Annotated in this window: 46 protein-coding genes and 1 pseudogene (1 of these 47 running past the window's edge); 31 read left to right on the top strand and 16 right to left on the bottom strand. The window is 68.9% G+C overall.

What is annotated here, in order from left to right:
- From J2850_RS25570 to J2850_RS25520, 11 genes are all read left to right on the top strand, one after another.
- On the top strand, positions 1-723 hold the 3' portion of the coding sequence (locus tag J2850_RS25570) for a LysR family transcriptional regulator (protein ID WP_209988307.1). It extends 306 nt beyond the left edge of the window; only the last 723 of its 1029 coding nucleotides appear in the window; its start codon lies beyond the left edge, outside the window; the stop codon is at positions 721-723.
- A gap of 256 nt (positions 724-979) precedes the next feature.
- Entirely contained in the window at positions 980-1843 is an 864-nt protein-coding gene (locus J2850_RS25565) for an alpha/beta hydrolase (protein WP_209988305.1), read from the top strand.
- Between the two features lie 37 nt (positions 1844-1880).
- Positions 1881-3068 carry an efflux RND transporter periplasmic adaptor subunit gene (locus J2850_RS25560; protein WP_209988302.1) on the top strand — a complete coding sequence of 396 codons (1188 nt, stop codon included), beginning with the start codon at positions 1881-1883 and terminating at the stop codon, positions 3066-3068.
- A gap of 37 nt (positions 3069-3105) precedes the next feature.
- Positions 3106-6294 carry an efflux RND transporter permease subunit gene (locus tag J2850_RS25555; protein WP_209988299.1) on the top strand — a complete coding sequence of 1063 codons (3189 nt, stop codon included), beginning with the start codon at positions 3106-3108 and terminating at the stop codon, positions 6292-6294.
- A 501-nt stretch (positions 6295-6795) separates the two neighbouring features.
- Positions 6796-8007 carry a glycosyltransferase family 1 protein gene (locus tag J2850_RS25550; RefSeq protein ID WP_209988296.1) on the top strand — a complete coding sequence of 404 codons (1212 nt, stop codon included), beginning with the start codon at positions 6796-6798 and terminating at the stop codon, positions 8005-8007.
- Positions 7995-9272 (top strand): UDP-galactopyranose mutase, encoded by a 1278-nt coding sequence (gene glf / locus J2850_RS25545; RefSeq protein ID WP_209988293.1) that lies wholly within the window; start codon positions 7995-7997, stop codon positions 9270-9272. The genes J2850_RS25550 and glf overlap by 13 nt, the downstream gene beginning before the upstream one ends.
- Before the next feature lie 41 nt (positions 9273-9313).
- Entirely contained in the window at positions 9314-10483 is a 1170-nt protein-coding gene (locus J2850_RS25540; RefSeq protein ID WP_209988286.1) for a family 1 glycosylhydrolase, read from the top strand.
- Positions 10480-12288 carry an ABC transporter ATP-binding protein gene (locus J2850_RS25535; protein WP_209988283.1) on the top strand — a complete coding sequence of 603 codons (1809 nt, stop codon included), beginning with the start codon at positions 10480-10482 and terminating at the stop codon, positions 12286-12288. Before J2850_RS25540 ends, J2850_RS25535 begins: the two co-directional genes overlap by 4 nt.
- Positions 12289-12515: 227 nt before the next feature.
- Positions 12516-16667: a PAS domain S-box protein gene (locus J2850_RS25530; protein WP_209988280.1), complete on the top strand. Its 4152-nt coding sequence runs from the start codon at positions 12516-12518 to the stop codon at positions 16665-16667.
- Positions 16660-17055, top strand: a complete 396-nt coding sequence (locus tag J2850_RS25525; protein ID WP_209988277.1) for a response regulator — start codon at positions 16660-16662, stop codon at positions 17053-17055. The genes J2850_RS25530 and J2850_RS25525 overlap by 8 nt, the downstream gene beginning before the upstream one ends.
- A gap of 61 nt (positions 17056-17116) precedes the next feature.
- Complete coding sequence (locus tag J2850_RS25520) at positions 17117-17626, top strand: DUF533 domain-containing protein (RefSeq protein ID WP_246513541.1); 510 nt, start codon at positions 17117-17119, stop codon at positions 17624-17626.
- Positions 17627-17791: 165 nt separating this feature from the next.
- Here J2850_RS25520 and J2850_RS25515 read toward each other — a convergent pair whose 3' ends face one another.
- Complete coding sequence (locus tag J2850_RS25515) at positions 17792-18577, bottom strand: IclR family transcriptional regulator (RefSeq protein WP_209988271.1); 786 nt, start codon at positions 18575-18577, stop codon at positions 17792-17794.
- A 262-nt stretch (positions 18578-18839) separates the two neighbouring features.
- On the opposite strand from J2850_RS25515, the gene J2850_RS25510 reads away from it, so the two are divergent.
- A complete protein-coding gene (locus tag J2850_RS25510; RefSeq protein WP_209988267.1) occupies positions 18840-20165 on the top strand; it encodes an MFS transporter in 1326 nt (441 codons plus the stop codon).
- Between the two features lie 105 nt (positions 20166-20270).
- Positions 20271-21719 (top strand): amidase, encoded by a 1449-nt coding sequence (locus tag J2850_RS25505; RefSeq protein ID WP_209988264.1) that lies wholly within the window; start codon positions 20271-20273, stop codon positions 21717-21719.
- Between the two features lie 206 nt (positions 21720-21925).
- Here the strand turns inward: J2850_RS25505 and J2850_RS25500 are convergent, their stop codons facing one another.
- Positions 21926-22897, bottom strand: coding sequence for an AraC family transcriptional regulator (locus tag J2850_RS25500; RefSeq protein ID WP_209988261.1), 972 nt, complete (start codon positions 22895-22897; stop codon positions 21926-21928).
- 100 nt (positions 22898-22997) lie between these two features.
- Here J2850_RS25500 and J2850_RS25495 point away from each other — a divergent pair, with 100 nt between their 5' ends.
- On the top strand, positions 22998-24266 hold the full coding sequence (locus J2850_RS25495; RefSeq protein ID WP_209988258.1) for an MFS transporter: 1269 nt from the start codon (positions 22998-23000) through the stop codon (positions 24264-24266).
- Between the two features lie 22 nt (positions 24267-24288).
- On the opposite strand, the gene J2850_RS25490 is transcribed toward J2850_RS25495, so the two are convergent.
- Positions 24289-24720, bottom strand: coding sequence for a CBS domain-containing protein (locus J2850_RS25490; RefSeq protein ID WP_307354530.1), 432 nt, complete (start codon positions 24718-24720; stop codon positions 24289-24291).
- 84 nt (positions 24721-24804) lie between these two features.
- Complete coding sequence (locus tag J2850_RS25485) at positions 24805-26574, bottom strand: SLC13 family permease (protein WP_209988256.1); 1770 nt, start codon at positions 26572-26574, stop codon at positions 24805-24807.
- Positions 26575-26882: 308 nt separating this feature from the next.
- Here J2850_RS25485 and J2850_RS25480 point away from each other — a divergent pair, with 308 nt between their 5' ends.
- Positions 26883-28319: an NAD(P)/FAD-dependent oxidoreductase gene (locus J2850_RS25480; protein ID WP_209988252.1), complete on the top strand. Its 1437-nt coding sequence runs from the start codon at positions 26883-26885 to the stop codon at positions 28317-28319.
- 61 nt (positions 28320-28380) lie between these two features.
- Here the strand turns inward: J2850_RS25480 and J2850_RS25475 are convergent, their stop codons facing one another.
- Both J2850_RS25475 and J2850_RS32130 read right to left on the bottom strand, forming a co-directional pair.
- Entirely contained in the window at positions 28381-29127 is a 747-nt protein-coding gene (locus tag J2850_RS25475; RefSeq protein WP_209988249.1) for a response regulator transcription factor, read from the bottom strand.
- The gene (locus J2850_RS32130) at positions 29127-29258 is read right to left on the bottom strand and encodes a hypothetical protein (protein WP_281415081.1); all 132 of its coding nucleotides are present in this window, start codon (positions 29256-29258) and stop codon (positions 29127-29129) included. Before J2850_RS32130 ends, J2850_RS25475 begins: the two co-directional genes overlap by 1 nt.
- Before the next feature lie 333 nt (positions 29259-29591).
- Between J2850_RS32130 and J2850_RS25470 the strand changes: the two genes are divergently transcribed.
- The 5 genes from J2850_RS25470 to J2850_RS25450 all read left to right on the top strand — a co-directional run bounded on the left by J2850_RS25470 (position 29592) and on the right by J2850_RS25450 (position 34941).
- Entirely contained in the window at positions 29592-30485 is an 894-nt protein-coding gene (locus tag J2850_RS25470; protein ID WP_209988246.1) for a helix-turn-helix domain-containing protein, read from the top strand.
- 529 nt (positions 30486-31014) lie between these two features.
- Positions 31015-31428, top strand: a complete 414-nt coding sequence (locus J2850_RS25465) for a hypothetical protein (RefSeq protein WP_209988243.1) — start codon at positions 31015-31017, stop codon at positions 31426-31428.
- A 140-nt stretch (positions 31429-31568) separates the two neighbouring features.
- Positions 31569-32072, top strand: a complete 504-nt coding sequence (locus J2850_RS25460) for a hypothetical protein (RefSeq protein WP_209988240.1) — start codon at positions 31569-31571, stop codon at positions 32070-32072.
- A 67-nt stretch (positions 32073-32139) separates the two neighbouring features.
- Complete coding sequence (locus tag J2850_RS25455; RefSeq protein ID WP_209988236.1) at positions 32140-33213, top strand: DUF3829 domain-containing protein; 1074 nt, start codon at positions 32140-32142, stop codon at positions 33211-33213.
- 72 nt (positions 33214-33285) lie between these two features.
- Complete coding sequence (locus J2850_RS25450; RefSeq protein WP_209988234.1) at positions 33286-34941, top strand: tetratricopeptide repeat protein; 1656 nt, start codon at positions 33286-33288, stop codon at positions 34939-34941.
- A 127-nt stretch (positions 34942-35068) separates the two neighbouring features.
- Here the strand turns inward: J2850_RS25450 and paoC are convergent, their stop codons facing one another.
- The 4 genes from paoC to J2850_RS25430 all read right to left on the bottom strand — a co-directional run bounded on the left by paoC (position 35069) and on the right by J2850_RS25430 (position 39918).
- Positions 35069-37282, bottom strand: a complete 2214-nt coding sequence (paoC, locus tag J2850_RS25445; RefSeq protein ID WP_209988231.1) for an aldehyde oxidoreductase molybdenum-binding subunit PaoC — start codon at positions 37280-37282, stop codon at positions 35069-35071.
- A 3-nt stretch (positions 37283-37285) separates the two neighbouring features.
- Positions 37286-38236, bottom strand: coding sequence for an FAD binding domain-containing protein (locus J2850_RS25440; protein ID WP_209988229.1), 951 nt, complete (start codon positions 38234-38236; stop codon positions 37286-37288).
- Positions 38233-38901, bottom strand: coding sequence for an aldehyde dehydrogenase iron-sulfur subunit PaoA (gene paoA / locus J2850_RS25435; protein WP_209988504.1), 669 nt, complete (start codon positions 38899-38901; stop codon positions 38233-38235). Before paoA ends, J2850_RS25440 begins: the two co-directional genes overlap by 4 nt.
- A 363-nt stretch (positions 38902-39264) precedes the next feature.
- Positions 39265-39918, bottom strand: coding sequence for a TetR/AcrR family transcriptional regulator (locus J2850_RS25430; RefSeq protein WP_209988227.1), 654 nt, complete (start codon positions 39916-39918; stop codon positions 39265-39267).
- A 137-nt stretch (positions 39919-40055) separates the two neighbouring features.
- Here J2850_RS25430 and J2850_RS25425 point away from each other — a divergent pair, with 137 nt between their 5' ends.
- Positions 40056-41675: an ABC-F family ATP-binding cassette domain-containing protein gene (locus tag J2850_RS25425; protein ID WP_209988225.1), complete on the top strand. Its 1620-nt coding sequence runs from the start codon at positions 40056-40058 to the stop codon at positions 41673-41675.
- Positions 41676-41758: 83 nt separating this feature from the next.
- Here J2850_RS25425 and J2850_RS25420 read toward each other — a convergent pair whose 3' ends face one another.
- Positions 41759-42655 carry a LysR substrate-binding domain-containing protein gene (locus J2850_RS25420; protein ID WP_209988224.1) on the bottom strand — a complete coding sequence of 299 codons (897 nt, stop codon included), beginning with the start codon at positions 42653-42655 and terminating at the stop codon, positions 41759-41761.
- 144 nt (positions 42656-42799) lie between these two features.
- On the opposite strand from J2850_RS25420, the gene J2850_RS25415 reads away from it, so the two are divergent.
- The 7 genes from J2850_RS25415 to J2850_RS25385 all read left to right on the top strand — a co-directional run bounded on the left by J2850_RS25415 (position 42800) and on the right by J2850_RS25385 (position 50482).
- Positions 42800-44020: an MFS transporter gene (locus J2850_RS25415; protein WP_307354529.1), complete on the top strand. Its 1221-nt coding sequence runs from the start codon at positions 42800-42802 to the stop codon at positions 44018-44020.
- A 162-nt stretch (positions 44021-44182) separates the two neighbouring features.
- Positions 44183-44944, top strand: coding sequence for an SDR family oxidoreductase (locus J2850_RS25410; RefSeq protein ID WP_209988219.1), 762 nt, complete (start codon positions 44183-44185; stop codon positions 44942-44944).
- A gap of 233 nt (positions 44945-45177) precedes the next feature.
- A complete protein-coding gene (locus J2850_RS25405) occupies positions 45178-46230 on the top strand; it encodes an ABC transporter substrate-binding protein (RefSeq protein WP_209988215.1) in 1053 nt (350 codons plus the stop codon).
- Positions 46231-46234: 4 nt separating this feature from the next.
- The gene (locus tag J2850_RS25400) at positions 46235-47095 is read left to right on the top strand and encodes an ABC transporter ATP-binding protein (protein ID WP_246513539.1); all 861 of its coding nucleotides are present in this window, start codon (positions 46235-46237) and stop codon (positions 47093-47095) included.
- Positions 47092-48027 carry an ABC transporter permease gene (locus tag J2850_RS25395; RefSeq protein WP_209988210.1) on the top strand — a complete coding sequence of 312 codons (936 nt, stop codon included), beginning with the start codon at positions 47092-47094 and terminating at the stop codon, positions 48025-48027. The genes J2850_RS25400 and J2850_RS25395 overlap by 4 nt, the downstream gene beginning before the upstream one ends.
- Positions 48027-49295 (top strand): threonine synthase, encoded by a 1269-nt coding sequence (locus J2850_RS25390; RefSeq protein WP_211114027.1) that lies wholly within the window; start codon positions 48027-48029, stop codon positions 49293-49295. Before J2850_RS25395 ends, J2850_RS25390 begins: the two co-directional genes overlap by 1 nt.
- Positions 49292-50482, top strand: a complete 1191-nt coding sequence (locus J2850_RS25385) for an Ldh family oxidoreductase (protein ID WP_209988207.1) — start codon at positions 49292-49294, stop codon at positions 50480-50482. The genes J2850_RS25390 and J2850_RS25385 overlap by 4 nt, the downstream gene beginning before the upstream one ends.
- 90 nt (positions 50483-50572) lie before the next feature.
- On the opposite strand, the gene J2850_RS25380 is transcribed toward J2850_RS25385, so the two are convergent.
- The gene (locus tag J2850_RS25380) at positions 50573-51019 is read right to left on the bottom strand and encodes a winged helix-turn-helix transcriptional regulator (RefSeq protein WP_246513537.1); all 447 of its coding nucleotides are present in this window, start codon (positions 51017-51019) and stop codon (positions 50573-50575) included.
- Between the two features lie 96 nt (positions 51020-51115).
- Here J2850_RS25380 and J2850_RS25375 point away from each other — a divergent pair, with 96 nt between their 5' ends.
- The 3 genes from J2850_RS25375 to J2850_RS25365 are packed head-to-tail and all read left to right on the top strand — an operon-like array spanning position 51116 to position 54171.
- Positions 51116-51841 carry an SDR family NAD(P)-dependent oxidoreductase gene (locus J2850_RS25375; RefSeq protein WP_209988204.1) on the top strand — a complete coding sequence of 242 codons (726 nt, stop codon included), beginning with the start codon at positions 51116-51118 and terminating at the stop codon, positions 51839-51841.
- 24 nt (positions 51842-51865) lie between these two features.
- On the top strand, positions 51866-53089 hold the full coding sequence (locus tag J2850_RS25370) for an alpha/beta hydrolase (RefSeq protein WP_209988201.1): 1224 nt from the start codon (positions 51866-51868) through the stop codon (positions 53087-53089).
- A gap of 59 nt (positions 53090-53148) precedes the next feature.
- Positions 53149-54171, top strand: a complete 1023-nt coding sequence (locus J2850_RS25365; protein ID WP_209988198.1) for an NADP-dependent oxidoreductase — start codon at positions 53149-53151, stop codon at positions 54169-54171.
- Between the two features lie 97 nt (positions 54172-54268).
- Here the strand turns inward: J2850_RS25365 and J2850_RS25360 are convergent, their stop codons facing one another.
- From J2850_RS25360 to J2850_RS25345, 4 genes and pseudogenes are all read right to left on the bottom strand, one after another.
- Positions 54269-55279, bottom strand: coding sequence for a C-terminal binding protein (locus J2850_RS25360; RefSeq protein ID WP_246513535.1), 1011 nt, complete (start codon positions 55277-55279; stop codon positions 54269-54271).
- A gap of 163 nt (positions 55280-55442) precedes the next feature.
- Positions 55443-57134, bottom strand: coding sequence for a methyl-accepting chemotaxis protein (locus J2850_RS25355; RefSeq protein WP_209988191.1), 1692 nt, complete (start codon positions 57132-57134; stop codon positions 55443-55445).
- Between the two features lie 60 nt (positions 57135-57194).
- Positions 57195-57410, bottom strand: a complete 216-nt coding sequence (locus tag J2850_RS25350; RefSeq protein WP_209988189.1) for a hypothetical protein — start codon at positions 57408-57410, stop codon at positions 57195-57197.
- A gap of 98 nt (positions 57411-57508) precedes the next feature.
- A pseudogene (locus tag J2850_RS25345) lies at positions 57509-57671 on the bottom strand (acetyl-CoA C-acetyltransferase); the annotation flags it as partial.

The following is a 57671-nucleotide window of genomic DNA, read 5'->3' as shown; positions in this document are numbered from 1 at the left end:
GGCCGGCTGGTGATCATCCCGGCGATCCACGAGTTCCACAACGCCTATCCCGACATCGAGCTGATGCTGGGCCTCAGCGACCGGCCGATCGACCTCATCCAGGAGGGGGTGGACTGCGTGCTGCGCGTCGGCGAGCTGCAGGATTCCAGCCTGATCGCCCGGCGCGTCGGCGCCTTCCGCCCGGTGACCTGCGCCAGTCCCGACTATCTCGCCGCCCATGGCATGCCGCGGAGCCTGGAGGAGCTGGAGCGTCACGTCGCCGTCAAGTATTTCACCCGCACCGGCAAGGTCCACGAACTGAGCTTCGAGCGCGACGGCGAGGAGGTCGAGGTCAAGATGGCCGGCACCGTGTCGGTCAACGACGCCGACGCCTACGTCACCTGCGGCGTCGAGGGGCTGGGCATCGTCCAGGCCGCCCGCTTCATGGCCCTTCCCCACCTGCGCAGCGGCGCCCTGGTGGAGATCCTGCCGGAATGGCGGCCGGCGCTGATGCCGATCTCCGCCCTCTATCCGCAGAACCGCCACCTGTCGCCGAAGGTGCGGGTGTTCGTCGACTGGATCGCCGAGCTTTTCGAGCGCTGCCCGCTGATGCAGGGCGAGGACGTGCCGCTCGACGCCTGCCGCGGCGAGGCCAAGCGGAGCGGGCGGATGGAGAAGGCGGTGCCGGTCGCGGTGGACTCCGTCGCCATGGACGCCGACGGCGCCTGCCTGTGCGTGGTTTGAGAGCACATCACGCGCTGACCTTGCCCCCTCCTAACCTCCCCCGCTTCGCGGGAGAGGGGGTAAGCGCTTGTTCGGAAGGGCGGCGGCAGTCCCTCTCCCGCGGAGCGGGGGAGGTTAGGAGGGGGCGAACACTCACCGTCCATTGTTCGTATCCGGCGAATTGTGTTGCCGTTGACGCGGTATTTATTCGTACGCCCCGAGACGCGACACTCTACCGCAGTGCAATGCGGGAGGGGTGCTGCGGCACCGGCAGGCGATGGGACGGGTCACGGGACGGTCTTCTCGGGCGAAGGGCGAGGATCTGGCGGCGGGCGCGCCCTGCCCGCTGGCGGTCGACGACCGCACCATCGCCGGCCACGCCCAGGACATCCGCCTGCGGCTGTACCGTCCGCTGATCGGGCTGGCGGTGCCGGCCCTGCTCTACCTGCACGGCGGCGGCTTCACCTCCGGCTCGCCGGAGGAGGCCGACGAGACGGCCTCGGCGATCGCCGCGGCGACGCCGGCGGTGGTGGTGTCGGTCGGCTATTCGCTGGCCCCCGCCCACCCCTTCCCCACCGCCGCCCATGATGCCTACCGCGCCGCGCTGTGGACCACCGGCGAGGCGCGCGGCCTGGGGATCGCCCGCGGCGGCCTGGGCGTCGCCGGCTACGACGCCGGCGGGCATGTCGCCACCTCGCTGACCTTCCTGGCCCGCGACCTCGGCGGCGTCGCCATCTCCGCCCAGGCCCTGCTCGGCCCGATGCTCGACCCCAGCCTGACGCGGGCGAGCCGCAACCCGGTCGGCGACGAGGTGTCGCGGCTGTTCGACCCCACCATGGCCGACTGCGCGCGCTGCTACCGCGCCTACCTGCCGGAGGCGGCGCAGCGGATGCACCCCTACGCGGCACCGCTGGAGTCCTGCCGGCTGGCCGGCCTGCCGCCGGCCTTGATCGTCACCGCCCAGAACGACCTGCTGCGCACCGAGGCCGAGCAGTACGCCGCCGGCCTGATCGCCGCCGGCGTGCCGACCGAGGTGACGCGCTTTCCCGCCATTTCCCACGACGCCCTGCCCGGCCACCGGCCGGCGCTGGCCGCCGTGACCAGCTTCTTCCGCCGCCGGCTGACGCCGGCGCGCGCCTGACCCCCATTCAATTCCTCCCGTACCGGAGACGCCTCCCATGTCGAAGTCCCGTTCCAAGTTCGCCCTTCTCCTCCTCGCCGCGGTGGCCGTCGCCGGCGGCGGCGCCGGGATCCTGGTCACCCAGGGCCATGCCGACGCCCCGCAGGCCGCGGCCGCCGCCCCGCCGCCGCCGGAGGTCGACGTGGCCCCGGTGGTGGTGCGCAAGATCACCGACTGGCAGTCCTATTCGGGACGCCTGGAGGCCGTCGACCGGGTGGAGATCCGGCCGCAGGTCGCCGGCGCCATCACCGCCGTGCATTTCCGCAACGGCGCGCTGGTGCGCCAGGGCGACGTGCTGTTCACCATTGATCCGCGCCCCTTCGAGGCCGAGGTCTCGCGCCAGGAGGCGCAGGTCGCCGCCGCCGAGGCGCGCGTCCGCTTCACCGCGTCCGACCTGGAGCGCGCCCGCCGGCTGGTGCGCGACGACACCATTTCGCGCCAGTCGCTGGAGAGCAAGGAGAACGACGCCCGCGCCGCGGCGGCCAACCTGAAGGCGGCCCAGGCCGCCCTGGAGATCGCCCGCATCGACCTGGAGCACAGCCAGGTGCGCGCCCCGGTTTCCGGCCGCGTCTCGCGCGCCGAGGTGACGCTGGGCAACGTGGTGGCGGCGGGCGCCGCATCGGCGCCGCTGACCACGCTGGTCTCGGTCTCCCCCATCTACGCCTCCTTCGACGTCGACGAGCAGACCTACCTGACCCACATCGCCGGGGTGAAGGACAACGCCGGCGTGCCGGTGGAGCTGGGCCTGGCCAACGAGGCGGCCTATTCGCGCACCGGCACGGTCGAGCATGTCGACAACCGGATGGACGCGCAGTCCGGCACCATCCGCGTGCGCGCCCGCTTCGACAACGCCGACGGGAAGCTGGTCCCCGGCCTCTACGCCCGCATCCGCGTCGGCGGCAGCGACCCGCACGAGGCGCTGATGGTCGAGGACCGCGCCATCAGCACCGACCAGGACAAGAAGTTCGTGCTGGTGGTCGGCGAGGACGGCACCGTCGGCTACCGCATCATCGTCCCCGGCCCCGCCCAGGGCGGGCTGCGGGTGGTGCGCAGCGGGCTGGAGCCCGGCGAGCGCATCGTCGTCAACGGACTGCAGCACGCCCGTCCGGGCAGCCGCGTCACCCCGCACGTCGTGGCGATGGGAGAGGCGCCGGGCGCCATCCGCACCGCCTCGACCGCACCCTGAACCGGCGCCCTGACCGAGTTCCGCCGGGAGAGCCGTCATGAACATCTCTAAATTCTTCATCGACCGCCCGATCTTCGCGGGCGTCCTGTCCGTGGCGCTGTTCCTGGCGGGCATGATCTCGCTGTTCCAGTTGCCGATCTCCGAATACCCGGAGGTGGTCCCCCCCTCCGTCGTCGTCCGGGCGCAATATCCGGGCGCCAACCCCAAGGTCATCGCCGAGACCGTCGCCGCTCCGCTGGAGGAGCAGATCAACGGCGTGGAAAACATGCTGTACATGCAGTCGCAGGCGAACAGCGACGGCAACATGGCGCTGACCGTCACCTTCCGGCTCGGCACCGACCCGGACAAGGCGCAGCAGCTCGTCCAGAACCGCGTCGCCCAGGCGCTGCCCCGCCTGCCGGAGGACGTGCAGCGGCTGGGCGTGACCACGGTCAAGTCCTCGCCGACGCTGACCATGGTCGTGCACCTGCTGTCGCCCAACGACCGCTACGACATGACCTACCTGCGCAACTACGCCATCCTCAACGTCAAGGACCGGCTGAGCCGCATCCAGGGCGTCGGCGAGGTGCAGGTGTGGGGCTCCGGCGACTATTCGATGCGCGTCTGGCTCGACCCCAACAAGGTGGCCGAGCGCGGCCTGACCGCCGCCGACGTGGTGTCGGCGATCCGCGAGCAGAACGTCCAGGTGGCGGCCGGCGTGATCGGCGCCTCGCCCAGCCTGCCCGACACGCCGCTGCAGCTCTCGATCAACGCCCAGGGCCGGCTGAAGACGGTCGACGAGTTCGGCCGCATCGTGCTGAAGATCGGCAAGGACGGCGGCGTCACCTACCTGCAGGACGTGGCGCGGGTGGAGCTGGCGGCGGCGCAGTACGGGTTGCGCTCGCTGCTGGACAACAAGCCGGCGGTGGCACTGGCGATCAACCAGGCGCCGGGCGCCAACGCGCTGAACATCGCCAACAACGTCCGCGCCACCATGGCCGAACTGCAGGCCGAGATGCCCGAGGGGGTCAACTACAGCATCGTCTACGACCCGACGCGCTTCGTGGAGTCGAGCATCGAGGCGGTGATCCACACGCTGCTGGAGGCGGTCGCCCTGGTGGTGCTGGTGGTGATCGTCTTCCTGCAGACCTGGCGCGCCTCCATCATCCCGCTGCTGGCGGTGCCGGTGTCGATCGTCGGCACCTTCTCGCTGATGTTCCTGCTGGGCTATTCGATCAACGCGCTGTCGCTGTTCGGCATGGTGCTGGCCATCGGCATCGTCGTCGACGACGCCATCGTCGTGGTCGAGAACGTCGAGCGCAACATCGAATCCGGCCTGTCGGCCAAGGAAGCCACCTACAAGGCGATGCGCGAGGTCAGCGGGCCGATCATCGCCATCGCGCTGACGCTGGTCGCGGTCTTCGTGCCGCTGGCGGCGATGACCGGCCTGTCGGGCGAGTTCTACAAGCAGTTCGCGATGACCATCGCGATCTCCACCGTCATCTCGGCCTTCAACTCGCTGACGCTGTCGCCGGCGCTGTCGGCGGTGCTGCTGCGCGGCCACGACCAGCCGCAGGACTGGCTGACCCGCGGCATGAACCGGGTGTTCGGCGGCTTCTTCCGCCTGTTCAACCGGGTGTTCCACCGCGCCTCCACCGGCTACGGCCGCGGCGTCGGCGGGGTGGTGCGGCACAAGGGCATGATGATGCTGGTCTATGTCCTGCTGCTGGGGGTGACGGTGCTGCTCGGCCGCGCGGTGCCGATGGGCTTCGTCCCGGCGCAGGACAAGGAATACCTCATCAGCTTCGCCCAGCTTCCCAACGGCGCCTCGCTCGACCGCACCGAGGCGGTGATCCGCGAGATGACCGACATCGCGCTGAAGCGGCCGGGCGTGCAGAGCGCCGTCGCCTTCCCCGGGCTGTCGGTCAACGGCTTCACCAACAGCTCCAGCGCCGGCATCGTCTTCGTCACCCTGAAGCCCTTCGAGGAGCGCAAGGACCCGTCGCTGTCGGCCGCCGCCATCGCCGCCGACCTGCAGGGGCGCTACGCCGCGATGAAGGAGGCCTTCGTCGCCATCTTCCCGCCGCCGCCGGTGATGGGGCTGGGTACGCTGGGCGGCTTCAAGATGCAGATCGAGGACCGCGGCGCGCTGGGCTACGAGGCGCTGAACGCCGCGGTCGGCGAGTTCGTGAAGAAGGCGATGCAGACGCCGGAGCTGGGGCCGACCTTCTCCAGCTACCAGATCAACGTGCCGCAGCTCGACGTCGACCTCGACCGGGTGAAGGCCAAGCAGCAGGGCGTGTCGGTCGGCGACGTGTTCGACACCATGCAGATCTATCTGGGATCGCTCTACGTCAACGACTTCAACAGCTTCGGCCGCGTCTACCAGGTGCGGGTGCAGGCCGACGCCCAGTTCCGCGCCGAATCGGCCGACATCGGCCTGCTGAAGACCCGCAACGACCGCGGCGACATGGTGCCGCTGTCCTCGCTGGTGCAGGTGAAGCAGAGCTACGGGCCGGAGATGGTGGTGCGCTACAACGGCTACACCGCCGCCGACATCAACGGCGGGCCGGCGCCGGGCTTCTCCTCCGGCCAGGCCGAGGCGGCGGCCGAGCGCATCGCGGCGGAGACGCTGCCGCGCGGGGTGCGCTTCGAGTGGACCGACCTGACCTACCAGCAGATCCTGGCCGGCAACTCCGCGCTGTGGGTGTTCCCGATCAGCATCCTGCTGGTGTTCCTGGTGCTGGCGGCGCAGTACGAGAGCCTGACCCTGCCGCTGGCCATCCTGATGATCGTGCCGATGAGCCTGATGTCGGCGCTGGCCGGCGTCTGGATCACCGGCGGCGACAACAACATCTTCACCCAGATCGGCTTCATGGTGCTGGTCGGCCTGTCGGCCAAGAACGCCATCCTGATCGTCGAGTTCGCCCGCGAGTTGGAGGAGCAGGGCCGCAGCGCCGTCCAGGCCGCCATCGAGGCCAGCCGCCTGCGGCTGCGGCCGATCCTGATGACCTCCATCGCCTTCATCATGGGCGTGGTGCCGCTGGTGACCTCCACCGGCGCCGGGGCGGAGATGCGGCACGCCATGGGTGTCGCGGTGTTCGCCGGCATGCTGGGCGTGACGCTGTTCGGCCTGCTGCTGACCCCGGTCTTCTACGTGCTGCTGCGCCGGATGGCCGGGGCGCGGATCACCGAGCCGGCGGCGAGGCCCAATGCCGGTTCGGCCGGAGTGGCGTATCACCACTGAGCGCCGGGCCATCGACGCAGGACGCAGGACGGCCCCCCTCCCACGCCGGGAGGGGGGCCGTCTTCTTTTCCGCCCGCCCGTGCGACGCACCGGCCGCTGCGGCCGACACCCGGGAACACAAGGCAACGTGCGCCGGCGGGGCTTTGTTCACGCTGTGCCTATCGGTACAGGACCGGCGGGCGCGCGCTGACCTTTGGGTCATCCCCACACCGGCCAGCGACCATCGTTCGGGCATTGTTCCGTTGGCATAAAGTCGCTTTTTCAGTGCAAGACCGCAAACCGTCAATGTTAGCGTCGAAATTGTACCGCCGAGGAGCGAAGTGTGCCCAGTATTCGATTACGCCATCATGGGCATTCGTCTTAGGAAATCTACGTCCTTTTTAACGAAATCGATCGGATGGGATGTTGTCTTTTAAGAACCTTCCGGCGATCACGTCGCTCATTACGGTATAACCCCGCTCTCCCCAACGACCCAGACCGCCTTCGGGCACAGGAGCAAGCATGCAGTATGCTGGCAAGGACGAGGTGTTCGCCCTGCAGGACGATCCGCCCGGCATCGAACCGGTTACCCGCTTGCGGCCGACGTCGGAGGACAGGGAAGAGAAGGCCGGCGGACCGGCGGGAGATTTCCTGTGCTTCTCACACCTGCGCTGGGGATTCGTCCACCAGCGCCCGCAGCACCTGATGGAACGCTTCTCCCGCCATCACCGCCTGTTCTACGTCGAGGAACCGGTGGAGGCGGACGTCTCCGAACCCGGGCTGGCGGTCTACGGCACCAGTTGCAGCATCAAGCTGCTGGTCCCCCAACTGCCGCGGGGCATGCGCGGTGCCGAGGCCGAGGCGGCGCAGACGGCGGTGCTCGATGAGGCATTCCGCGACCTCGGCATCCGCCGGCCGATCCTCTGGTACTACACGCCGATGAGCCCGCAGTTCGCCGACCGGCTCGACGCCGCGGTCGTCGTCTACGACTGCATGGACGAGCTGTCGGGATTCCGCGGCGCCCCGCCCGAACTGGTGGAGCGCGAGCGGGCGCTGATGGCGCGGGCCGACTTGGTCTTCACCGGCGGCTACAGCCTGTGGGAGGCCAAGCGCGGGCGGCACGCCAATGTCCACCCCTTCCCCAGCAGCGTCGACATCCCCCACTTCGCCACCGCCCGCCGGGTCGCGGAGGCGCCCGACCAGGCGTCCATCCCGCGCCCGCGCCTCGGCTTCTACGGCGTGATCGACGAGCGCTTCGACATCGGGCTGCTCGACGCCGTCGCCGCCCTGCGGCCCGACTGGCAGTTCGTCATGCTGGGCCCGGTGGTGAAGATCGATCCGGACAGCCTGCCGAAGCGGCCCAACATCCACTATCCCGGCATGCGCGGCTATGGCGAGCTGCCCGCCTGGCTGGCCGGCTGGGACGTGGCGCTGATGCCCTTCGCACTGAACGACTCCACCCGCTTCATCAGCCCGACCAAGACCCCGGAATACCTCGCCGCCGGCCGGCCGGTGGTTTCCACCCCCATCACCGACGTGATCCGCCACTACGGCGACAGCGGGGTGGTGCGCATCGCCGATACACCCGAAGCCTTCGTGGAGGCCTGCGAATGGGCGCTGGCGGTGGACAGGGGCTCGCCGGAGTGGCTGGCCGCCATCGACCGCACGCTCTCGGACATGTCCTGGGACAGCACCTGGAGCCGGATGAAGGGACTGATCGAATGCGTTCGCTGAACGACGAAGCCGGAAACGGCCCCGCCGTCGCCTCCCCCAGCCATGATGGGCGTGCCCCGGCCCATGGCGGCCGTGCCCGGTTCGATTACCTGATCGTCGGCGCCGGCTTCGCCGGCAGTGTCCTGGCCGAGCGGCTGGCCCGCGGCCTGGACAAGCGGGTGCTGCTGATCGACCGGCGGCCGCACATCGGCGGCAACGCCTACGACCATCTGAACGACGACGGGCTGCTGATCCACCGCTACGGCCCGCACATCTTCCACACCAACTCCCAACAGGTGGTCGACTACCTGTCGCGCTTCACCGGGTGGCGTCCCTACGAGCACCGCGTTCTGGCGCAGGCCGCCGGGCAACTGGTGCCGATCCCGATCAACCGCACCACGGTCAACCGGCTGTACGGCCTCGACCTCGACGAGGCGGGCGTGGCGACCTTCCTTAAATCGAAGGCCGAGCCGGTGGCGGAGGTCCGCACCTCGGAGGACGTGGTTGTGGGGGCGGTCGGGCGCGAGCTGTACGAGACGTTCTTCCGCGGCTACACCCGCAAGCAATGGGGGCTGGACCCGTCGGAGCTGGACAGGAGCGTCACCGCGCGGGTGCCGACGCGGACCAACGACGACGACCGCTATTTTGGCGACAAGTTCCAGATGATGCCGCTGCACGGCTATACGCGGATGTTCGAGGCCATGCTCGACCATCCCAACATCACCCTGGCGCTCGGCAGCGACCACCGGACGGTGGCGCGCGAGGTGCGCTACGACCGCCTGATCTTCACCGGCCCGGTGGACGAGTATTTCGACTTCCGCTTCGGGCGCCTGCCCTACCGGTCGCTGCGCTTCCGGCACGAGACGGTGGACCGGGAGTGGTTCCAGCCGGTGGGGGTAGTGAACTACCCGGCGGAGGAGGTGGCCCACACGCGCATCACCGAGTACAAGCACCTGACCGGTCAGAGCCATCCGCGCACGGCCCTGACCTACGAATACCCGTCGGCGGAGGGCGACCCCTATTACCCGGTGCCCAAGCCGGAGAACGCCGCGCTGTACCGCCAGTACCAGGCGCTGGCGGACGCCACGCCGGGCGTGCATTTCGTCGGCCGGCTGGCGACCTACCGCTACTACAACATGGACCAGGTGGTGGGGCAGGCCCTGGCGCTCTACGGCCGTCTCGCCGAGGCCGAGGCCAAAGGCGGGACCGGGGGCGGCACCCGCGCCGCGGCCGAACGCATCGCCGCCATCGGCGGACGGAGCGCGACCGAGCCGGTCGCGCTCTGACATCCGCCCCTCCCCGTCCCCGACACCGCGGTCCGCAGACGATGCACGTTCCCACCCTCTTCGCCAGCTTCCTCATGGGCGGCTTCGAATGCTCAAGCCACCGCCGCAGCGACGGCCGCCGGCTCGACCTGCTTCAGGCGACCGGTCACGATGCCCATGCGAAGACCGACTACCACACACTGCGCGGCTTCGGGCTGCGCAGCGTGCGCGACGGCCTGCGCTGGCACCGGATCGAGACGGCGCCCGGCCGCTACGACTGGTCCAGCTTCCTGCCGATGCTGCACGCCGCCCGTGACGAGGGCATGCAGCCGATCTGGGATCTCTGCCACTATGGCTGGCCCGACGGCATCGACATCTGGCGGCCGGAGTTCGTCGACCGCTTCGCCCGTTTCGCCGCGGCCGCGGCGGCATTGGTGCGTGACGAGACCGACGACGTTCCCTTCTACTGCCCGGTCAACGAGATCGCCTACTGGTCGTGGGCCGGCGGCGACATGGCGCAGTTCAATCCCGGTGCGCGCGGCCGCGGCTTCGAGTTGAAGCACCAGTTGGTGCGCGCCGCCATCGCCGGGATCGAGGCGGTGCGGGCGGTCGATCCGCGTGCCCGCTTCGTGCTGGTCGACCCGGTCATCCACACGGCCGCCCGTCCCGACCGGCCGCGCGACCGCCGCGAGGCTGACGCCTTCCGGATGGCGCAGTTCCAGTCCTGGGACATGATCCGCGGCGACCTGTGGCCGGGACTGGGCGGCCGGCCGGAGCTGCTGGACATCGTCGGCGTCAACTTCTACCCCGACAACCAGTGGTACATCGGCGGCGGCACCATCCCGCGCGGCCACCCGCAGTTCCGCCCCTTCCGCGAGATGCTGGCGGAGGTTCATGAGCGCTATGGCCGCCCGGTGCTGATCGCCGAGACCGGCGCCGAGGGCGAGGAGCGCGCGCCCTGGTTCGCCTATGTGGCGGAAGAGACGCGGGCGGCGATGGCCGCCGGCGCGGCGGTCGAGGGGATGTGCCTCTATCCGGTGCTGGAATATCCCGGCTGGGACAACGACCGGCACTGCCCGGTCGGACTGCTCGGCTTTCCCGATGCCCGGGGCGCCCGCCCGGAGAATGCGGCGATGGCGGCGGAACTTCGGCGCCAGCAGGCCATTTTCGACGGCATGACCTCCCCCGATCCCGCAGCCGTCACACAATGGATCGCCGGAGCCGCCGAATGAGCGGCGGCCCCGGAGATCCGTCCCTCTGGTCCTCCGACCCGCTGCCCGGCCGCCCGGCCGCCTTCCTGTGGGGCTATATCCGGCGCTGGCCCGCCCATTTCGGCGGGTTGCTGGCGCTGGTGGTCGGGGCGGCGGCCTGTGCCGTGGCGGTACAGTACGGGATGAAGCTACTGGTCGACGCGATGGCCGCCCCGGACACCGACCGCTCGTCGGTGTGGTCGCCGCTGCTGCTGTTCATCGTGCTGATCGGGGCGGAGAACGCGCTGTGGCGCTCGGCCGGGTGGCTCGCCTGCCGGACGGTGGTGGGGGTCGGGGTGGACATCCGGCTCGACCTGTTCCGCCACCTGACCGGGCACCCGGTCCATTACTTCGCCGAGCATTTCTCCGGCGCGCTGGGCAACCGCATCACCCAGACCGCCGGCGCGGTGGGGGCCCTGACCAACACCATCACCTGGAACATCCTGCCGCCCTGCATCGACTTCATCGGCGCCGTCATCGTGCTGTCCACCATCCAGTGGCAGATGGCGGCGGCGCTGGCGCTGTTCGTGCTGGTCGTGGCCGGGGTGATCGGCGGCGTCGGGGTGCGGGGCCGGCCGCGGCACCGCGCCTATTCCGACCAGGCGGCGCAGGCCGGCGGCGAGCTGGTGGACGTGGTGTCGAACATGTGGGCGGTGAAGGCCTTCTCCGCCCGCGCCATCGAGGCGGAACGGCTGGAAAGCAAGTTCGGCCGCGAGGCGAAGGCCCAGCGCGGGAGCTGGCTGTACCTGGAGAAGACCCGCATGCTGCACGACGCCTTCCTGTGGGTCATGGCGGGCGGCATGCTGAGCTGGGCGGTCTGGCAGTGGACGCAGGGCCGCATCACGCCCGGCGACGTGGTGGTTGTCACCACCCTGACCTTCCGCATCCTGCACGGCTCGCGCGACCTCGCCTTCGCGCTGGTCGGCACCACCCAGCAGTTCGGCATGATCGCCGAGACCCTGCGGGTCATCGGGCCGCGCCATGCCGTCGCAGACGCGCCGGACGCCCGCCCGCTGGTCCCACTGGGCGGCGCCATCGATTTCGAGGCCGTCTCCTTCGCGTATCCCGACGGGCGCCGGGTGTTCCGGGCCTTCAGCCTGCATGTCCCGGCCGGCCAGCGCGTCGGGGTGGTCGGGCCGTCGGGCGCCGGCAAGTCGACGCTGGTCGGACTGCTGCAACGGCTGGACGATCCCCAGGCCGGCCGGGTGCTGATCGACGGACAGGAGCTGACCGCGGTCACCCAGGACAGCCTGCGCGCCGCCATCGCCGTGGTGCCGCAGGAGATCGTGCTGTTCCACCGCTCGGTGCTGGAGAACATCCGCTACGGCCGGCCCGACGCGACCGACGAAGAGGTGATGGAGGCGGCGCACGCCGCCCGCTGCGACGACTTCATCCGCGCCCTGCCGGAGGGCTACGGCACGCTGGTCGGCGAGCGGGGCATCAAGCTGTCGGGCGGCCAGCGCCAGCGCATCGGCATCGCCCGCGCCATCCTGAAGGACGCCCCGATCATCGTGCTGGACGAGGCGACCTCCGCCCTGGACAGCCATTCCGAAGCCGAGGTGCAGCAGGCGCTGGAACGGCTGATCCATGGCCGCACCGTGCTGGCGGTGGCGCACAGGCTGTCGACCCTGGGCGGCTTCGACCGGATCGTGGTGATGGCGGACGGCCGCATCGTCGAGGACGGCCCGCCGTCGGAGCTGCACGCCCGCGGCGGCGCCTTCCACGCCCTGTGGCGGATGCAGGCGCACGGCCTGGGCGGCGGCCCGGCGGCCCGGCAGACCGGCTGAGAATCGAGCCGGCCGAGGGGGGAAACCGAAAGGCCGGCGGGCGGAGTGGCGGTGGGCGGAGTGGCGATGGACGGAGCGGCGGCGGGCGCGGTGTGAGAAGCGAGGGGTATCCGGCGGTACCCATCCCGCCATGGTGGACGATCGCCGTCGCCGGCTGTTGTCCTTCCGGCCGCTTCTTCGGCAGCGGCGCCGCCTCTCCCCACCGTTCCGGCCGCCGCGCAAGGGTCATGCCTCCCATTCCGCTCTCTTCCCCGCAGCAGACCCACCCCTCTCCGCCCCGCCGGCTGGCGGAGGACCTCGCCCGGCGGGAGCGCCAGCAGGACCTGCTGGCCCGCTTCGGCATGACGGCGCTGAAAAGCACCGACATCGCCGCCCTGCTGCAGGTGGCGACCGGCCTGTGCGCCGAAGGGCTCGGCACCGGCCTGTGCAAGGCGCTGGAATGGAGCCGGGGTCCCGACGGCGAAGACCGGCTGCTGGTCCGCGCCGGCGTCGGCTGGCAGCCGGGCGTGGTCGGGCGGCGCTTCGTCGAGGCGGACCTCGCCTCGCCCGCCGGCTATGCGCTGAAGACCGGGCAGCCGGTCATCTCCAACGACCTCGCCGACGAGAAGCGGTTCCACTGCCCGCGGCTGCTGGCCGAGCACGGCGTGAAGCGGGCGATCAACGTCATCATCCAGGGCGAGGGCACGCCCTTCGGGGTGCTGGAGGTCGACAGCCGGGAGGACGGGCGCTTCAACGCCGCGGACGCCGCTTTCCTGCAGGGCGTCGCCAACCTGCTGGGCGGGGCGATCGACCGGGCGCGCGTCGAGGCCGCCTACCACGAGCGCACCGAGCAGCAGACGCTGATGCTGGAGGGCATCCGCGACCACGCCATCCTGATGACCGACCCCGAGGGCCGCATCACCTCCTGGCCGGCCGGCGCCCAGGAGATCTTCCAGTGGGCGCCCGAGGAGATCCTGGGGCGGGACACCGGCATCCTGTTCACGCCGGAGGATCGGGACAAGGCGATCCCGCAGGCCGAGCGCAGCATCGCGCGCGAAACCGGCTTCGCGCGCAACGACGGCTGGCGCGTGCGCAAGGACGGGTCGCTCTTCTATGCCGAGGGCTCGGTCCGGCCGCTGCACGATGCGCGGGGCACGCTGCGCGGCTTCCTGAAGATCGCGCGCGACGCCACCGAGCGCCGCCGCGCCGAGGAGCAGCTCCGCGAGAGCGAGGCGCAGTTCCGCACGCTGGCCAACTCCATCCCGCAGCTCACCTGGATGGCCGATGCCGGCGGCGCGATCTACTGGTACAACCAGCGCTGGTACGACTTCACCGGCACCGAGCCGGGGGAGACCGAGGGCTGGAACTGGCGCATCGTCCATCACCCCGACCATGTCGAGCGCGCCACCGCCGGCTTCCTGCGGTCCATCCGCGAGGGCGAGCCGTGGGAGGACACCTTCCCGCTGCGCGGGCGCGACGGATCGTACCGCTGGTTCCTGTCGCGCGCCGTGCCGGTCCGCGACGGCGCCGGTCGCATCCTGCACTGGCTTGGCACCAACACCGACGTCACCGAGCAACGCAACGCCGAGGCGCGGGTGACGGAGGTGGAACGCCGGCTGCAACTCGCGCTCAGCGCCGCGCGCATCGGCGCCTGGTCCTGGAACCTCGACGACGACCGGATCGAGGCGGACGGCAGGCTGCGCGAGATCTTCGGCTTCGCGCCCGGGGAGCCGATCCGCGGCGCACAGGTGGTCGACCGGGTGCATGCGGGCGACCGGCTGCGCATCCAGGAGATCATCGAGACGGCGCGGCGGGAACGCGGCGAATACGACGCCGAGTTCCGCGTCGTCCTGCCGTCGGGCGAAACGCGCTGGGCGGTGGCCCGCGGCATCGTGACCGACGGCCGACCGGACCGTTGCCTGACGCTGATCGGCGTCACCTGGGACATCACCGACCGCAAGCGGGCGGAGGACCGGCTGCGGATCGGAGAGGAGCGCTTCCGCTCGTTGGTCGAGGCGACGGCGGCGATCGTCTGGAACACCTCGGAGAAGGGCCGCTTCGAGGTGCCGCAGCCGGGCTGGAGCGACTTCACCGGCCAGAGCTTCGAAGAGCTGAAGGGGGCCGGCTGGATCGCGGCGATCCATCCCGACGACCGTCCCCACACCGCCGAGGCGTGGCGCGCGGCCCGCGCCGGCCGCACCGTCTACAAGGCCGAGCACCGGCTGCGCCGGCATGACGGCGACTACCGCGACATGCTGGTGCGGGCGGTGCCGCTGCTGGACGGCGACGGCCAGGTGCAGGAATGGGTCGGCGTCCACACCGACATCACGACCCGCCGCCGCGCCGAGGAGGCGCTGCGCGAGACGGAGGAGCGCTACCGGCTGGCGGCGCGGGCCACCAACGACGCCATCTGGGACTGGAACCTCGCCGACGACCGCATCCACTGGAACGACGCCGTGCACACGCTGTTCGGCTATGGCGAGGAGATGTCGGAGACGACCGGGAGCTGGTGGATGGACCACATCCATCCCGACGACCAGGACCATGTGGTGAGCGGCATCCATGCCGTCATCGACGGCGGCGGCACGCGCTGGAACGACGAGTACCGCTTCCGCCGCGCCGACGGAAGCTATGCCAGCATCCTCGACCGCGGCTTCGTCCTGCGCAACGCCGCCGGGATGCCGCTGCGCATGATCGGGGCGATGCAGGACATCAGCCGGCGCAAGCGGGTGGAAGCGGAACTGGAGGCCGCGCGGTTCGCCGCCGAGGAGGCCAACCGCGCCAAGAGCCTGTTCATCGCCAACATGAGCCATGAGCTGCGCACGCCGCTGAGCGCCGTGATCGGCTACACCGAGATGCTGGAGGAGGAGCTGGCCGACCTCGGCGTCGACAGCATGCTGCCCGACCTGGAGAAGATCGAGGCCAACGCCCGCCACCTGCTGACCCTGATCAACGGGGTGCTCGACATCTCCAAGATCGAGGCCGGCAAGATGGAGGTGCATGGCGAGGACGCCGACGTCGCCCAACTGACCCGCGAGGTCGCCGCGACCGTCGAGGCGCTGGTCGCCAAGAAGGGGAACCGGCTGGCCGTGGAGATCGCCGGCGATCCCGGACGGATGCACAGCGACGTGGTGAAGGTGCGCCAGTGCCTGTTCAACCTGCTGAGCAACGCCGCCAAATTCACCCAGGGCGGCACCGTCACGCTGGCGGTGGAGCGCGAGCCGGCCGGCCCCCGCCGCGACGGCGACAGCGACAGCGGCGTGGCTGAGCGCGGTACGGGCGGCATGCTGGTCTTCCGCGTCGCCGACACCGGCATCGGCATGACCACAGAGCAGATCGACCGCCTGTTCGAGCGGTTCATGCAGGCCGACAGCTCGACCACCCGCCGTTTCGGCGGGACCGGGCTGGGGCTGGCGATCACCAAGGCCTTTGCCGAGATGCTGGGCGGCGGCATCTCCGTCGACACGGCGCCCGGCCGCGGGACCTGCTTCACCCTGCGGCTGCCGGCCGACCTGCGCCGGGGTCCGGTGCCCGGCCCGCAGGAGGGCCCGCAGGATGGCGAGCCCGGCCCGGTTGCCGGGGACCTGCCGCCGCGGACCGAGGCGCGCGAGACCGTCCTGATCATCGACGACGAACAGGCGATGCGCGAGCTGCTCGCCCGCTTCCTCCATCGCGAAGGATTCGGCGTCGCCCTGGCGGCCGACGGCGAGACCGGCCTGTCCATCGCCCGCCAGATCCGGCCGCGCGCCATCCTGCTGGACGTGATGATGCCGCGCACCGACGGCTGGTCCGTGCTGTCCATGCTGAAGGCGGAGCCGGAGCTGGCCGACATCCCGGTCATCATCATCTCCGCCCGCCGGGAAAAGGGGCTGGCCCTGTCGCTGGGGGCCACCGACTACTTCACCAAGCCGGTGGACTGGCAGCGGCTGCACCGGGTGCTGGGCACGCTCGGCGGGCCGGCACCCGGCACCGCCCTGGTGCTGCTGGACGCCGACGAGACGCGGTCGCTGCTGGGTGCCGAGCTGGGCCGGGACGGCTGGATGGTGCGGGAAGCCGAGACGGAGGCGCAGGCCTTCGCCCAGCTCGACAAGGCGACGCCGTCCGTCATCCTGATGGACCCGCTGATGTCGGGCATGGACGGCTTCGGCTTCCTGCGGGCGCTGGGCCGCACCCCGGCCTGGAGCCGCATCCCCGTCATCGTCGTCGCCTCGCAGGCGATCGGCCGGCACGAGACGGAGGAGCTGCGGGGCCGGGTGCGCGACATAATCCCGGTGACGGAGGACGGAGCGGACGGGATGATCGAGGAGTTGAGGGACGCGATCACGCGCCTGCGGTCGCAACCGGGCGGGCGGGACGCGCCGGCCGGCGGGCCGGAAGAAAAGGGAGGAACGAATGGCTAAGCTGCTGCTGGTCGAGGACCATGAGGAGATCTGGGATTTCCTGTCGCGCCGCCTGAAGCGGCGGGGCCACGACGTGGTCCTCGCCTTCGACGGACGCCAGGGCGTCGACATGGCGCGCGGCGAGCGGCCCGACGTCATCCTGCTCGACATGAACCTGCCGGTCATCGACGGCTGGACCGCCGCGCGCGAGCTGAAAAACGGTGCGGAAACCGCCGCGATCCCGATCATCGCGCTGACCGCCCATGCCATGTCCGGCGACCGCGAGAAGACCCTCCAGGCGGGATGCGACGACTACCACCCGAAGCCCATCGACTTCTCCCGCCTGCTGACCCAGATCGACGAGGCGATGCAGCGGCGATCGGAAGGGGCGGCCGTGCCCCCGCCCTGACCCGCCGGAGCGAGGACGGATCGAGGCGGGAAACATCATGACAATCGGGAAGGAACCCGCGATGGACGGGATGCAACGCCGGGATGACAGCCCGACGGGCTCGCGGTTCGGGCATCGGCCGGTGCTGCACGCGGTGCTGGGGCGGCAAATCCTGGACGCGCATCTGCGCAACCGCCACCAGTTGCTGGACGCCGGTCCGATCGAACTGCATACGGTCGAAGCCGCGGAAGCACGGCTGCTGATCCGCGCCATGGCCGCCGCGGCGCAGGCCGACGGCGGGCTCGACGAGAAGGAGCGGCAGCGGATCGCCAGCGTGATCCGGGCCAGCGCGCTGGACGAGGAGGAGCGAGGCCGCATGGAGGAACGGATCGGTGAGCCGCACTGCCTGGAGGAGCTGATCCGGCAGGTCGACACGCCGCGCCTGGCGTCGCGCGTCTACGCCGTCTCGCTCGCCGTGGTCGACAAGTCCGCGGCGGTCAACCAGGCCTACCTGCGCTACCTCGCCCTGCGCCTCGGTCTCCCCGCCGACCTCGTGGTCCGGCTGAACCGGCAGATGGGGCTGCGGCTGTAGGACGGCCCCCGGGCTTCCGTTCCGCCCCGTTTTCGTCGGGTCGAGCAACGCCGACTGAGCCGCAAGGCGCGGCTTCCGGTAGGGGGGCGGACGGTCAGCGGCGATGGGGATGGCCGCCGCTCCCCATCATCCGCCGATACCGCCTGCGGAATGGCGCAAGTCGCTTCAACAATCGGGGCGAAGTCGCGCGCCGATCTCGGAAGCCGCTGCAAGAACGAGAGAGACGGCGTGAGGGCGGCCATCCTCCATCTCGAACTGAGGTGTCAGAGTGGTGATGCTGACGCTTGCGACCACCGTTCCCTTCTGGTCGAAAACAGGGGCACCGAGCCCGGCCATCCCCAGAATGTAGTCGTCCACGGCAAATTCCCAACCGCGCTTGCGTATCTCGACGGCGGCGGTTTCCAATGCGGCTTTATCGGTCACCGTGAATTCGGTGTGGTGCTCCAGCGGTCCGAGCAACGCCTGGGTGCGCTGTTCGGGCGACAGATACGCCAGGAGAACCCGTGGCCCGCCGCTGCGGTTGAGTGAAACCTGCGAGCCGATCGCCGACCAGCGTGTATCGATGTGAAGATTAGGGCCCTTTACACGGTCGAGGCAGAGAGCCTTTCCGTTGAAAAAGATCCAAATAAACGACGTCGCCCCGGTCTGTTCGGCAAGCCGACCCAAGACGGGTGCGGCGACATCGCGCAAATCCCGCCCGAACTGCACTCCGGGGAAGAGCAGCAGAACGCCTGGACCGAGCGAATATGTCTTGGTCCCCTCGTCGAATTCGACGAAATCATCGGCTGCGAGCGTCTGCAGCAGGCGTCGGGTCGTGCCTTTGTCAAGATCCGTCAGCCGTGCGAGGTCCGTCAGCGACAAGCTGGGTGTGGCTGGCCCGAATGCGCGCAGGAGCGCCATCGCGCGCTCGACCGCCCGCACCTTCGGTAAAGACTTGTTGCCATTGGTCATCTCCGCTCTCCCTTGAGGAACATGCTTCGCTAATGTGTCATCTGATGACACTATAATTCACTGCTTGACACAAAAGCAAATTCTTTGTTTGTATTCATGCGCCGCATTGCTCACCCGCGATGATCGCCAACAAAAACAAACACGGCGAGGGCGGCTGAAGAAATCCTGCTTCCGGATCGGACCACGCTTGTCGGCGTGAAGCCGCCGGCTGGCTGGAACATGCGCCTTATGCTGCGAATACCACCAACCGCAGGAGGACGATTTGGACGATAGCATGTCCCGAAAAGGGCGCCTGAAGTCTCTGCGTGCCGTGGCTGTCGGCAATGCGCTCGAGTGGTTCGACTGGACGCTCTACGCAACATTCTCCGTCTATCTGGCACGGAACCTTTTCGAAAAATCCGACGCGCGTTCCGCTTTGCTTTCCACTCTTGCCGTATTTGCGGTGGGCTTCTTTGCTCGTCCTATTGGCGGACTGGTATTTGGTCGAATGGGCGATCGGGTCGGCCGCAAGACTATCATGGTGGTTACCATATCGCTTCTCGCGATCAGCAGCCTTGGGATTGCGCTTATCCCGAACTACCAGGACATCGGCCTGTCCGCGTCGATCGCGCTTCTGGTCTTCCGCACCTTGCAGGGCTTGGCCCATGGTGGGGAAACTGGCGTTTCATACACTTATGTTGCGGAAATCGCTCCCAGCAGACATCGCGGATTGTGGTCAAGCTCGGTGTTTGTAAGCGTGACCCTGGGGGTGATGGCGGCGACCGCGGTTGCCGCCGGCCTGACCTCGCTGCTCGGTCCGGAGGCGATGAACGATTACGGCTGGCGCATAGGCTTCGCGGTCGGTGGCCTGCTGGGCATCTATGCCCTCTTCATGCGCCGCTCCGTTGAGGAATCGCACGTCTTTGAACAACAGAATGAACAGCGCTGCTCACGGAAACTATCTCGACCCGAGATGTTTCGCATCGCTCGTAATCTCATCATGCTGAACTGCACTACGAATGTCGCCTATTACACATGGGTAACCTTCGGTCCGTCGACTGCGATCGCACGGGGTATGGATGCGGGCGACGCTTATCGGGCAAGTTTGCTTGCCATGGCCTTTTGCCTGGCTTGGCTGCCGATCTGTGGAATCATCTCGGATCGGATAGGCCGTAAACCCGTGATGATCATCTGGGGCGTACTGGTCGTCATCTTGACTTACCCCATCGCCAATATACTGACGACCGAGCCACATACGCTCTTCTGGGCACAGATCATGGGGTTGGGTGCCTGGGGCTTCATCGCCTCCATTTTCCCGGCGGTGTTGTCGGAGCAGGTTCCAACGCAGGCACGCGCACAAGGTGTCGGGTTCATTTCTTCAGTGTCCGTGGCCATATTCGGCGGGACCGCGCCGTATCTGAATACGTATCTTGCAGATATCGGCCATGAGTATCTCTATCACTACTATCTGATTGCCTTGGGCCTGGTCGCAATCGCCGCAGGACTTCTGATCCGGGAGACTGCGGGCGTGGATCTCGCGGATATCACCCCGCCCGGCGCCGCCCCGCAGAGGGAAATCATCAAGGCCGACGCGACCATTTCTCCGTAACGCCCCTGCCGCCCATGGACAATGGACTTGCATCGACGGTGATGCATCGCGCTGCCGACCCAAGGGCCGCAATCACTCCACACAACAAGTCACGAGAAATGAAGCATGGAAAACACCTCAGATCTCATCAATGCCGGATTTGACGAGACCGACCTCTGTCGTTTGGACGTCACGACGCTGGCCCGCGCCTACCGGAAGCGTGACCTGTCTCCTGTCGAGGTCGCACAAGCAACACTTGATTGTGCCGATAGAATCCAAGGCCCGTTCAACGCCTTCACCCACATCGACCGCGCCGGCGCACTCAGCGCCGCGAGAGAGTCGGAAAAGCGTTGGAGGAACGGGGAAAACCTCTCCACGATCGATGGAATCCCGACGACGATCAAAGATATTGTCGACGTCGACGGATGGACGGTCCGGTATGGCAGCCTGACCATGCCCGATACGCCTGCGACGCAGGACGCCCCTTCGGTTTCCAGGCTACGCCGGGCCGGTGCCGTGTTCATCGCGCAGACGACGACCCCCGAATATGGTGGAAAAGCCGTCACCCATAGCCCGGCATTCGGCATAACACGCAACCCCTGGGATCCCACCCGGACCCCCGGCGGTTCTTCCGGGGGCGCCGCCGTCGCAGCCGCTTGTGGCGCCGGCGTCCTACACCTCGGCACCGACGGCGGCGGCTCCATCCGTATTCCTGCGTCCTTCACCGGAGTGGTCGGTCACAAACCGACCTATGGCCGGGTTGCCGCCAATCCTCCGAGCTCCTTCGGTACGGTGGCGCATATCGGGCCGATGACACGCAGTGTTGACGACGCCGCGATCATGCTCGACGTCATGTCAGGGCGGGATTTGCGGGATTGGACACAGCCGCCACTGCCCTTCCCTCCCGTCACCGCCGCCGAGATTCAATGGCATGGAAAACGGATAGGCTATTGGAAGACGCCCTGCGTGGGAACAGTCGATGAATGCGTGGCGGATTCGATAGAAGCTGTTCTGAAGGATTTGGAAGAAGCAGGGGCTCACGTAACCGAGGTTCGACTCCCCTACCAGGATGATCTTCTCGATATCTACAATCGTCATTGGTGCGTAGGCGCCGCCAATCGTGTCTCATCCATCGAGCCTTCCCACCACAACGAACTCGACCCAAACTTTCTTCGAACAGCCCGCATCGGAGACAGGTATAGTGCCGTTCAACGAATGGATGCCGAAGTGAAGCGGAGCCGGTATGGCGCAGCGATGGACGAGTTGCTATCGCAGTTCGACTACATCATGTCACCGACCGTTCCGATCCTGCCGTTCGAAGCCGGCGCGGATATTCCAGCGGCAAGCGATGCTGAAAGCTGGATTGAATGGTGTTCGTTCAGTTTCCCGATCAACCTGAGCCAACAACCCGCATGTTCCGTGCCTTGCGGCTTCAGCGAAAACGGATTGCCGATCGGCTTGCAAATTGTTGGCGCGCGTGGAGCCGATTCCTCGGTGCTGAGCGCTGCGTTGAGTTACGAGGCTATGTACCCCGAACGGTTTTTGGGGCGGCGGGGCCGTTGGCCGCAATTTTAAACAGAAACGCATTTTGAAGCATCTTCTCCAAAGATAACCTTCCCCTTTTCCAGGCATCGTCGCCTGGATCGGCAGATTGGAGCGTCTGCCTGAGCGTGCGAACAGATGGCGTGCGAACAGATGGTTGGCGCTCTGATCTGTGGCCTCCCTGCTTTGAAACCGCCGAACCGTCCTGATCGTTACCGACCCTGACGCCAGGGCAGGATTCAAACGGGCTTCTGCCCGGCCGATGCTCGGCGGCTGGCACCGGGCGGAGCTCCGGTGATTCTTTTGAAAGCGCGGCTGAAAGCGGCCTGAGATGAATATCCGAGACGGTCCGACACGATTTCAATGGGCATCCTGTCTTGCGTCAGCCATCGGCGGGCCAAGTGCATTCTCACTTCCGTGGCATAGCGCAACGGTGAGACACCAATGGTTGCCTGAAAGCGTTCGGCAAAAACCGAGCGGGAGATGTTGCACTCCTTCGCCAGATCCTCCACCGTCCATTCGCGGCCAGGGTCCCGGTGCAATGCCAGGATCGCGCGCGCCAGTCGCGGGTCGCGCAATGCCGCCAGAAGACCAACCGCATCATCGTATCCGCCTTCAATCCAGCCGCGGATCATCATCGCGGCCACCACTTCGGCGAGACGTGCCATGATGCCGGCGAAACCAATGCGCCCCGAGCATATTTCCCCTTTCATCGCCGCGATGATCGGCGGCAACCCGGGGTAGCGGCCGCCCGCCGTATCCGCCAGCAGGACATGTGGCATCAACGGACCAAGTCCCTGCATCCCGCCAAGATCAAATTCCATGCACCCGTAAAAAAGAACGGCGCTGGGAACGCTGCCGGTGCTGGGGCAGGTATCGACCCCGAAGACCGGTTCTCCGAGCGGAGCCGCAACAAGGCTGTCGATGTCTGCCAGCGGAACGTCGCCATGGGACACCAATGCATGCTCACGCCCCTGAGGCAGGAGCACGGCATTGCCTGCCGACAGGTGATGCGATTCACCGCCGGTGCTGAGCACCGCCGACCCCACCGCAAGGTAGTGGAAATAGACGTGGCCGGGCCGGTTCCCGAAGCTTATGCCGAACTCGGGGCCGGTCTGCAGGCGACGATACTGGACCCCCCGCAACCTCATGCCAGTCAGCAGCTCGCTGATGAGGTCGGTTGACTGAGCGCCTTGGTCTGGGAGGGCCATTCCGGAGTTTCGATCAAAGAAACAGGATGTCGGATCATAGACCGTCCGGAGATGCACGTCTAGTTTCGTGGCAACGATGGTTGAGAAAGGTAATTGCCCCATGACTGGCTGCGCCTGCGATACCGTGCCCGATGAAATCCCCGACACTCTGGCACAAGAAGACCCCACCTCCCCGGCATGGTTGGCGATCTTCTCGCTCACCATGGGTGTGTTCGGGTTGTTGACGGCAGAATATCTGCCGGCCAGCTTGCTGACACCGATGGCTGTGGACCTCGGGGTTTCGGAGGCCTTGGCGGGACAGGCCGTAACCGTGACGGCGGTTGTCGCGCTGTTCTCCGGTTTGCTTGTCCCGGTCCTCACCCGGCATATGGATCGGCGCAGGGTGCTCCTCGGCTTTTCCATACTGACGATCGCGTCGAATCTGCTGGTCGCGATTTCGTCCAGCCTTGCCATCCTCCTGGTGATGCGGGTCTTTCTGGGCATCGCGCTTGGAGGCTTCTGGAGCATGGCGGCGGCCGTCGCGATGCGCCTTGTGCCCTCTGCGCTGTTGCCCAGGGCTCTTTCGATCATCTTCAGCGGCATCGCCGCGGGGACGGTGGTGGCGGTGCCGCTGGGGAGCTACCTCGGCGGGCTGTTCGGCTGGCGCAGTGCATTCCTTGCCGCCGCCGTGATCGGGTCGGTGACGCTGGCTTTTCAGTTGGCCGCCCTTCCGCGGCTGGCGCCGCGTAAAAGCACGACCCGGCTGAGGACGGTGCTGGACGTCGCCCTACGCCCCGGCATCGCGATGGGCATGGTCGGCTGCGTGCTGGCGCATACCGGACACTATGCATTGTTCACCTACATCCGGCCATTCCTGGAAAATGCCGCCGGCGTGCAAGCGGAAGGGCTGGCGATGATCCTGCTGGGTTTCGGCGTCGCGAACTTCGCGGGGACATTGCTGGGAGGGTGGCTGATGGAGCGTAGCCTGCGGGGTACGCTGATCATCATGCCCACCCTCGTCGGTATCGCCGGGCTGACGCTTGTGCTGCCGGCGCCGTCGGGAGGGGCGCTTGCCTTGCTCGTGGCCTTCTGGGGGCTTGCGTTCGGCGGCATTCCGGTTGCTTGGTCGACTTGGGTCGCACGGTCGGTTCCCGATCAGGCCGAAAGCGCCGGCGGAATGGTGGTCGCGTCGGTGCAGGGCGCCATTGCCGCCGGGGCCGCCGCGGGCGGCGTCATGTACGGCATGAGCGGAATCTCCGGCGTCTTCATCGGAGGAAGCGCCGTCATGCTCCTCGCGGCCCTCTTGATCGCAACCCGCGTCAGGGCGGACTTCCCTCACTCGACCACGACAATCCGTGCCGCAGCGCGCTTATCGCGTGAGGAAGCCTGAAAGCCTCTTCTGCCGGCACGGCCTAACCGTCCTGCGCGCCGCCGCTGAGTTCGCCCAGCGCCGTGCGGATGGTGCCGGTGTCCAGAAGCAGGCGGCGCGATACGTCGGTCAGGGTCACCCAGCCGACCACCCGGTCCGCCGCGTCCAGCACCGGCAGGCGGCGCACGTGGTAGGCGCCCATGATGTCCATCGCCGTCGCCAGCGTGTCGGTGTCGCGGCAGGTGAACACCGAACTGGACATGACGTCGCGCACCCGTACCCGCGTGTTGTCGCCGCCGGCCGCCACCACGCGGAACAGGATGTCGCGATCGGTGAGGATCCCCAGCAGATCCTCGGGCGCGCCGACCGGCAGGGCACCGACGTCCAGCTCGCCCATCAGCGTGGCGGCTTCTTGAATGGTGGCGTCCGGCTGGATGAACTCCAGCGCCTTGGCCATGATCTCGGAAACCAGCACGGTCGTGACCTCGCTCTTCTCGGCATGTGCAACGGGGGGGCGGCGGGGCTTGTTCCGGCCCCCACTCCGGTTTCGGATCGCCGGTCAGGCGCCGGCCAGCGGCCAGACCATGACGATCAGCCAGGTGCCCAGCAGCAGGATCAGCAGCGACAGCGGCACCCCCAACCGCGGATAATCGCCGAACCGGTAGCCCCCCGGCCCCATGACCAGGGTGTTGCACTGGTGGCCGATTGGCGTCAGGAAGTCGCTGCCGGCGCCGACGGCGACCGCCATCAGGAAGGGATCGGGGCTGAGCCCGAGCTGCTGGGCCACGCCGGCGCCGATTGGGGCCATGACCAGCACCGTCGCGGCGTTGTTGAGGAAGGGAGTGACCGCCATGGCGGCGGCCATGATCAGCGCCACGCAGGCCACCGCCGGCAGGCCGCGCGCGGCGTCGGCGAGGAGCGTCGAGATCACCCCGGTCGCGCCGGTGCTCTCCAGCGTGCCGCTGACCGGGATCAGCGCGGCGAGCAGGATGATGATCGGCCATTCCACCGCATGGTAGGCGTCCTCGACGCTGAGCACGCCGGTGACCACCATCGCGGTGGCCGCCGCCAGGAAGGTGACGGCCAGCGGCGCGAGGTGGAAGCCGACGACGATCATCGTGACGACGACGATGCCCACCGGGACCCACATCGGGCGGCGCCGGCCGAGCTGCAGGCGCCGCTCGGCCAGCGGGATGAGGTTGGCGTCGGCCAGGGCGTCGGGATAGCGGTCGGCCGGAACCTGGAGGAGGAGCAGGTCGCCCTTCCTGAACACGACATGGTGCAGGCGCTGGGCGATCCGCTCGGCGGTCCGGCTGACCGCCAGGAGGCTGACGCCGAAGCGCCCGCGCAGGTCGAGGCGGCTGGCGGAGTGCCCGGCCAGCGGCGAGTCCGGCGTCACCACCGCCTCCACCGCCAGCAGCTCGCCATCGGCGTCCTCCAGGATGCCCAGCGGTTCCAGCGCGGCGCCCTGGACGATCCGCTGCAGGGCCGGCGCATCGCCCTCCAGCACCAGGATGTCATCCGCCAGCAGCGTCCAGTGCAGGTCCGGCACGTAGCGGCGGAAGCGCTCGCGGATGATGCCGATCACCTGGGCCTCGCCCTCGGCCAGCGCCTCGACGTCGCGGACGGTACGTCCGACGAAGGGCGAACCGGCCGGCAGCCTCATCTCGCTGGCGTAGTTCTCGACGGCGAAGGTGTCCTCCGCCGAACGGGCGCCGCTGCGGTGCTGGGGCAGCAGGCGCCAGCCGAAGACCAAGAAGGCTAGGCCGGCCAGCGTGATCCCCAGCCCGACCGGCAGGTAGTCGAACATGGAGAAGGGCTGGCCGACGATCTCGGCGCGCACCCTGGACACGATGATGTTCGGCGAGGTGCCGACCAGCGTCATCAGCCCGCCCATCAGCGAGGCGAAGGCCAGCGGCATCAGGACACGGTGCGCGCCGGTCCGGTGCCGGCGGGCGAGCTGCATGGTGATCGGCAGGAAGATGGCCAGCGCCCCGATGTTCTTCATCAGCGCCGACATGAAGGCGACCGCCCCGCCCAGGAAGGCGATCTGCCGGCCCGGTCGGTCGAGCTTGGCCGCCACCGGGCGCACCAGCGCGTCGATAACGCCCGAGCGGGCGATGCCCGCGCTGACGACGAGGGCGGAGGCGATGATCACCACGATGTCGTCGGCGAAGCCGGAGAACGCCTTGTCCGCCGGGATCAGCCCAAGAAACACGCCCGCCAGGAGGGCCAGCAGCGCGACCACGTCGAAGCGCAGCCTGTTCCAGACCAGCATCGCGACCACGATGCCGACCAACCCGAAGGCCATGGACTGCTGCACGGTCATCGATCACCCGTATGTTGAGTTGCCCGGTGGTAACCGCGCCCGCCGGCCGACGTTCCCGCCGGCCCCGGCCGGAGGCGCCGCTTTCCGGCAATGCCGCCATCGGCGTTCCGGCACCGCCTCTTGCGCGTTATGGCCAGTGCGCACATCTCGCATCCGGTCGGATGAGGTGCTGTGCGGATGGCCGGCGGGGGCGCCCAGCCCGCGGCGAGGGCGTCGCCGGCGGGAGCCTGAGCCAGCGAGGGAGTCAGCATCCGGGCCGGCGACAGGGCCGGCGACTGACAACGGCAACGATCGGGAGACCTTTCAGCATGGAGCAACAGCCCCTGACCAGCCCGCCGGCCGCCCGGCGGCGCCCGCATGTCGTGATCATCGGCGCCGGCTTCGGCGGGCTCGCCTGCGCGGAGGCGCTGGGCGGCACCGATGTCCAGGTGACGCTGATCGACCGGCGGAACTACCACCTGTTCGTACCGCTGCTCTACCAGGTGGCGACGGCGGCGCTGTCGCCCGCCGACATCGCCCAGCCGATCCGGAGGATCCTCAGCCGTCACGCCAACATCGCCGTGGTGCTGGGCGAGGTGGTGGGCATCGACGTCGAGCGGCGCATGGTGCGGCTGGAGCCGGACGGCCTCGACCGGCCGAGCACCCTGCCCTACGACCGCCTCGTCGTCGCCACCGGTTCGTCCTACAGCTATTTCGGCCATGACGAGTGGGCGGCGTTCGCCCCCGGCGTCAAGACCATCGAGGACGCCCAGCAGATCCGGGCGCGCCTGCTCGGCTGTTTCGAACGGGCGGAACTGTCGGAAAGCCCGGAAGAACAGGCCATGCTGATGACCATCGTCGTGGTCGGCGGCGGTCCCACCGGCGTCGAGTTGGCCGGAGCCGTCGCCGAACTGACCCGCTTCGCTCTGGCCCGCGACTTCCGCCGCATCGATCCGCGCTCCGCCCGCATCCTGCTGGTGGAGGCCGGGCCACGGCTTCTCGCCAGTTTCCCAGAGGACCTGTCACGCTATGCGACGGATGCGCTGGGCAGGCTCGGGGTGACGGTGATGACCGGACAGGCGGTCGAGAGGATCGAGCCGGACGCCGTCACCATCGGCGGGCGCGTCATACCCGCGGGCACCATCGTGTGGGGGGCGGGCGTCGCGGCCTCGCCGGCCGGCCGCTGGCTCGGCGTCGAAACCGATCGGGCAGGCCGCATCCGCGTCGATGCCGACCTCTCCGTCCCCGGGCTGGACGGCGTCTACGCGCTGGGCGACACCGCGCTGGCGGCCGGCGACGACGGCAAGCCGCTGCCGGGGCTGGCACAGGTCGCCAAGCAGCAGGGCCAGCATCTGGGCCGGGCGCTGGCCCAGGCGCTGGCCGCGAGCATCGGGAGTGACGCGCCGATGCCGGCCTTCCGCTTCCGGAACCGCGGCAACACCGCCATCGTCGGCCGCAGCGCTGCCGTCTTCGATTTCGGAACGCGGCGGCTCAAGGGCTGGTTCGCCTGGGTCCTCTGGGCCTTCGTCCATGTCTACCTGCTGGTCGGCTTCGAGAAGCGGCTGCTGGTCAGCATGCAGTGGCTGTGGCGCTACCTGACCTACGAGCGCGGCGCCCGCCTGATCATCGGCGACGGCGCGGTACCGGCGGCGAGCCCGGCGGGCAACGCGACCGTTTCAAAGGGTGCTTCGGCCGGCTCCGCGGAAGCGGGCGTGGTCCCCGGCCGCGGGGCGGAGGAAACGGCGACCGCCTGGCGCCGCGCCTGATCGACCGGCTTGTGACGGCGAACGCCGGCAATGCCCGGTGCGGGTCGGGCGGCGGCCCGCATCACCTGACGGATATGCCCGGCCGGCCGGGCATGCCCAACGGTCCCGGTTGCCCGGCGATGGTGTCCGGGTCGGCCGAACGTTCCGATCGCGGATGCATTTGGAGCGGCGCCTCGGCGATCAGCCGGTCGACGACCCGAACCAGCTCGACGACGGAGTTTACCTCCATCTTGCGCATCGCCTGCCCGCGGTGGAGCTTGACCGTCGCCTCGCTGAGGCCGAGGGCGCCGGCAATCTGCTTGTTGCGCTGGCCGGCCACGACCAGCAGCGTCACCTCGCGCTCCCGCGCTGTCAGGGTCTCGAAGCGCGCCCGTTCGCCGGTCAGCCCCTGTTCGAGGCCGCGGCGCAGCCGATGCTGTTCGATGGCGCCGTGGATGGCGTCCAGCAGCTTCTGGTGATGGATGGGCTTGGTCAGGAACTCGAACGCGCCCGCCTTCATGGCACTGACCGACATCGGAACGTCGGCGTGCCCGCTGATGAAGATGATCGGCAGGCTGTTCTTGGATTTCACAAGTTCCGCATGGTAATCGAGGCCGCTGCGCCCCGGCAGCCGGACGTCCAGCACCATGCAGCCGACCTCGACCGTGGGGCGGACGTCGAGATAATGCTGGACGGATTCGAAGGTCCTGACCTCAAGCCCGACGGATTCCACCAGGCCCTCCAGGGCCTCACGGACGGATTCGTCGTCGTCGATGACCACGACGGTCGCCGCCTCCTGGAGTTTCTGGTCCTGGGCCTTCGGTTCCATCAGGCGCCCCCGCCTTCAAACGGCATGGCGTCCGGAAAGACGCCGCGGCTGTCGATGATCGTACCGTCCGCAGTGACCGGGCCGTGCCCGGCAACGGTTAACGCATCGGCTAAATATTGGTTCACGGTCATCAATAGAGCATTCGACTTGGATGAAAAGCGTCTCTTTTGTCAATCGCATGGCAAACACGCCAAGAGCACAACCGGAAAAGAACGGGAAATCTCCACTTTCTACTTTCGTGGAAAGTCACCGGATTCCGTTTCGGACCCAGGAATCTCCATCGTTTGTTTATTTTAGATTCTATTTTTACGGCTTCATCAATCACGCCCGGAATTCGTCAAATCATCTTGGTCATTATAATGGGAATGCCTCACGCCTGTCTTTTCCTCCTTTGCTAAATGCTTGCCGTCGCCACCCGCTTTGCCCTAGCGTGGGGTGCGGCTTTCAGTAGCGGCAGGCAGAGCATGCAGGGACACGGCGCAGAGAAGTTCAAGGACGCGAGCCTGATAGCGACGTCGGCGCAAAGGCCGTGGTCGGCGCTGTCCGCCGAGCTGCGAAGCCACAATGCCGGCGAGATCTCGGCCTTCGTGCCGCAGAATGCCGAGATCACCATGATCGTCCAGGGACCGAAGCCGGCGATTTCCAGCCGGGCGTCGGGGGGCGTGAAGCAGATCGTGCCGGCGCTGCCGCAGACGACGTGGCTGTGCCCGGCCGGCATCTGCGAGGAGGCGACCAGACTCTCCGACGACATTCCCGAGGTCCTGCACGTCTACATCCCGCAGCACACCTTCTTCCGGATGAGGGATTTCGACGGGTTCAGCTTCCGGGCCAACGACCTGCGCTACCAGGCCAAGGTCGAGAACCCCGACGTGCTCGGGATGATGGCGGCGATCATCGACGAACTGCGGTCCGAGAGCTTCGCCGGCGGCTTGCGAATGGACGCGCTGGCCTGCGCCCTCGTCGGGACGCTGGCGCGCGAGCACGCCGAAACGCAGGAAAGCGCGCGTTCGATGCCCCAGGTGCGCGGCGGGCTCGACCGCAACCGGCTGGGGCGGGTGATCGAGTACATCAACGCCAACCTCGACCGCGACATCACCGTCGCCGAACTCGCGCGCGTGGCGAATTTCAGCCTCTACCATTTCGCCAGGGCCTTCCACATTTCGGTCGGCCGGTCGCCGCACGCCTATCTGGCCGAGCGGCGGCTCGACATGGCCAAGCAACTGCTCGCCTACGGCACGATGGCACTCGCCGACGTCGCCGATGCCTGCTGCTTTTCCAGCCAAGCCAACTTCTCGAAAGCGTTCCAGAAGGCGACAGGCTTCTCGCCGGGCAAATACCGGCGCTTCGCGCTGTCCTGACGCCATCCGCCAGGGGGGCCGGCCCCACCCCCGCATCCATTGCGATTTTGCGCGCGGCGATCCGGTGAGCCACGGGGCGCGACCAAAGGGCGCACCGCACACTGCATCGCATGGAAATCGTTGGGATAGGGCGCCGTCTCAACATGGGTAACGGCAAATCATCCGACCTCTACTTTTCGCAGACTGGAAAGCGCACGCAAAGCGGGATAAGCCGGGGATCGAGTTCGCCATCAACCCCACCTCCGGCCCAGGCATTCCACCGTCCATGCGTAACCCACCCGACAACGGTCCCTTACCGTGTTTCGCAGCCCGGCTGCGGGCGTCCGTTGCCCTTGATGGACGGTCGGGATGGATGGTCGGAAGGACGGCGGCTTTGCCCTTCAGACGCTCGGGGCATGGCGCGGCGGGACAAGAGGGGCTCGCGGCCATGGCCGGAACGGCCGGCTCTCCCTGCGACGATGACCTCGAAGCCCACCGGACGCCATTCCGGCGCTGCCGGTCGAAATTCACAAATCCAAGGAGGTCTTCGATGAAGGCTGCTTCCACGCCGTCGAGAGGCGCGGTCCGTGCCATTCTCCTGGCCGTCACCGCCTTTGCGGCGCTTTCGCTCCAGCCCGGCGCCGCACGCGCCCAGACGCCCGACCCGGACGCCTTCTACCAGATGATGAGCAACCAGCTCGGCATCCTCAAATATTGCAAGGGCAAGGGCTTCCCGTCCGAAAAGGCGGTTGCGACCTATGAAAAATACATGGCCGCGATGCCGGCGCCGAAGGATGCCGGCAAGGCGGCGCTCTACCTCCGGAAGGGCCAGGAGGGCGTGATCTACAACGGCGAGGCGAGCCAGATACGCCTGGAGCAGATGGCGGAGGGCACCAGCCAGACGCCGGAGGAATTCTGCAAGTCCTACGACGAGAACGCCAAGGCCTTCGAGGGCACTCCGTAACGCGGCCCCGCCCACGCGATCCCGGTAACGCGATCACCGTAACGCGATCCCGCACCGCAATCCCGCATCGCCCGATCCCGTCCCGCCGCCGGGCGTCCGCCATGCCGCGCGCCCGGCGGCAGGACGGCAAAGGAGTTTCCATGTCGACCTCCCGTTCCATTCTCCTCCTCGCCTCGCTCCTCGTCCTGCCGGCAATCGGCGTCCATGCGGAAGGCCAGGGCGGCCTCGCCGAACGGCGCGCCATCGCCGCCTATTCCAAGGATGTCTGGCCGCCGCTCGAAAAATCCATCCAGGACGCCGCGGGCTTTGCGGTCCCCGTTACGCTGGACCTGAAGAGCCTGGCGTTGCCCGGCTATGCGGACAGCTACGCGAACGACGATTACCTGCGCAAGCCGATCATCGACCCCCTGATCAAGGCGCTTTCCAACGTCGGTTCCGACGCGATGGGCCGGGAGGCGCTCAAGGACAAGCTGAAGTCGATCACCATTTCCTACGACGAGGCGACGGCACCGGCGTCGAACTACCGCGAGGGCGTCACCTTCACGGACGGTGCGCTCAAGCTGAACTGGAGACCCTACGCGAATGTCGACGACTTCGATCCGCGCGTGAAGGCGATCACCGACGTGCTCGAGAAAGGTCTCTGATCCACACTCCCCGCCCTCCGACCCGCCGGCCCGACCCGCCGGCGGCATCGTCCCGGAAAGAGACCCCATGCCCATCCTGAAGAAAGCCGGCTCCGTCCTCCTCGGCCTCGTCCTGCTGACCGTCATCTTCCTGGCGAAGGACGGCGACGTCCAATCGCTGCTGCGCGACCTCGGCCTTTCCGGGAACGGTCAAGCCAACACGGCGTCCGGCCCGGCGCAAGGCGGCCCTGCCCAAAGCGGTTCGGCCCAAAACGGTTCGGCGCCGTCGGCCACGGCGACGAACGCGCTGGCCGCCAAGCTCACGGCGTACATCACCTGCCTGAACCGCGTCGATGTCGCCATGCACAACAATTACGAGCCATACAGCCGTTCCTTTCCGGCGGCCTTCAACGGCGGCACGATCTATCACCGCAGCTTCAAAATCGCGCCCTACGAGGTGGACAACAGCTTCACGAAGGACTGTGCGGCGGGCCTGGTCACGGCCAGCAAGACCGCACCGGCGAACTCCGAACTGGACGGCGCCGGCCTGCGCTACGCCGAGGCCCTGACGTCGCTGGTTCCGCTGCTGAACGAAACCGACGACTATCTGAACCAGCAGAATTACCGCGACGACGGCTGGCGCCGGATGCGCGAGGAGCTGCATCCGAAAATCACCGCCTCCTTCGCAACCTTCTTCGATGCCTCCGACCGGATGCGCGCGGCCGTCGAGTCTGCAAACCTCATGGTCGCCGAACAGCGGCTGAACGACATCGAGAAGCAGGACGGCCGCGCCTACCGCTGGCATGAACTGAACGTGATGCATCGCGCCCGCCTCAGCCTCGACAGGACCGAACGGGCGGTTCAGAACGGCAAGGTCGAGACGGCGGAGATCGAGGCGGCCGAGCAGAGCTTCGGACAGGCGCTCGATGGCGCCCGCGCCTACATTGCGGCCAATCCGACGGTCACCACGAGGCTCGGCAACAAGCCGGTGCTGTTCTACATCGAGTCGCGGGCCGTCGATTTCCTGACGGCGCTCAAGACGCTGCGGCGCGACACGGCCGGCGGCGACACCCGCAAGCTCGGGCCGGATATGAAGCGGATCACCGAATCGTTCAACGGCCTGGTGGACGATTACAACCTGCGGGTCAAGAACGGCAATTGACGGCCGTCCGCATTCCCCCCGGCAGCCAGGCGGAAACAGGCGAGACAGGCGGACAGGGAGCCATTGGCGGACATGGAGCGATTGATCGAAGCCGGCTATGAAGCCCTCGCCAACGGGGATCTGGCCCGCCTGCACCGGCTCTGGGACGCCACCTGCGTCTGGAGCATGCTGCCCGACGACACCGTCGCCGACATCGCCGACCGCTGCCGCAAGGCGATCGAGGCGGGGGAGCAGGGCGAAGCGCCGCACCTTGTGCTCGGCGCGATCCTTCTCGATTGCAGCGCCGTGCTTCGTGCCGACCGCGCGGCGGCTCTGCGGGAGGCGTCCGGGCTGGGACGCCGGGCGATCACGCTGGAGCCGTCGAATGCCAAGGCCCATCGGCTGGTCGGCAGCGCCCATTTCTGGCTGGACGAGCGCGACACTGCCGCCGAGTTCTACCGGCGCTCGAACGCGCTGAGGCCGCAGATCGATCTGCAGGTGCGGCTGTTCGAGATGGAGCATGAACAGCCGGCCGCGCAGGCGGCGCATTTCAGGTCCGATCCGTCAGACGATGAGCCGGCGCATTATTACGGCGCCGGCGTCACGGTCGGGAAATGGCGGCTGCCGGACGGCACGCAGAGCGAAACGGTGCATGCCCTGATGCGGGGGCTGTATGAACGGAGCATCGTCCTGTTCCAGGAGCGGATCGGGCGTGCCGGCGATGCCCCCGTCGATGTGCACAGCTTCGCCATGTGCTGCAACAATCTCGGCATCGAGTACAATCGCGCCTCCCGCGTCGAGGACGCGGCGCGCATCCTGGAAACGGGGCTGCAATACAGCCGCTTTCGGGAGTTGTACGAGAACCTGCGCTGGTCCTATCGCGCGCTCGGGCGAACGGAGGAGGCCACCGAAACGTCGCTGACATTGCTGGAAGACTTCGAACTGGAGCCCTCGCTGTTTCTCGACTGCGCCCAGACCGCATGCAGCCATCTCAACCGCATCGGCCGTAGCGAGGACGTGCTGGACCTCGTCGAAGCCGCCGACGAGGCCTATGGGGAGATGGGCGACGACGAGCGGATGGAGGCGGACAACCTCCGCTACTTCCTGACCTTGCAGGCGCACAAGGTTTCGGCTCTTTCGGCACAGGCCCGGCTGGCACGAAGCGACATCGACATGGCACTGGTCGATCGGGCGATCTCCCTCCATCCGGACGAGCTGGAATTCGCGCTGATCCGGGCGCGGTTTCTGACGGATCTGGCGGAATTCCGGTCATCCGGCGACGCCTATGGCGAGCTGATCGCCCGCGCCCATGAGAAGGACGATCGGGACATCCTGCGCAAGGCTCTGAAAGCACGGGGCTACCTGCGCCTGTATCATCTGGACCAGCCGGACCGTGCGCTGGAGGATTACCAAGCGCTGCGGGCGCTGACGCCAGAGGATTTCTATGTCCATTACTATCTCGCCGACTGCCATTTCCGCTTGAAGCAGCCGCACGAAACGCTGGAGGCGTGCGAGCGCGCGTTGCAGCACCTGACCGACGGCATCGCGACAAACGACCGCCTCTCCTTCGGCCAGCTCCTCATGATGCAGGCCGACACGCTGTTCGACCTCGGGGACTACGAAGCCTCCCTGCCCGTCTACGAGCGCTGCCTTTCTCTCATCGACCGGCCCGGCATTCGCGGAAACTACGAACTGGCGAAGGGGCTGGCCAGGAAGCGGAAGGGATTCTTTTCAAGGCTGTTCCGGTAAGGGGCGCCGTAGCCTCCCCTTCGGTATTGCCTTTCGTCCAAGCAGGTTTTCCCAACTCGGCCCACGCATGGGCGGGCTCGGTGGGGAGCGGGGGTCCGGTCGACATCGCCTCCCCCGCTCCCGCAGCTCAGGTGACCGGCGGCATGCCGTCGAGCAGCTTGTCGAGCGTGACCGGGTAGTCCCGCACCCGCAAGCCGGTGGCGTTGTAGACGGCGTTGGCGATGGCGGCACCGACGCCGCAGAGGCCGAGCTCGCCGACGCCCTTGGCCTTCATCGGCGAGGACATCGGGTCGGTCTCATCCAGGAAGATCACCTCCTGGTGCGGGATGTCGGCATGCACGGGCACCTCGTAGCCGGCAAGGTCGTGGTTGACGAAGAAGCCGGTGCGGGTATCGACCGCCAGTTCCTCCATCAGCGCCGCGCCGACGCCCATGGTCATGGCGCCGATCACCTGGCTGCGCGCCGACAGCGGGTTCAGGATGCGGCCGGCGGCGCAGACCGCCAGCATCCGCCGCACGCGGACCTCGGCCGTGGCGGCATCGACGCCGACCTCGACGAAATGGGCGCCGAAGGTCGATTGCTGCGCCCGCTTGGCGATGTCGCCATACTCGATGCCGTCCTCTGCCGACAACCCGGCCTCGCCCGCCGCCTGGGCCAGCGGGACGCTGCGGTTGCCCGAGCGCACTTGGCCGTCGGCGAACTGCACGCCGGCAAGGTCGGGGGCAGAGTTGAAGCCGAGCTTCTGCGCCACCGCCTCGCGCAGCTTGACGCAGGCGGCATAGACGCCGGCGGTGGAGTTGTTGGCGCCCCATTGGCCGCCCGATCCGGCCGAGGCCGGATAGCCGGAATCGCCCAGCCGCACCACGACCTTGTCCAGCCCGACGCCCATCATCTCCGCCGCGGTCTGGGCGATGATGGTGTAGCTCCCGGTGCCGATGTCGGTCATGTCGGTCTCGACCGTCACCACGCCGCGGTTGTCGAGCCGGACCCGCGCCGCCGACTTGGTCAGCAGGTTGTTGCGGAAGGCGGCCGCCATGCCGATGCCGACCAGCCAGCGGCCGTCGCGGACCCGCGCCGGCTCGGCATTGCGCTTGCTCCAGCCGAAGCGCTCGGCCCCGGTGCGCAGGCACTGGACGAGCTGGCGCTGCGAGAAGGGGCGCTCGGGGTTCTCCGGGTCGACCTGGGTGTCGTTGAGGATGCGGAACTCCACCGGGTCGACCTTCAGGCGTTCCGCCATCTCGTCCATGGCGATCTCAAGCGCCATCAGGCCCGGCGCCTCGCCGGGCGCCCGCATGGCGTTGCCTTCCGGCAGGTCGAGATGGGCCAGCCGCAGCCCGGTCAGCCGGTTGGCGCCGGCATAGAGCAGGCGGGTCTGGTCGACCGCGGTTTCCGGCTTGCCGTCCTCCAGGTTGCCGGACCAGCTCTCATGCGCGATGGCGGTGATCCGGCCGTCCTGGCCGGCGCCGATGCGGATGCGCTGGATCGTCGCCGGCCGGTGCGTGGTGTTGTTGGCCATCATCGGCCGGGGAAGCGCCACCTTGACCGGCCGCCCGGCCTCGCGGGCGCCGAGCGCCGCCAGCAGGGTGTCGGCGCGCAGGAACAGCTTGCCGCCGAAGCCGCCGCCGATGAAGGGGGAAATCACGCGGACCTTCTCGCGCGGCATCTCCAGCGTCTTGGCCAGGTCGGCGGCGGCCCAGGCGATCATCTGGTTGGAGGTCCACACCGTCAGCCGGTCGCCCTGCCAGGCGGCGATGGTGGCGTGCGGCTCCATCATCATGTGGCTCTGGTCGGGCGTGGTGTAGGTCTCGTCCAGCTTGACCGGCGCCGCGTCGAAGGCGGCGGCGAAATCGCCGACGGTCTTGTCCTCCTTCTTCTGCTCGGGATCGTCGCCCATCGTCTCCCTGGCATGCGCCAGGTCGAAGGCGCCCTCGGCGCGCTCGTACTCGACATGGATGCGCTGGGCGGCGGCTCGGGCCTGCTCGAAGCTCTCGGCGACGACCAGGGCGACGGCCTGGTGGTAATGGTCGATCTCCGGCCCGCCGAGCAGCGGGGCGGCGTTGCGGTCGCCCTTGCCGAGCTTCCCGGCGTTGCCATGGGTGACGACGGCCAGCACGCCGGGCGCCGCCTTCGCCTCCTCCACCGCGATGGAGGCGATGCGGCCCTTGGCGATGGTGGAGGCGACCACATAGCCGTAGGCCTGGTTCGGCACCACGTCGTGCCGTTCGTAGGCGTAGGGTGCGGTGCCGGTGGTCTTCAGCGGCCCGTCGATGCGGCTGGTCGGCTTGCCGACCACCTTGAGCTGGTCGATCGGGTTGGTCGCGGCGGGGGTATCGAATTTCATGGCTCAGCCTTTCGCTTCGGCCAGGACCGAGCCGAGCGTGCGCTCGACCAGCGGCAGCTTGAAGGCGTTCTCGGGCGTCGGCGCGGCGCCGGCGAGCAATCGGGTCGTGACGGCCCTCGCGCCCTTGGGCAGCTCCGCGTCGGCCTCGGCGACGCGCCACGGCTTGTGCGCCACGCCGCCCAGCGCCACCCGCCCGCTGCCGTCGGGCTGCACGACCGCACCCACCGCGACCAGCGCGAAGGCGTAGGAGGCACGGTCGCGGACCTTGCGGTAGATGTGGGTGCCGCCGAGCGGCTGCGGCAGCGTCACCGCGGTGATCAGCTCGCCCGGCTCCAGGCTGGTCTCGATGTGCGGGGTGTCGCCGGGCAGGCGGTGGAAGTCGGCGATCGGGATGGCGCGGGTGGCGCCGTCGGGCCGCACGGTCTCCACCGTGGCGTCCAAGGCCAGCATCGCCACCGCCATGTCGCTGGGATGGGTGGCGATGCAGGACTCGCTGCCGCCGATCACCGCGAGCTGGCGGCTGAAGCCGCCGATGGCGGCGCAGCCGCTGCCGGGCTGGCGCTTGTTGCAGGGCTGCGCGGTGTCGTAGAAATAGGGGCAGCGGGTGCGCTGCAGCAGGTTGCCGGCGGTCGTCGCCTTGTTGCGCAACTGGCCCGAGGCGCCTGCCAGCAGCGCCCGCGACAGCAGCCCGTAGTCGCGCCGGACCCGCTCGTCGGCGGCGAGGTCGGTGTTGCGCACCAGCGCGCCGATCCGCAGCCCCCCGTCCGGCGTCGCCTCCATGCGGTCGAGCGACAGGCCGTTGACGTCGATCAGGTGGGCGGGCGTCTCGATCTCCAGCTTCATCAGGTCGAGCAGGTTGGTGCCGCCGGCGATGAATTTGGCGCCCGGGTTGCGCGCCGCCGCCGCCGCCGCCTCGGCCGGGCTGCCGGCACGCTCGTAGGTGAAGGGCCTCATGCCTGCCTCCCGGCAACCTCGGTGATCGCATCCACGATGTTGGAGTAGGCGCCGCAGCGGCAGATGTTGCCGCTCATGCGCTCGCGCAGCTCGTCGGCCGTGAACTGGGGCCGCGCCGTCAGATCGGCGCTCACATGGCTGGGGATGCCGGCCTCGATCTCCTTCAGCACGGCGACGGCCGAGCAGATCTGGCCCGGCGTGCAATAGCCGCACTGGTAGCCGTCATGCTTGACGAAGGCGGCCTGCATCGGGTGCATGGACTTGGGGTTGCCCAGCCCCTCGATGGTGGTGATGCTGTCGCCCTGGTGCATGACGGCCAGCGACAGGCAGGAGTTGATCCGCCGCCCGTCCACCAGCACGGTGCAGGCGCCGCATTGGCCATGGTCGCAGCCCTTCTTGGGGCCGGTCAGATGGACATGCTCGCGCAGGGCGTCGAGCAGCGTGGTCCGGGTGTCCAGCGTCAGGTCATGGGAGGTGCCGTTCACCGTGAAGGACACGGCCGAGGTCACCGGGGCAAGGTCCGGCTGCGGGACCGATTGCGGTGCAGCCGCTCCGACGACCGCCTCGGCAGGCATCGGAAAGGCACCTGCCGTCAACGCGACCGTGGCTGCCGTTCCCATCAGCAGCCCGCGGCGCGTCATCTCGAGGTCGCCGGGATTGATCATCACGCGCTTCCCTCCTGTTCGTCATGACAGCGTTCATCGTCCGGGCGTCCGCAGACGCCGGCGCATCTCCCACAAGCTAAGTCGATCGTCGCGCGCGATCAGCCCTCGCACGGTGATGGGGGCTATTCCCCCAGCCAATGAAACGAGTCCGGCATCAGGCCGTTATACGAGGTTGGGTTTGGTGCGGAGGCGGCGGACGGCCGGTGCGGGGGCAATGGTCTCGTTCCGACGCGACGCCGCGGATCCTGAGCCTCACCCCGGCCCCGCGGTCCGACCGCACCCGTCTTTCAGCTTCGCGGACGCATCCGATGGAGTTGCCACCGGGATCGACGCTCAGGCGGCGCGCGCGGGAGCGCGGCGGGCTCAGCCGTGCCCGCCGAAGGCGGTGGTGAACACGGCCCAACGCTCCGCAAACAGCCGGTCGGGAGACGGCGCATCGTCGTCGAGACGGAGGCGGTTGTTGGCGCCTTCCAGCAGGTCCACCAGGATCGCGCAGACCGCCGCCGGGTCGCCGGGCCGCAGGCCGCCCGCCGCCTGCGCGGACGCGACGGCCGCGACCAGCGGCTCCAGCGCGCCCTGCGACCAGGCCGCCAGCCGGGCGCGGAGCGTCGGCGAGACGGCCGCCTCGGCGCTGACGGACAGGTAGAAGGCGGCGTAGTCGCGCGATGATCCGATCTCGACATAGCGGAGCGCGGCGCGGCGGACTGCGTCGAGCGCTTCCGCCCCGCCATGGCCGCCGCCGCCGGCCGCCGTCGACAGGGCGTGGCGGAACCGGTCGATGTCGCGCGCGACGACGGCGTCAAGAAGCGCTGCCCGGTTTGGATAGCGGCGGTAGAGGGTGTGCTTGGAAACGCCGAGGCCGAGCACGATCTCCTCCATGCTGCTGTTGGCGATGCCCCTGCGGCAGAAGACGGACCGCGCCTCGTCCAGGATGCGCGCATCGATGGCGGCAGCCTGCTCCCTGGTCGGCCGTCCGCCGGGCTTGCGCGCGTTGGCTTCCCTGTCCAGCCCCGTCACCTTCGCCCCCTGGATTCCCGGTCAGCCACGATACCGCACGGCACGGCGAAGACAGCACAGTTGCGGTGCACTTGCCATCCATTCGATTTAACGGCACGATGTCGTGCTGATTTTCCCTGTCCCGCGAGGGTTGCCGCATGGCGTCCATCACCCTGACCGGCCTCTCCTGGTCGACGCCCGACGGCCGCAGCGTGCTGAACGGCCTAGACCTCGCCTTCGGCCGGGAGCGCGCCGGCCTCGTCGGGCGGAACGGCACCGGCAAGACGACGCTGCTGAAGCTCATCGCCGGGGAGCTTCAGCCGGCCACCGGCGGCGTCACGGTCAGCGGCTCGCTCGGCCTGTTGAAACAGACGGTCCGACCCGGCGCGCATGAAACGGTGGCCGGCCTGTTCGGTGCGGCCGCGGCGCTCGACCTCCTGCGGCGCGCCGAGGCCGGCGCGGCGAGCGCCGAGGATCTGGCCGAGGCCGACTGGACGCTGGCGGACCGCATCACCGCCGTGCTGGCGCGCCTCGGTGTCGACGCCGGCCCCGACACCCGGCTGACCGAGCTTTCCGGCGGCCAGCGGACGCGGGCCAGCCTCGCGGCGGCGGTGTTCGCCGCACCGGATTTCCTGCTGCTGGACGAGCCGACCAACAACCTCGACCGCTCCGGCCGCGAGGCGGTGATCGCGCTGCTCGAAAGCTGGCGGGCCGGCGCGATCGTGGTCAGCCACGACCGCGAGCTTCTCGACCGGATGGACGCCATCGTCGAGCTGACCTCGCTGGGTGCGACGCGTTACGGCGGCAACTGGACACGCTACCGCGAACGCAAGGCGACGGAGCTGGAGGCGGCGCAACAGGATCTGGCCCATGCCGGCAAGCAGGCGGCGGAGATCCGGCGCAAGGTGCATCTCGCGGCCGAGCGGAAGGATCGCCGCGACGCCGCCGGGACGCGCCGGGCGTCACGGGGCGACATGCCCCGCATCCTGCTGGGCGCACGAAAGAGCGGCGCCGAGGCCAGCCGGGGTGCCGGCGCCAAGCTCGCCGACCGCCAGCGCGCCGAGGCGGAGGCGGCGCTGGCGTCGGCACGGGCGCGCGTCGAGATCCTGCAGGAGCTGTCGGTGGCGCTGCCGCCCACCGGGCTTCCGGCGAACAGGACGGTTCTCCGGCTCGACGGCGTCACCGCCGGCCATGACCGCAGCCGGCCGGTGATCCGCGACCTGTCCTTCACCATCGAGGGGCCGGAGCGGGTCGCCGTCGTCGGCCCCAACGGATCGGGCAAGACGACGCTGGTGACGCTGGTCGCGGGCCGCCTCGCTCCCCTCCGCGGAACGGTGACCGTCGCGGTGGAGTGCGCCCTGCTGGACCAGCGGATGGAAATCGTCGATCCCGCGGCGTCGATCCTCGACAACTTCATGCGCCTCAATCCCGGCGCGACCGACAACGCCTGCCGGGCGGCGCTCGCCCGCTTCCTGTTCCGGGCGGACGCGGCGCTGCAGCGTGTGGGGACGCTGAGCGGCGGGCAGATGCTGCGCGCCGGCCTCGCCTGCACGCTGGGCGGGCCGCGGCCACCGGCGCTGCTGCTCCTCGATGAACCGACCAACCATCTGGACATCGAATCGATCGAGGCGGTCGAGGCCGGGCTGAGGGCCTATGACGGCGCGCTTCTGCTGGTCAGCCACGATGAGGCGTTCCTGGCCGCCGTCGGGGTCGACCGGCGGCTATACCTCGGTCCGCCGGAGGGGCAGCCGGTGGAACCGGCGGGATCATCGCGCTGACATCGCGCTGACGTGGCCCCGCCACGGATCGGCGGCGCCCCCGCCTGCCGCAGCCGGGAGGGGCCGGGGCTCCGCCCGATGGCTCACCGCGGTTCGCGCCCCTCGGCAGCAAGCCAATCGACGAAGCCGGCAGCCAGGTTTCCGGCATCGACCTGCCGGGGAATGATCGCAACGTAGCCGGTCCTCGGGACCCGGATCGCCGGCAGCGGCGTCATCAGCTTCCCGGCGGCGACGTCGATCTCCAGCATCGGCAACGGACCGATGCCGATGCCGAGCCCGTCCTCCACCGCCTGGCGCGTCACGAAGAAGTGATCGAAGATCCGGCGGGGACGTCCGGCAAGGTGCTGCAGCCCCGCGGCCTCCAGCCAGTCGGCCCAGTCGCCGGCGCGGGTTTCACTGGCGAGCAGGGCATGCTCCGCAATGTCGTCCGGCCTCAGGATCGGCCGGGACGCGAACAGCGCCGGGCTCATGATCAGCGTGTCGACATCGTCGAGCACCGGAACGACGCGATGCTGGGGCCAGTCGTCCGCGCGGGCCACCCCGCGCCGGATCGCCACGTCGACGCCGCCGCGCAGGTCCTCCAACACCGTCGAGACCGTCGTCACCGCAACCTCGACCTGCGGGTGGCCGGCGTGGTAGCCGCCGAGCCGCGGGATCAGCCAGCGCATCGCGAAGCTGGTCGGGGCGCTGACCCGCAGGATGCGGCGCGCACCGGGCCGGCCGCAGGCTTCCGCCGCGACAGCCAGACGATCGAACGACAGGCCGACCTCCGCGGCGAAAATCCTGGCCATCGGCGTCGCGACCATCCGGCGGCCGTCCTTCGCGAACAGCCTCTGCCCCAGCCAGCCCTCCAGCGTGGCGATCTGCCGGCTCACCGCGCCGTGGGTCAGGCCGAGCTCGGCCGCGGCCTCGGCATAGCTGCCCGTCCGGGCCGCGACCTCGAAGATGCGGAGGGCGTTCAGGGGAGGGAGGCGGCGCATCGAAAATCCGTGAGAAAAATGCACGGTATTGGTGAGGAAAAGCATACTAGTCGATGATTCCTCACGCGTATAGCATCCCTGCGTGCCGGGCCTTGCCGGGCAATGTCCATGGCCCTCCCGAGACTTGCGTGGAAGATGGACCCAGTGACGTCAAAGACCCAACGGAAGAGAAGCCTGACCGGCGCGTGCCTCGCCCACGCGCTCCATGACGGTTTCACTGATGGACTCTATGTCTTCCTGCCGGTTTGGCAGACACAGTTCGGCCTTTCCTATGCGGCACTCGCCGCCGTTCGTGCGCTCTACTATGCGACGATGGGAGGGCTGCAGATCCCGGCCGACCGGGCGCTGCGCGGCTTGTCGCCGCGGGCGGCCCTGGCCCTGTCGACCGTCCTGGCGTCGGCGGGCCTGCTGGTCATGGCGCTGCCGTTCGGCTTCGCCGGCCTTTGCATCGGCCTCGTCGTGGCGGGGATCGGATCGAGCATCCAGCACCCCTGCGGCTCGCTGCTCGTCACCGCCAGCTACGGCGATGCCCTGCGGCGCCCGCTCGGCATCTACAACTTCTCCGGCGATCTCGGGAAAGCCGCCCTGCCGGCAGTGATCGCGGTGCTGCTGCCGCTCCTCGCCTGGCAGCCGGTCCTGTGCCTGATGGCGGGGCTCGGGCTCGCCGTGTCGGTCGCCCTGGTGGCGATGGTGCCGGCAGTTCCCATTGCCAGGACCGAGGCGGCGGAAACCTCGTCCAACCGTGGCGGCGGCGGCTTCGCCATCCTCACGACGATCGGGGCGCTCGATACGGCGACGCGCATGGGCTACCTGCTGTTCCTGCCCTTCCTCATCCATGGACAGGGGGGAGACACGGGGACCGTCGGGATCGCACTCGCCCTGCTGTTCATCGGCGGCGCCTTCGGGAAGGCGACGTGCAGTTGGCTCGGGGACCGGCTCGGCGTCGTCGGGAGCGTCGTGGCGACCGAAAGCGCGACGGCCCTGCTGATCGCGGTGACGCTGGTCACCCCCCTGACGCCGACGCTGGTCCTGCTGCCGCTGCTCGGCATCGTGCTGAACGGCACCTCCTCGGTGCTCTACGGCACCGTGCCGGAGCTGTCCAAGGGCGATGCCGGCCGCGCCTTCGCGGTCTTCTACACCAGCGTCATCGGTTCCGGCGGCCTTGCGCCGATCCTCTACGGCGCGGTCGCCGATCACAGCAGCCAGACGGTCGGCGTGCTGGCCGCGGCGGCGACCGCCGCCGTGATCGTCCCGCTCGTCCTGACGCTGAAACCCCATCTGCGCCGATCCGGCGCGGAGCCGCTGGAGGCGGCAGCCCCATCCCGGCACCGCCCGCTGGAGCCGGTCCGCGACAGCCGGCCCTAGAGTGTGATCGTTTCAAGCGGTATCGCTTGAACCGTGAATCGCACGAAAGACCAAGAGCTTAGAGCCTGTCCGGCGCTTCAATAAGCACCGGACGGGCTCTGAGACGCCGGCCTCCGGCCGACCCCAGCCCTGGCCGCGCCACAAACAGGAAGGATCAACCGAATGGATAAGCTCACCGAAGCACCCGTCATCCTGGTCACGGGCGGAAGCCGCGGCATCGGCGCGGCCACCGCGCGGCTCGCAGCCAAGCAAGGCTACGACGTGGCGATCAGCTTCGTTTCCGACGAGGCCGCCGCCTTTGCGGTGGCGGCCGACGTGGAAGCCGCCGGGCGCCGCGCCCTGCCCATGCGCGCCGACAGCGCGGATCCGGAACAGGTCGCCCAACTGTTCGCCGCGATCGACCGCGAGTTCGGCCGGATCGACGTCCTGGTGAACAACGCCGCGATGCTGGCGAGGCAGTCCAGGCTGGAGGATCTCGGCTTCGAGCGGATGCAGCGCATCTTCGCGGTCAATTCGATCGGCCCGATCCTCTGCGCCCAGCAGGCGGCGCGGCGGATGTCCTACCGCCACAACGGGCGGGGAGGTGCGGTGATCAACGTCTCGTCGGCGTCGGCCCGGCTCGGCAGCCCGAACGAATATGTCGACTACGCCGCGTCGAAGGGCGCGGTCGAGACCTTCACCACCGGCTTCGCCAAGGAAGTCGCGCGTGAGGGGATCCGCGTCAACTGCGTCCGCCCCGGGCACATCTACACCGACATGCATGCCAGCGGCGGCGAGCCGGGACGGGTGGACCGCGTCAAGGAGTCGATCCCGATGGGACGGGGAGGCCAGGCCGAAGAGGTCGCGCGGGCGATCCTCTGGCTGGCTGGCGCCGGGGCCTCCTTCATCACCGGGACCTTCCTCGACGTCACCGGCGGCAAGTGAGGCACGGGGGGCGGGGTGATCCAGTCCCCGTCCCGGCAAGGCCCGGCACAGCGTCGCCCCCCGTGGGGCCGGCGCACCCCGGATGCAGAAGAGGCAACACCCAGCGGCCAGAATATCCAAACTGATTAGTAAAATTTGACCGGAGCGTCCTCCGATTTTACAGCGTTGACGTACAGGAAGAATCATGTTCCCCTAAAACATACTAGATTTATAGGTATGTGGGGAGCACCGCCATGGGACAACCAGGAAGCCCCGGACGCCGGGTCGCGGCCATCGCCAAGTGGGTGGCGGGTCCGGTGATGGCGGCGGCGATCGGGCTGCTGATGGCGACGGCCGTCGCGACCCCGGCTGCCGCCGAAGGGCGCATCCGCATCGCCGAGCAATATGGGCTGGGCTATCTGCCGCTGCATGTGCTGCGCCAGAACCAGTTGATCGAGAAGCATGGCAAGGCGCTCGGCGTCGACGTCACGGTCGAGTGGGTGCAACTGTCCGGCGGGGCGGCGATGAACGACGCGCTGCTGTCGGGCAGCATCGACCTCGGGTCGGCCGGCGTCGGTCCGTTGCTGACCATCTGGGACCGCACCAAGGGGAATGCCGACGTCAAGGCGATCGCCTCGCTGAACGACATGCCGCTGTTCCTCACCACCAGCAATCCCAAGGTCACCACGCTGAAGGACTTCACCGACGCCGACAAGATCGCGCTGCCGGCGCCGAAGGTCGGGGTGCAGGCGCGGGTGCTGCAGATGGCGGCGGAAAAGGAACTGGGCGCCGGCAGGTTCGACGCGCTGGACAAGCTGACCGTCGCCCTGCCCCATCCGGACGCCACGGCCGCGCTGCTGTCGGGCAGCGGCGGCATCACCGCCCACCTCTCCGGCCCGCCCTTCCAGTACCAGCAGCTCGACGACCCGAAGATCCACCGGGTCTTCAGCTCCTACGACGTGCTGGGCGGCCCGCACAGCTTCAACCTGATCTGGAGCAAGCAGTCCTTCCGCGACGGGAATCCCAAGACCTACAGGGCGTTCCTCGACGCGCTGAAGGAGGCGATGGACTACATCAACAGCAATCACGAGGGGGCGGCCGACGCCTACCTGGCGCAGAACAAGGGCAGCCTCGACCGCGCCTACGTCCTGCGCCTGCTGCAGGACCCCGACATCCGCTTCACGGTCACCCCCAACCGCACCGAGGCCTTCGCCGACTTCATGTACAAGGTCGGCGCGATCAGGAACAAGCCGGCCTCCTGGAAGGACTATTTCTTCGACGACCTCCATGGCGAAACCGGGAGCTGACGCGATGAACGCGCTGACCTTTCCGCAGGGCATCGACACCGCGGGGGCGTCGGAGCGCCCGCTGCTCGACGTGTCGGGCGTGACCCTGCAGTACAAGACGCGCCGCCACCTGGTGACCGCGACCTACCGGGTCGATTTCCAGGTGTTCCAGGCCGAGCGCTATATCCTGCTCGGGCCGTCGGGCTGCGGCAAGTCCTCGCTGCTGAAGGCGGTCGGCGGCTTCCTGCAGCCGGTGGAGGGCGCGATCCGCCTGAACGGCCGCAAGGTGACCCGCCCCGGTCCCGACCGCATGATGGTGTTCCAGGAGTTCGACCAGCTCCCGCCCTGGAAGACGGTCAAGCAGAACGTCATGTTCCCGCTGCTCGCCAGCGGCAAGGCCGGTCGGCGCGAGGCGGAGGAGAAGGCGCTCGATTGCATCGCCCGGGTCAACCTGACGAAGTTCGCCGACGTCCACCCGCACATGCTGTCCGGCGGCATGAAGCAGCGCGTCGCCATCGCGCGGGCGATGGCGATGGAGCCCGACATCCTGCTGATGGACGAACCCTTCGCCGCGCTGGACGCGCTGACCCGCCGCAAGATGCAGGAGGAGCTGCTCGCGCTGTGGGACGACCTGCGCTTCACCGTGCTGTTCGTCACCCACTCCATCGAGGAGGCGCTGGTCGTGGGGTCGCGCATCCTGGTGCTGTCGCCACATCCCGGACAGGTGAAGGCCGAGCTGAACTGCGCCGTCCACGACCACGGGTCGGTCGGCGGCGCCGAGTTCCAGGCATTGGCCAACCGCATCCACACCATGCTGTTCGCCGAGGATGTCGAGGGAGCCGTCACGGACGGCGTGTCGGACGCGGCGGCGGGAGGAACCCGATGACCGACCTGTCCTATTCTCCCCGCTCTCCCGGCCGCACCGCCGGCCGCCCGCCGGCGACGGCGGTGCGGCGCGAGCCGCCGGTACGGCCGGAGTACGAGCGCGCCGTGGCCGCCACCGGCCCGATCGGCGACGTCGCACGGCCGCTGTCGTTGTGGGAGCGGCTCGGCAACGTCGCCGCGCTGCGCCGGCTGGTCATCCTGGCGGCGATCGCCGCGCTGTGGCAGGCCCTGGCCGGCTGGCAGAACAACCCGCTGATGTTCCCGACCTTCACCGCCACCATGGCGGCGCTGTGGGACGGCATCCGCAGCGACGGGCTGCCGGCAATGGCCTGGACCTCGCTGGCGGTGCTGCTGAAGGGCTACGCGGTGGCGGTGGCGGCGGCCGTCCTGCTGACCGCGGTGGCGGTGACCACGCGGGTCGGCAACGACCTGCTGTCGACCCTGACCTCGATGTTCAACCCGCTGCCGGCAATCGCCCTGCTGCCGATCGCCATGCTGTGGTTCGGACTGGGCGAGGTGAGCCTGATCTTCGTGCTGGTGCACGCGGTGCTGTGGCCGCTGGCGCTGAACACCCATGCCGGCTTCACCTCGGTGTCGGAGACGCTGCGGATGGCCGGGCGCAACTACGGCCTGTCGGGGCTGCGCTACGTCCTGACGCTGCTGATCCCGGCGGCCTTCCCGGCGATCCTGACCGGCCTGAAGGTCGGCTGGGCCTTCGCCTGGCGCACGCTGATCGCCGCCGAGCTGGTGTTCGGCGTGTCGTCGGGCAAGGGCGGGCTCGGCTGGTTCATCTTCCAGAACCGCAACGAACTCTACATCGACAAGGTCTTCGCCGGCCTCGTCACCGTCATCCTGATCGGCCTTCTGGTCGAGAACGTCGTCTTCCGCTGGATCGAAGTTCACACGGTCCGCAAATGGGGCATGGTCCGCTGATGGCATTCGCCGACATCAATCCGGTGCGCTTCGATTCGAACCTGACCGTCGAGCGCCCGACCTTCGTCACCCACCTGGAATGCGCCTATACCGGCGAACGGTACGAGGCCGACACCGTCCACAACCTGTCGCGTGCCGGCAAGCCGCTGCTGGTCCGCTACGACCTGGCCGGGGTGAAGCATGCGCTGACCAAGGGCTCGCTGTCGGAACGCCCGCAGGACCTGTGGCGCTACCGCGAGCTGCTGCCGGTCCGCCGCATCGAGGACATCGTCAGCCTGGGGGAGGCGGTGACCCCGCTGGTGCCGCTGCCCCGCCTCGCCCGGAAACTGGGCGCGGCGGAGCTGCTGGTGAAGGACGAGGGCCGGCTGCCGACTGGGTCGTTCAAGGCGCGCGGGCTGGTAATGGCGGTGTCGATGGCCAAGGCCTTCGGCATCACCCACATGGCGATGCCGACCAACGGCAACGCCGGTGCGGCGCTGGCCGCCTACGCGACGCGCGCCGGCATCCGCGCCACCATCTTCTGCCCGGCCGACACCCCGGAGGTGAACGTCTCGGAGATCGAGCTGCAGGGCGCCACCGTCTACCGCGTCAACGGGCTGATCGACGATTGCGGCAGGATCGTCGGCGAGGGCAAGGCCGAAGCCGGCTGGTTCGACGTCTCCACCCTCAAGGAGCCCTACCGGATCGAGGGCAAGAAGACGATGGGGCTGGAGCTGGCGGAGCAGCTCGGCTGGGAGGTGCCGGACGTCATCTTCTACCCCACCGGCGGCGGCACCGGCCTGATCGGCATGTGGAAGGCGTTCGACGAGCTGGAGGCCATCGGCTTCATCGGGTCCAAGCGCCCACGCATGGTGGCGGTGCAGGCGGCCGGCTGCGCGCCGATGGTCCGGGCCTGGGAACAGGGGGAGGAGCACGCCCCACGGTGGCCGGACGCCCACACCATCGCGTCGGGCATCCGCGTGCCGCAGGCGGTCGGCGATTTCCTGATCCTGCGGGCGGTGCGCGACAGCGGCGGCTTCGCCATCGCCGTACCGGACGAGGCGATCCAGGCGGCCCTGACCGAGGTGGCGCGCGAGGAGGGCTTCCTGCTCTGCCCTGAGGGAGCGGCGACCTACGCCGCCTACCGGCAGGCGCTGGCCGACGGGCGGGTCGGCCCGGAGGAGCGGGCGGTGCTGTTCAACTGTGCCAGCGGGCTGAAATACCCGCTGCCGCCGGTGGACCGCGTGCTCGACCGCACCAAGCCGATCGACTACGCGGCCTTCCGATGAGCCCCCTTCCCGGGAGCCGCCCCCTGTTCCGGCACGGCAGGCTGGTCGCCCTGCTCGACGCCATCCTCCGCCGCAGCGGCAGTTCGGCGGAGGAGGCGGCGATCGTCGCCGCCAACCTGGTGGAGGCCGACGCGCGCGGCCACGCCAGCCACGGCGTCTGCCAGATCGCGGTCTATGCCCGCAGCCTGGAGCTGGGCCACCTCCAGCCCAACCGCCATGCCCGCGTCCTGCGCGACGCCCCGCCCTTTCTGGCGGTGGACGGCGACGTCGGCTATGGCCAGGTGATCGCGCGCGAGGCGACGGACATGGCGATCGCGCGGGCCAGGGCCGGCGGCGCCTGCATCCTGTCGCTGCGCAACGCCCACCACATCGGCCGGGTCGGCGCCTATGGCGAGCAATGCATCGCCGCCGGGCTGATCGGCATCTTCTTCGTCAATGTGGTCAGCCGGCCGCTGGCGGCCCCCCACGGCGGCGGGCGCCCGCGGCTGGGCACCAACCCCATCTGCATCGCCGTGCCCGGGTCTGGTTTATCGGGGTCTGGCGTATCGGGGCCGGGCATGCCGCGGGCGGCGGGCGGCGGAAGCGGGCGCGCGCCCTTCCTGCTGGATTTCGCCACCAGCGCCGTCGCCGCCAACAAGTGCCGGGTCGCCGCCGCGATGGGCAAGCCGGTGGAGGATGGCCTGTTGCTCGACCCCGACGGCCGGCCGACCCGCGATCCGGGCGTGATGTTCAGCGAGCCGACCGGGGCGATCCTGCCCTTCGGCGGCCAGACCTCCGGCCACAAGGGCTACGGGCTGGCGCTGGCCTGCGAGATCCTGGCCGGCGCGCTCGCCGCCGGGCTGCCCGCCCTGCCCGTCAACCTGCGGCCGGGCCGGGTGGTGAACAACGCCCTGGCCTTCGTCATCGACCCGGCGCGGGCCGCCGCGCCGGAGGGCGGGATCGCCGGTGCGGACGGGTCCGGTACGGCAGCCGGATGGCAGGCGCTGAGCGACGCCGTGCTGGACTATGTGACCGAAACCCCGCCCGTGCCGGGCGGAGCCGGCGTGCGGGTTCCGGGCGAGCCGGAACTGCGCCACCGCGAGGCGGCCCTGCGCGACGGCATCGCGCTCGACCCCGACACGGTGGCGGCGCTGCACCGGATCGGCGGCGGGCTCGGGCTGGACGTGCCGGCGCTGTTGGCGGGGTGAGCGGAGCCAAGGCGCGCTTGGCTTCGCTCCATCAGTGATGCGGCATCAGTGATGCGGCCAGGCGCACGACCCCATTCCCGGCCGGGACCATCACGCTCCCCGCTGTCCAGGCAATGAACCCTCTTCCTTGACCCCGCAGTCCCTTCTCAATCCATCATAGGCAAGTTGCGCCTCCGCCAGCTTCGCCCCGTTGGCGAGTGACCAGTTGTAGAGCGCGGAGAAGGGCTCGCGCAGCGAGGCGCCAAGAGCCGTGATCGTGTACTCGACGCCGACCGGCTGCGTTGGGAGTATTTTGCGGCTGATGAGGCCGTTGCGCTCCAACCGCTTCAGCGCATCCGACAGCGCCTTGTGGGTGATGCCATCCAGGCGCCGTTTCAGGTCGTTGAATCGCGCCGGCTGCGTGCACAGGACGCTGAGGATCAGCACCGACCATTTGTTGGCGATCTGTTCGAGGATGGGCCGCGTCACAGCCACGTCGAGCGGCAGTTCGAGGGCATCAGCGGGCATGCAATCGGCGGGCATGGAATTAGCGGGCATGGGTATACGCCTCCATATCTAGGCACTATCAGGTGCGTTCTTGTGCCTAGATATAGGAATGATACCTGTATGTCATCACCAGCGATGTGAGGACATATGGACAGGCTTTCAGGGAAGATCGCGGTCGTCGTCGGCGGCCATGGCGGCATCGGCGGCGCCATCGCGCAGCGCTTCGCAGCGGAGGGCGCCACCGTCTATGCGACCAGCCGACGTGCCGAAGAGGGCGACGCCGGCCACGGTGCCGGCACGCTGCGCGCGCGTCGCGTCGACGCTTCCGACGTGACGGCGCTCGCCGCCTTCTTCGAGGCGGTGCGCAGCGAGGCCGGACGGGTGGACGTGCTCGCCGTCAGTGCCGGGCTTGCCGAGGTCGCGACCCTCGACGCGATCGGCGAGGATCATTTCGACCGGACGTTCGGCCTCAACGTGCGCGCGCTCCTGTTCGCCACCAAGGCTGCGACCGCGATCATGCCGGACGGCGGCTCGGTGGTGCTGGTGGGCTCGATCGCCGACAGGATCGGCACCAAGGGCTATGGCGTCTACGGTGCGACCAAGGCGGCGGTGCGCTCGTTGGCGCGCACCTGGGCCAACGAGCTTGCCCCCCGCAACATCCGCGTCAATGTCGTGGCGCCGGGACCGACCGACACCGCCATGATGGCGGCGGCGTCCGACGAGGTGCGCGGGACGCTGACGACGCTGATCCCGCTCGGCCGCATGGGCCGGACCGACGAGGTGGCCGCCGCCGCGCTGTTCCTCGCCAGCGAGGAAGCGAGCTTCATCACCGGGGCCGAGCTGCCGGTCGATGGCGGCATGGCGCAGGTCTGATCCCGGCCAACAGGAAAACGCACCATGACCCGTTCCCTGTTGCAGGCGGTTCGGCCCCTGGCCGCCGCCTTCCTCGCCGTCGCGCTCGGCGCCACCGGCCTGTCGCCGGTTGCGGCGGCCGACGCCGGCCCGTCGCCGATCGCGCTGCGGTCGGTGACGGCGCAGCCGGCGGTCCCTGGCGTCGACGCCGATATCCGACTCCTGCACCACACCATGCCCGGGGTCGGTGGACGGCCGGTGCCGGCCACCACGCTGCTGCTGACGCCGAAGGGCGAGCCCCCGGCGGGTGGCTGGCCGATCGTCGCCTGGGAGCACGGCACCACCACCCCGGGACAGAAGACGTGCGCGCCGAGCCAGACCCCCGAACTGGACGGCGGCCTGACCCGCGACGGGTTCAAGAGCGATTATTCCTGGCAGATCGGCCGGTTCATCGGCGCGGGCTATGCCGTGGTCGCGCCCGACCTCGAAGGGCTTGGCCCCGACGCGACCACCCCGTACCCCTATTACAGCCTGTCGAGCCTAGCCCGCTCGCTGATCGCAGGCGTCATGGCGGCGCGCGCGGCGGAACCGCGCCTGTCGGACCGCTGGGCGGCCGTCGGCCATTCGGATGGCGGCCACGGCGTTCTCGGCGTCGAGGCACTGGCGGGGGAAGCGACCGGTCTTGCCTTCGCCGGCACGGTCGCGTCGGCGCCCTACGTCGCGATCGAGGCCCACGCCGCGCGCTTCGGAGCGGATGGCAAGGCTGCGCCGAACGAAGCGGCGGCGCATCAGGGCCTGATGATGCAGCAGTTCCAAGGCGCGCTGATGGCGACCGGCCTGACGGTCACGCAGCCATCCTTCGATGAGGCGGCGATCATGGGATCGGATCTTGCCGCGACCCTGCCGCGCTTCCGGTCGCTCTGCTCGGTTGCGGCAATCGGCACGATTGACGCGGCGGTCAAGACGAAGGGCAAGGCCTTCGAGGGGTTGAAGGCCGATTGGGCCAGCCAGCCGCAGATGCACGCCTTCCTGGCCGCCAACGATCCTGCGGTGACGCCGGGCTACACGTTGCGCCAGCCCGCCCTGATCGTCCAAGGCAAGGCCGACCCGTTCGTACTTGAAACGCTTCAGACGCAGTTCGCCGACAAGCTGAAGGCCGGCGGTGCGCCGCTTACCTACAAGGTCTACGACGGCGCGGACCACTTCAGCGTCATCCGCCGGGCCGACGCCGACGTGCTGGACTTCCTGCGCCAACAGTTCGCCCGCTGATCGCCAGCGCGCCGGCTCCTCGGAGCCGGCGCATCGTCCCACCCGCAAGGAGGCCATCCATGACCGAAACCCTCAACCGACAGGTACACCTTGTCAGGAGGCCGCAAGGCGCGCCGGTGCCCGACGACTTCCGCATCGTGGACCACCCTTTGCCGGTGCCCGGCGAGGGCGAGCTGCTGCTGCGCAACCTCTACCTGTCGCTCGATCCCTACATGCGCGGCCGGATGAACGACAGCCGCGACTCCTACGCCCCGCCCTATGCGCTGGACGCGCCGCCGGGCGGCGGGACGGTGGCGCGGGTGGTCCGGTCGCTCGCCGACGGCTTCGCCGAAGGTGACTTGGTGGTCACGCCCGACGGGGGCTGGCAGACCTTTGCGATATCGGACGGGGCCGGGCTGCGCCGCCTTCCCCACGACATGGCGCAGCCGTCACAGGCCCTGGGCGTCCTGGGCATGACCGGCTTCACGGCATGGTGGGGGCTGACGGCGATCGGGCGGCCGCAGGCCGGTGAAACGCTGGTGGTGTCGGCGGCGGGGGGCGCCGTCGGCTCCGTGGCCGGCCAGGTTGGCCGTCTCCTGGGTTGCCGCGTCGTCGGCATCGCGGGCGGCGCCGGCAAATGCCGTCAGGTTGTGGAGGAGTTTGGCTTCGACGACTGCCTGGACTATCGCGCGCCCGACCTTGCCGGCCGGCTGCGCACAGCCGCGCCCGATGGCGTCGATATCTACTTCGAGAATGTCGGCGGTGCCATCCGCGAGGCCGTCTGGCCGCTTCTCAACAATGACGCGCGCGTGCCCGTTTGCGGGCTGGTGTCGGGCTATAACGGCGTCACGGAGGGCGCAGGCAGCATCCACGCCTTGCTCATGTCCCTGATCGTCAAACGCATCCGCCTCCAGGGCTTCTTGAACGCCGATCACCTCGACAGCTTTCCGGATTTCGAGCGGCAGATGCGGGGCTGGCTCGATGCCGGCCAACTCCGTGCGCACGAAACGATCGTGGACGGGTTGGATCGGGCCCCCACCGCCTTCGCCGGGCTGTTCGAAGGACACAACACCGGCAAGCTGGTGGTCAGGCTGCCGGACTGAGCCGGTCACATGGCACAGCGGGGCGGCGACGGGCAGCGCAGGAGTGTGAGGCACGTCTCAAGCTATACCGCTTGAGATGTGACTCACACGGAGGACCCTAGTCGCGGATGCGGTTGCGCAGCGTGCCGTCCTCCAGGAACAGGCGCACCGTCTCGGCGGCGTTGCGGCGCATCTCGATCGCCGCCTCGTCGGAATGGAAGGCGTTGTGCGGCGTCACCACCAACCGGCCGGCCAGCCATGCCTCCCGCGACCGCCAGGCGTCGAGCAGGGGGTGAGGGGCCGGCGGCTCCACCGGCAGGACGTCGGTGCCGACCGCCGCCAGATGGCCGCTGCGCAGCGCCCGTTCCAGCGGATCGAGCCCGGCGAACAGCTCGCCGCGCGCAGTGTTGACCAGGATGGCGCCCGGCTTCATCGCCGCAAGCATCCGGTCGTCCAGCAGGCCGCGCGTCTCGGCGTTCAACGGGCAGTGGAAGGTGACGATGTCCGAGTCCGCCAGCAGGTCCGCCAGACGGCGGACGCGGCGGTAGCCGACCGCCTTCTCGTGCCCGGCCGGCTGCTGCGGGTCGTAGCCGAGGATGCGGTGGCCGAAGCCCTTCAGGCGGTTCACCACGGCGGTGCCGATGCGTCCGACGCCCACCACCCCCACGGTGGCGGCGGTCGACCGGCGGAGCGGCGTCAAGGTGTTGGCCTGCCAGGTGGCGCCGTAGGAGCGGGCACGGGCGTCATGCTCCCACAGCCGCCGCTGCAGCGACAGGATGAGGGCGACGGCATGGTCGGCCACCTCCTCGGTCCCGTAGTCGGGGTTGTTGCAGAACGGGATGCCGGCCGCCTCCAGGGCCGCGACGTCGACGCGGTCGTAGCCGACGCCGAAGCGGACGACGATGCGGCAGCGCTTCAGCCGCTCCACGGTGGCCGGGCCGATGCGGGTGCTCCAGACCAGGAGCGCATCCAGGCGGGCCAGCCGCTCCGGATCGAGATCCTCCTCCCGCCGGCAGTCGAGGAAATCGACCTCGGCGATGCCGTCGAGGACCGCGGCCTCCAGGTCGGGCGGCGGGATCATGTGGTCGGTGATGCCGACGACGAACCGCTCCGCTTGCGCCTGCCGCATTCCCGCCGCTCCCGCCATGGTGAATGAAGGTGGTCAGCGGATTTTCCACCAACCATGCGGGTTTGATAGACGGAATTTCATATCTGTTCAATAGAGATATGGGACGGCCCCGAACCCGCCGGATTGCCGCCAGGTGGTCAGCCCGGCGGCAATGGGCGGGTGGTCAGGCGGCGCGGATCTCCTCGATGAAGGCGGCGACCTCGCGTTTCAGCAGGGACGCCCGGTCCGCGAGCGTCGCGGCCGACCTCATGACCTCCTGGGTGGCGTCGCCGGTTTCACGCTCGGCGCGCTGGATGTCCAGGACGTTGCGGGAAACCTCGGTGGTGCCGATCGCCGCCTGCTGGGCGTTGCGGCTGATCTCGGCGGTGGCGGCACTCTGCTGCTCGACCGACGAGGCCATCTCGGCGGTCGAGCGGTCGATGTGGTCGACCTGCCCGATGATGCCGCGCATCGCCTCCACCGTGCGGTCGGACGCCGCCTTCACCGTGCCGATCTGCAGGCCGATCTGCTCGGTCATCGCATGGGTCTGGCTCGCCAGGTTCTTCACCTCGCTCGCCACCACGGCGAAGCCCTTGCCGGCGTCGCCGGCACGCGCCGCCTCGATGGTGGCGTTCAGCGCCAACAGGTTGGTCTGCGAGGCGACGGCGTTGATCGACGCCACGATCTGGTCAACCTGGTCGATCGCCGCGGAGAGCGCGTCGATGTGCGCGCGCACCTGCTCGGCACCCTGGGCGGTCGATTTCGACCGCTGGGCCGCCTGCGCCACGCGCGAGGACAGGTCGCTGATCGCCGTCGACATCTCTTCGGCGGCCGCGGCGACCGTCTGCACGTTGACCGAGGCCTGTTCCGAGGCGGCGGCGACGACGGTGCATTCGCGCTCCACCCGGTCGACGGCACCCGACACCTGCGCGGCGGTCGCCTGGAAGCCGGTGGCGGACTCGCTGACCTGATCCACGATGCGGCAGACGGTGGCCTCGAAGCGGGCTGCCAGGTCCAGCATCGCGGCACGCTTGTCGGCCGCCGCCTGCGCCGCCGCGTCATTCCGTTCGCGCTCCATCTGGTGGGTGCGCAGGATGTTGGCCTTGAACACCTCCAGGGTGCGGGCCATGCCGCCGATCTCGTCGCGCCGCGAAGAATCCGAAACCTCGGCATCCATGTCCTGGGCGGCCAGCCGCAGCATCACGCCATGCACGCGCGACAGCGGGCGCGTCACGCTGCGGGCGACCGCCCAGCCGAGCAGCAGTGCCAGGGTCGACAGCCCGGCGACCACCAAGCCGAAGACGGTCATCATGCCGGCGAAGGCCGACCGCAGGTCGTCGGTGTAGACGCCGGTGCCGATGACCCAGTCCCACGGCTTGAAATGGACGGAGTAGGCCAGCTTCTCGTAGGTCGGCCCTTTGGGATCGTTGGGCCGCGGCCATTCGTAGGTGACGAATTCCGGCACCGGCGCCAGGGCGCCGCGCACGGCCTCGCGGATGACGTAGACGCCGTTGCGGTCGCGGATCTCCGCGCCGCTCTTGCCGATCAAGGCGGGGTTGGCGTGCATGACGCTGATGATCTGCGACGTCCAGATCCAGAGATACTCGCCGTCGGCGTAGCGCATGGCGCCGATCGCGGTCTTCGCGCGGTCCTTCGCGTCCTCCTCGCTCATCGCGCCGTCCTGTGCCAGCTTGTAAAAGCGCGCGGCGATGCCTTCCGCGCTCTCGGCGATGAAGCGGACGCTGTTCATCCGCTGCTCGACAAGCGCACGATTGACGAAATGGCCGCCGACCGCCGCCACCAGACCGGCGGCGATGATCGACAGCGAGGCGAGGAATCCGATCCGCCACCGCAGCGGCAGTTCCGACAAGCGCATGATTTCCGACTTTCCTGTTCCCGGCCCTCTTCCCGACCCTCTTGCGGGACCGGCCGGACGTTACGAAGCGCTGGCCACGCCAGACACGATGCTGGTGACCGCCTCGACAATTCCCTGATCCGGAGAATGGACCCGGCTCACTTCGTTGAAGGCGGCGATCTCGGCATGGCTGACGTGGCTGAAATGCTCCGCCGCCCGCAGGGCCGCGGTCTGGGCGTCCGCGGCGTCGGCAACGGCGATGCGGAGGGTGATGGAGACGTCGATAACCTGGGACATGTTGCAATTCTCCGATAGTGCACAAATGGTCGCGGCCCGCTCCCTGCCATAACCGGCGGCCATAACCGGCGGCAGCGCGCGGACCGCAGGGTTTCCGGTCAAGCGCGCTCGACGCAGAGGGCGACGCCCATGCCGCCGCCGATGCACAGGGTGGCGAGGCCCTTGCCGGCGCCACGGCGCTGCATCTCGTGCAGCAGGCTGACCAGGATGCGGGCGCCCGACGCGCCGATGGGGTGGCCGAGCGCGATGGCGCCGCCGTTG

Source organism: Azospirillum picis (assembly GCF_017876115.1).
Classification (GTDB): Bacteria; Pseudomonadota; Alphaproteobacteria; order Azospirillales; family Azospirillaceae; genus Azospirillum; species Azospirillum picis.
This window is presented reverse-complemented; position numbering and strand designations above follow the sequence as displayed.

Bases quoted from the DNA above. Each gene is read 5' to 3' on its own strand.
- J2850_RS25565 (WP_209988305.1), top strand. From the start codon at position 980: ATGGGACGGGTCACGGGACGGTCTTCTCGGGCGAAGGGCGAGGATCTG.
- J2850_RS25560 (WP_209988302.1), top strand. From the start codon at position 1,881: ATGTCGAAGTCCCGTTCCAAGTTCGCCCTTCTCCTCCTCGCCGCGGTG.
- J2850_RS25555 (WP_209988299.1), top strand. From the start codon at position 3,106: ATGAACATCTCTAAATTCTTCATCGACCGCCCGATCTTCGCGGGCGTC.
- J2850_RS25550 (WP_209988296.1), top strand. From the start codon at position 6,796: ATGCAGTATGCTGGCAAGGACGAGGTGTTCGCCCTGCAGGACGATCCG.
- glf (WP_209988293.1), top strand. From the start codon at position 7,995: ATGCGTTCGCTGAACGACGAAGCCGGAAACGGCCCCGCCGTCGCCTCC.
- J2850_RS25540 (WP_209988286.1), top strand. From the start codon at position 9,314: ATGCACGTTCCCACCCTCTTCGCCAGCTTCCTCATGGGCGGCTTCGAA.
- J2850_RS25535 (WP_209988283.1), top strand. From the start codon at position 10,480: ATGAGCGGCGGCCCCGGAGATCCGTCCCTCTGGTCCTCCGACCCGCTG.
- J2850_RS25530 (WP_209988280.1), top strand. From the start codon at position 12,516: ATGCCTCCCATTCCGCTCTCTTCCCCGCAGCAGACCCACCCCTCTCCG.
- J2850_RS25525 (WP_209988277.1), top strand. From the start codon at position 16,660: ATGGCTAAGCTGCTGCTGGTCGAGGACCATGAGGAGATCTGGGATTTC.
- J2850_RS25520 (WP_246513541.1), top strand. From the start codon at position 17,117: ATGGACGGGATGCAACGCCGGGATGACAGCCCGACGGGCTCGCGGTTC.
- J2850_RS25515 (WP_209988271.1), bottom strand. From the start codon at position 18,577: ATGACCAATGGCAACAAGTCTTTACCGAAGGTGCGGGCGGTCGAGCGC.
- J2850_RS25505 (WP_209988264.1), top strand. From the start codon at position 20,271: ATGGAAAACACCTCAGATCTCATCAATGCCGGATTTGACGAGACCGAC.
- J2850_RS25500 (WP_209988261.1), bottom strand. From the start codon at position 22,897: ATGGCCCTCCCAGACCAAGGCGCTCAGTCAACCGACCTCATCAGCGAG.
- J2850_RS25495 (WP_209988258.1), top strand. From the start codon at position 22,998: ATGACTGGCTGCGCCTGCGATACCGTGCCCGATGAAATCCCCGACACT.
- J2850_RS25485 (WP_209988256.1), bottom strand. From the start codon at position 26,574: ATGACCGTGCAGCAGTCCATGGCCTTCGGGTTGGTCGGCATCGTGGTC.
- J2850_RS25480 (WP_209988252.1), top strand. From the start codon at position 26,883: ATGGAGCAACAGCCCCTGACCAGCCCGCCGGCCGCCCGGCGGCGCCCG.
- J2850_RS25475 (WP_209988249.1), bottom strand. From the start codon at position 29,127: ATGGAACCGAAGGCCCAGGACCAGAAACTCCAGGAGGCGGCGACCGTC.
- J2850_RS32130 (WP_281415081.1), bottom strand. From the start codon at position 29,258: ATGACCGTGAACCAATATTTAGCCGATGCGTTAACCGTTGCCGGGCAC.
- J2850_RS25470 (WP_209988246.1), top strand. From the start codon at position 29,592: ATGCAGGGACACGGCGCAGAGAAGTTCAAGGACGCGAGCCTGATAGCG.
- J2850_RS25465 (WP_209988243.1), top strand. From the start codon at position 31,015: ATGAAGGCTGCTTCCACGCCGTCGAGAGGCGCGGTCCGTGCCATTCTC.
- J2850_RS25460 (WP_209988240.1), top strand. From the start codon at position 31,569: ATGTCGACCTCCCGTTCCATTCTCCTCCTCGCCTCGCTCCTCGTCCTG.
- J2850_RS25455 (WP_209988236.1), top strand. From the start codon at position 32,140: ATGCCCATCCTGAAGAAAGCCGGCTCCGTCCTCCTCGGCCTCGTCCTG.
- J2850_RS25450 (WP_209988234.1), top strand. From the start codon at position 33,286: ATGGAGCGATTGATCGAAGCCGGCTATGAAGCCCTCGCCAACGGGGAT.
- paoC (WP_209988231.1), bottom strand. From the start codon at position 37,282: ATGAAATTCGATACCCCCGCCGCGACCAACCCGATCGACCAGCTCAAG.
- J2850_RS25440 (WP_209988229.1), bottom strand. From the start codon at position 38,236: ATGAGGCCCTTCACCTACGAGCGTGCCGGCAGCCCGGCCGAGGCGGCG.
- paoA (WP_209988504.1), bottom strand. From the start codon at position 38,901: ATGATCAATCCCGGCGACCTCGAGATGACGCGCCGCGGGCTGCTGATG.
- J2850_RS25425 (WP_209988225.1), top strand. From the start codon at position 40,056: ATGGCGTCCATCACCCTGACCGGCCTCTCCTGGTCGACGCCCGACGGC.
- J2850_RS25420 (WP_209988224.1), bottom strand. From the start codon at position 42,655: ATGCGCCGCCTCCCTCCCCTGAACGCCCTCCGCATCTTCGAGGTCGCG.
- J2850_RS25410 (WP_209988219.1), top strand. From the start codon at position 44,183: ATGGATAAGCTCACCGAAGCACCCGTCATCCTGGTCACGGGCGGAAGC.
- J2850_RS25405 (WP_209988215.1), top strand. From the start codon at position 45,178: ATGGGACAACCAGGAAGCCCCGGACGCCGGGTCGCGGCCATCGCCAAG.
- J2850_RS25400 (WP_246513539.1), top strand. From the start codon at position 46,235: ATGAACGCGCTGACCTTTCCGCAGGGCATCGACACCGCGGGGGCGTCG.
- J2850_RS25395 (WP_209988210.1), top strand. From the start codon at position 47,092: ATGACCGACCTGTCCTATTCTCCCCGCTCTCCCGGCCGCACCGCCGGC.
- J2850_RS25390 (WP_211114027.1), top strand. From the start codon at position 48,027: ATGGCATTCGCCGACATCAATCCGGTGCGCTTCGATTCGAACCTGACC.
- J2850_RS25385 (WP_209988207.1), top strand. From the start codon at position 49,292: ATGAGCCCCCTTCCCGGGAGCCGCCCCCTGTTCCGGCACGGCAGGCTG.
- J2850_RS25380 (WP_246513537.1), bottom strand. From the start codon at position 51,019: ATGCCCGCTAATTCCATGCCCGCCGATTGCATGCCCGCTGATGCCCTC.
- J2850_RS25375 (WP_209988204.1), top strand. From the start codon at position 51,116: ATGGACAGGCTTTCAGGGAAGATCGCGGTCGTCGTCGGCGGCCATGGC.
- J2850_RS25370 (WP_209988201.1), top strand. From the start codon at position 51,866: ATGACCCGTTCCCTGTTGCAGGCGGTTCGGCCCCTGGCCGCCGCCTTC.
- J2850_RS25365 (WP_209988198.1), top strand. From the start codon at position 53,149: ATGACCGAAACCCTCAACCGACAGGTACACCTTGTCAGGAGGCCGCAA.
- J2850_RS25360 (WP_246513535.1), bottom strand. From the start codon at position 55,279: ATGCGGCAGGCGCAAGCGGAGCGGTTCGTCGTCGGCATCACCGACCAC.
- J2850_RS25355 (WP_209988191.1), bottom strand. From the start codon at position 57,134: ATGCGCTTGTCGGAACTGCCGCTGCGGTGGCGGATCGGATTCCTCGCC.
- J2850_RS25350 (WP_209988189.1), bottom strand. From the start codon at position 57,410: ATGTCCCAGGTTATCGACGTCTCCATCACCCTCCGCATCGCCGTTGCC.